43 protein-coding genes, 1 tRNA gene and 1 pseudogene (2 of these 45 running past the window's edge) are annotated in these 57671 nt (G+C 72.6%); 23 read left to right on the top strand and 22 right to left on the bottom strand.

The genetic code is table 11. The features are described 5' to 3' along the window. Positions 1-232: the end of an inorganic diphosphatase gene (locus ACFY29_RS33920; RefSeq protein ID WP_328421261.1), read on the top strand. It extends 275 nt beyond the left edge of the window; 232 of the gene's 507 nt are visible here — the last part of the coding sequence; the start codon falls outside the window, past its left edge; its stop codon occupies positions 230-232. 32 nt (positions 233-264) lie between these two features. On the opposite strand, the gene eccD is transcribed toward ACFY29_RS33920, so the two are convergent. After that, positions 265-1668: a type VII secretion integral membrane protein EccD gene (gene eccD / locus ACFY29_RS33915; protein ID WP_386992726.1), complete on the bottom strand. Its 1404-nt coding sequence runs from the start codon at positions 1666-1668 to the stop codon at positions 265-267. A 101-nt stretch (positions 1669-1769) separates the two neighbouring features. Here eccD and eccCa point away from each other — a divergent pair, with 101 nt between their 5' ends. The 4 genes from eccCa to ACFY29_RS33895 all read left to right on the top strand — a co-directional run bounded on the left by eccCa (position 1770) and on the right by ACFY29_RS33895 (position 8766). Next, positions 1770-5759, top strand: coding sequence for a type VII secretion protein EccCa (gene eccCa, locus ACFY29_RS33910; protein ID WP_386992723.1), 3990 nt, complete (start codon positions 1770-1772; stop codon positions 5757-5759). Between the two features lie 76 nt (positions 5760-5835). Beyond that, positions 5836-7176: a type VII secretion-associated serine protease mycosin gene (gene mycP, locus ACFY29_RS33905; protein WP_386992721.1), complete on the top strand. Its 1341-nt coding sequence runs from the start codon at positions 5836-5838 to the stop codon at positions 7174-7176. A 53-nt stretch (positions 7177-7229) separates the two neighbouring features. Beyond that, positions 7230-8021 carry a phosphatase PAP2 family protein gene (locus ACFY29_RS33900; RefSeq protein ID WP_386992719.1) on the top strand — a complete coding sequence of 264 codons (792 nt, stop codon included), beginning with the start codon at positions 7230-7232 and terminating at the stop codon, positions 8019-8021. 37 nt (positions 8022-8058) lie between these two features. Continuing rightward, positions 8059-8766 carry a phosphatase PAP2 family protein gene (locus ACFY29_RS33895; RefSeq protein WP_386992717.1) on the top strand — a complete coding sequence of 236 codons (708 nt, stop codon included), beginning with the start codon at positions 8059-8061 and terminating at the stop codon, positions 8764-8766. A gap of 12 nt (positions 8767-8778) precedes the next feature. Here ACFY29_RS33895 and ACFY29_RS33890 read toward each other — a convergent pair whose 3' ends face one another. From ACFY29_RS33890 to ACFY29_RS33865, 6 genes are all read right to left on the bottom strand, one after another. Then, on the bottom strand, positions 8779-9957 hold the full coding sequence (locus ACFY29_RS33890) for a MarP family serine protease (protein ID WP_328421272.1): 1179 nt from the start codon (positions 9955-9957) through the stop codon (positions 8779-8781). Between the two features lie 63 nt (positions 9958-10020). Continuing rightward, positions 10021-10710: an NUDIX hydrolase gene (locus tag ACFY29_RS33885; protein WP_386992715.1), complete on the bottom strand. Its 690-nt coding sequence runs from the start codon at positions 10708-10710 to the stop codon at positions 10021-10023. Then, positions 10707-11318, bottom strand: a complete 612-nt coding sequence (locus ACFY29_RS33880; protein WP_386992713.1) for a TlpA family protein disulfide reductase — start codon at positions 11316-11318, stop codon at positions 10707-10709. Before ACFY29_RS33880 ends, ACFY29_RS33885 begins: the two co-directional genes overlap by 4 nt. Next, complete coding sequence (nth, locus tag ACFY29_RS33875) at positions 11315-12103, bottom strand: endonuclease III (protein WP_386992711.1); 789 nt, start codon at positions 12101-12103, stop codon at positions 11315-11317. The genes ACFY29_RS33880 and nth overlap by 4 nt, the downstream gene beginning before the upstream one ends. 40 nt (positions 12104-12143) lie before the next feature. Beyond that, positions 12144-13322: a CapA family protein gene (locus ACFY29_RS33870; protein ID WP_328421280.1), complete on the bottom strand. Its 1179-nt coding sequence runs from the start codon at positions 13320-13322 to the stop codon at positions 12144-12146. 56 nt (positions 13323-13378) lie between these two features. Beyond that, complete coding sequence (locus ACFY29_RS33865; protein WP_386992707.1) at positions 13379-14041, bottom strand: adenosylcobinamide amidohydrolase; 663 nt, start codon at positions 14039-14041, stop codon at positions 13379-13381. Positions 14042-14183: 142 nt separating this feature from the next. Between ACFY29_RS33865 and ACFY29_RS33860 the strand changes: the two genes are divergently transcribed. The 9 genes from ACFY29_RS33860 (at position 14184) to ACFY29_RS33820 (ending at position 25282) form a co-directional block, all read left to right on the top strand. Continuing rightward, entirely contained in the window at positions 14184-14861 is a 678-nt protein-coding gene (locus tag ACFY29_RS33860; protein ID WP_007466162.1) for a Crp/Fnr family transcriptional regulator, read from the top strand. A gap of 138 nt (positions 14862-14999) precedes the next feature. Further along, the gene (locus tag ACFY29_RS33855) at positions 15000-15743 is read left to right on the top strand and encodes a metallophosphoesterase family protein (protein WP_386992705.1); all 744 of its coding nucleotides are present in this window, start codon (positions 15000-15002) and stop codon (positions 15741-15743) included. 388 nt (positions 15744-16131) lie between these two features. After that, a complete protein-coding gene (locus ACFY29_RS33850) occupies positions 16132-16737 on the top strand; it encodes a TetR/AcrR family transcriptional regulator (protein WP_386992703.1) in 606 nt (201 codons plus the stop codon). A 39-nt stretch (positions 16738-16776) separates the two neighbouring features. Next, the gene (locus ACFY29_RS33845; RefSeq protein WP_386992701.1) at positions 16777-17583 is read left to right on the top strand and encodes a TIGR03084 family metal-binding protein; all 807 of its coding nucleotides are present in this window, start codon (positions 16777-16779) and stop codon (positions 17581-17583) included. Continuing rightward, positions 17580-19292, top strand: coding sequence for an acyclic terpene utilization AtuA family protein (locus ACFY29_RS33840; RefSeq protein WP_386992699.1), 1713 nt, complete (start codon positions 17580-17582; stop codon positions 19290-19292). Before ACFY29_RS33845 ends, ACFY29_RS33840 begins: the two co-directional genes overlap by 4 nt. Then, positions 19289-20485, top strand: coding sequence for an acyl-CoA dehydrogenase family protein (locus tag ACFY29_RS33835; protein WP_386992697.1), 1197 nt, complete (start codon positions 19289-19291; stop codon positions 20483-20485). Before ACFY29_RS33840 ends, ACFY29_RS33835 begins: the two co-directional genes overlap by 4 nt. Continuing rightward, positions 20482-22083 (top strand): acyl-CoA carboxylase subunit beta, encoded by a 1602-nt coding sequence (locus ACFY29_RS33830; RefSeq protein WP_386992695.1) that lies wholly within the window; start codon positions 20482-20484, stop codon positions 22081-22083. Before ACFY29_RS33835 ends, ACFY29_RS33830 begins: the two co-directional genes overlap by 4 nt. Positions 22084-22097: 14 nt before the next feature. Then, on the top strand, positions 22098-24122 hold the full coding sequence (locus tag ACFY29_RS33825; protein WP_386992693.1) for an acetyl/propionyl/methylcrotonyl-CoA carboxylase subunit alpha: 2025 nt from the start codon (positions 22098-22100) through the stop codon (positions 24120-24122). After that, positions 24119-25282 (top strand): acyl-CoA dehydrogenase family protein, encoded by a 1164-nt coding sequence (locus ACFY29_RS33820; RefSeq protein WP_386992691.1) that lies wholly within the window; start codon positions 24119-24121, stop codon positions 25280-25282. The genes ACFY29_RS33825 and ACFY29_RS33820 overlap by 4 nt, the downstream gene beginning before the upstream one ends. 26 nt (positions 25283-25308) lie before the next feature. Here the strand turns inward: ACFY29_RS33820 and ACFY29_RS33815 are convergent, their stop codons facing one another. Next, a complete protein-coding gene (locus ACFY29_RS33815; RefSeq protein WP_386992688.1) occupies positions 25309-26514 on the bottom strand; it encodes a hypothetical protein in 1206 nt (401 codons plus the stop codon). Then, positions 26511-27452 carry a transporter substrate-binding domain-containing protein gene (locus ACFY29_RS33810; RefSeq protein ID WP_386992686.1) on the bottom strand — a complete coding sequence of 314 codons (942 nt, stop codon included), beginning with the start codon at positions 27450-27452 and terminating at the stop codon, positions 26511-26513. The genes ACFY29_RS33815 and ACFY29_RS33810 overlap by 4 nt, the downstream gene beginning before the upstream one ends. Before the next feature lie 171 nt (positions 27453-27623). On the opposite strand from ACFY29_RS33810, the gene ACFY29_RS33805 reads away from it, so the two are divergent. Then, positions 27624-27962 (top strand): hypothetical protein, encoded by a 339-nt coding sequence (locus ACFY29_RS33805; protein ID WP_355601965.1) that lies wholly within the window; start codon positions 27624-27626, stop codon positions 27960-27962. Here ACFY29_RS33805 and ACFY29_RS33800 read toward each other — a convergent pair. The 7 genes from ACFY29_RS33800 to ACFY29_RS33770 all read right to left on the bottom strand — a co-directional run bounded on the left by ACFY29_RS33800 (position 27949) and on the right by ACFY29_RS33770 (position 35844). Beyond that, positions 27949-29448 carry a serine/threonine-protein kinase gene (locus ACFY29_RS33800; protein WP_386992683.1) on the bottom strand — a complete coding sequence of 500 codons (1500 nt, stop codon included), beginning with the start codon at positions 29446-29448 and terminating at the stop codon, positions 27949-27951. The two genes, ACFY29_RS33805 and ACFY29_RS33800, sit on opposite strands and share 14 nt — an antisense overlap. A 30-nt stretch (positions 29449-29478) precedes the next feature. Beyond that, positions 29479-29991: a hypothetical protein gene (locus ACFY29_RS33795; protein ID WP_328421308.1), complete on the bottom strand. Its 513-nt coding sequence runs from the start codon at positions 29989-29991 to the stop codon at positions 29479-29481. Between the two features lie 139 nt (positions 29992-30130). Further along, the gene (locus ACFY29_RS33790; protein ID WP_386992681.1) at positions 30131-33751 is read right to left on the bottom strand and encodes an adenylate/guanylate cyclase domain-containing protein; all 3621 of its coding nucleotides are present in this window, start codon (positions 33749-33751) and stop codon (positions 30131-30133) included. Next, complete coding sequence (locus tag ACFY29_RS33785; RefSeq protein ID WP_386992679.1) at positions 33748-34584, bottom strand: MBL fold metallo-hydrolase; 837 nt, start codon at positions 34582-34584, stop codon at positions 33748-33750. The genes ACFY29_RS33790 and ACFY29_RS33785 overlap by 4 nt, the downstream gene beginning before the upstream one ends. 121 nt (positions 34585-34705) lie before the next feature. Then, positions 34706-35167, bottom strand: a complete 462-nt coding sequence (locus tag ACFY29_RS33780) for a RidA family protein (RefSeq protein ID WP_328421314.1) — start codon at positions 35165-35167, stop codon at positions 34706-34708. Next, entirely contained in the window at positions 35164-35319 is a 156-nt protein-coding gene (locus tag ACFY29_RS33775; protein ID WP_007466198.1) for a DUF4177 domain-containing protein, read from the bottom strand. Before ACFY29_RS33775 ends, ACFY29_RS33780 begins: the two co-directional genes overlap by 4 nt. A gap of 45 nt (positions 35320-35364) precedes the next feature. Then, positions 35365-35844, bottom strand: coding sequence for a hypothetical protein (locus ACFY29_RS33770; protein ID WP_386992676.1), 480 nt, complete (start codon positions 35842-35844; stop codon positions 35365-35367). 644 nt (positions 35845-36488) lie between these two features. Here ACFY29_RS33770 and ACFY29_RS33765 point away from each other — a divergent pair. From ACFY29_RS33765 to ACFY29_RS33755, 3 genes and pseudogenes are all read left to right on the top strand, one after another. Continuing rightward, a pseudogene (locus tag ACFY29_RS33765) lies at positions 36489-37070 on the top strand (hypothetical protein); the annotation flags it as partial. A gap of 26 nt (positions 37071-37096) precedes the next feature. Further along, the gene (locus ACFY29_RS33760; RefSeq protein ID WP_386992674.1) at positions 37097-38074 is read left to right on the top strand and encodes an ArsA-related P-loop ATPase; all 978 of its coding nucleotides are present in this window, start codon (positions 37097-37099) and stop codon (positions 38072-38074) included. A gap of 53 nt (positions 38075-38127) precedes the next feature. Next, a complete protein-coding gene (locus ACFY29_RS33755) occupies positions 38128-39279 on the top strand; it encodes an ArsA-related P-loop ATPase (RefSeq protein ID WP_355601979.1) in 1152 nt (383 codons plus the stop codon). Positions 39280-39285: 6 nt separating this feature from the next. On the opposite strand, the gene ACFY29_RS33750 is transcribed toward ACFY29_RS33755, so the two are convergent. Next, positions 39286-39606, bottom strand: coding sequence for a WhiB family transcriptional regulator (locus ACFY29_RS33750; RefSeq protein WP_030328078.1), 321 nt, complete (start codon positions 39604-39606; stop codon positions 39286-39288). Positions 39607-40010: 404 nt separating this feature from the next. Between ACFY29_RS33750 and ACFY29_RS33745 the strand changes: the two genes are divergently transcribed. Further along, a complete protein-coding gene (locus tag ACFY29_RS33745) occupies positions 40011-42449 on the top strand; it encodes a penicillin-binding protein (RefSeq protein WP_386992671.1) in 2439 nt (812 codons plus the stop codon). A gap of 99 nt (positions 42450-42548) precedes the next feature. Here ACFY29_RS33745 and ACFY29_RS33740 read toward each other — a convergent pair whose 3' ends face one another. After that, the gene (locus tag ACFY29_RS33740) at positions 42549-43004 is read right to left on the bottom strand and encodes a GatB/YqeY domain-containing protein (protein ID WP_386992669.1); all 456 of its coding nucleotides are present in this window, start codon (positions 43002-43004) and stop codon (positions 42549-42551) included. Positions 43005-43029: 25 nt separating this feature from the next. On the opposite strand from ACFY29_RS33740, the gene ACFY29_RS33735 reads away from it, so the two are divergent. The 4 genes from ACFY29_RS33735 to ACFY29_RS33720 all read left to right on the top strand — a co-directional run bounded on the left by ACFY29_RS33735 (position 43030) and on the right by ACFY29_RS33720 (position 48014). Then, positions 43030-43923, top strand: coding sequence for a metallophosphoesterase (locus tag ACFY29_RS33735; RefSeq protein ID WP_386992667.1), 894 nt, complete (start codon positions 43030-43032; stop codon positions 43921-43923). 183 nt (positions 43924-44106) lie between these two features. Then, a tRNA-Pro gene (locus ACFY29_RS33730) sits at positions 44107-44183 on the top strand. A 347-nt stretch (positions 44184-44530) separates the two neighbouring features. After that, positions 44531-47122, top strand: a complete 2592-nt coding sequence (locus ACFY29_RS33725) for an ATP-binding protein (RefSeq protein ID WP_386992665.1) — start codon at positions 44531-44533, stop codon at positions 47120-47122. A 76-nt stretch (positions 47123-47198) separates the two neighbouring features. Beyond that, on the top strand, positions 47199-48014 hold the full coding sequence (locus ACFY29_RS33720; protein WP_386992663.1) for a class I SAM-dependent methyltransferase: 816 nt from the start codon (positions 47199-47201) through the stop codon (positions 48012-48014). Between the two features lie 86 nt (positions 48015-48100). On the opposite strand, the gene ACFY29_RS33715 is transcribed toward ACFY29_RS33720, so the two are convergent. From ACFY29_RS33715 to ACFY29_RS33700, 4 genes are all read right to left on the bottom strand, one after another. Then, complete coding sequence (locus ACFY29_RS33715) at positions 48101-50770, bottom strand: right-handed parallel beta-helix repeat-containing protein (protein WP_386992661.1); 2670 nt, start codon at positions 50768-50770, stop codon at positions 48101-48103. A gap of 156 nt (positions 50771-50926) precedes the next feature. Continuing rightward, positions 50927-53563 (bottom strand): hypothetical protein, encoded by a 2637-nt coding sequence (locus tag ACFY29_RS33710; protein WP_386992659.1) that lies wholly within the window; start codon positions 53561-53563, stop codon positions 50927-50929. A 196-nt stretch (positions 53564-53759) separates the two neighbouring features. Next, positions 53760-56393 (bottom strand): hypothetical protein, encoded by a 2634-nt coding sequence (locus ACFY29_RS33705; RefSeq protein ID WP_386992657.1) that lies wholly within the window; start codon positions 56391-56393, stop codon positions 53760-53762. A gap of 125 nt (positions 56394-56518) precedes the next feature. Further along, a protein-coding gene (locus ACFY29_RS33700; RefSeq protein WP_386992655.1) for a right-handed parallel beta-helix repeat-containing protein crosses the window boundary here: on the bottom strand, positions 56519-57671 show its final stretch. Its footprint extends 1388 nt past the window's final position; only the last 1153 of its 2541 coding nucleotides appear in the window; the start codon falls outside the window, past its right edge; its stop codon occupies positions 56519-56521.

The following is a 57671-nucleotide window of genomic DNA, read 5'->3' as shown; positions in this document are numbered from 1 at the left end:
GCTCTGCGTGCCCTACGAGGACCCGCGCCAGGAGCACCTCCGCGACATCCACCACCTGGGCGAGTTCGACCGGCTGGAGATCCAGCACTTCTTCGAGGTGTACAAGGACCTGGAGCCCGGCAAGTCGGTGGAGGGCGCGACCTGGGTCGGCCGCACCGAGGCCGAGGCCGAGATCCACGCCTCCTACCAGCGGGCCAGGGACGCCGAGGCACGCGGCGAAGCCGCCCACTGACGATCGCTGACACGCCGGGCCCGGGAGCCGCTCTAACCGAGCAGCCCCCGGGCCCGGTCGTACAGGTCGAGCACCGCGCAGGCGACCGGCACCACGGCGACCACCAGCGCCGTGTCGGTGAGGTCGGCGACCCTGCCCACGTACGGCGAGACCGGCCGCCGGGCGTACCCGGTGCCGGCCGCGACGGCCACCAGGGCCAGCGCCGCCCCACCGAGGACCAGCGCCAGCCGTCCGGCGTCGTCGGCCCGGCCGACCAGCACCGCCCCCAGGATCGCGTAACCGGCCAGCCCGGCGAGCACCGGCGGCACCCGGTGCCGCAGCGCCACGAACAACCGTGACCGCAGCAGCAGCACGGCCGAGACGACCGCCACCAGCACCCGGCCGGCCGTCCCGCCTGCCACCCCGAGCACCGCCGCCGTGGCCACCGCCAGCAGGGCGTGCCCGAGCAGCATCCCGGTGAGCATCTCCTCGGTGCGGGTCACCGCCGCCTGCACCCGGCCCCGGTCCGGCAGGTCCCGGGCCTGCTCCGGCTCCGCAATGGGGGCCGTGGCCGGCAGGGTGATCGGCGGCAACGGCAGCTTGCCCAACCGGATGGCCAGCAGCGGGATCACCCCGACGGCGAACACCAGCGCGCTGAGCAGAACCGCGGCCGTGCCGGCCGGGGTCAGCACCAGCCCGCCGAGCGCCGCACCCACACCGATCAGGCCGACCGTGACGCCGGCCACGAAGACCCGCAGCCGGCTGGCCACGCCAAGCAGCCCGAGCAACGCGACCAGCAGCAGCGCGACCGAGCCGGCCAGCAGCTCGGGGGCGCCCACCCAGCGCGCCGGGCCGAGCGGCCCGACCGGATCGCCCGAGCCGACCGCGAGGGCGCCAGCCACGAACGCGTACGGCAGGGCGTAGCCACCGAGCGTCGCCCCGGCGGTGCCGTCGCCGTTGGCACGGGACGCGACCGTGCCAGCCACGGTGAGCAGCAGCGCCACCACGGCCGCCGCCAGCCAGCCCACCCGGTGCGCCGGGCCGCCGGTGAGCAGGGCGAGCAGCCCGACGGCGAGCGGGACCGCGGCGCCGGCCAGGCCGGCCGCACGGGTGGCCGCGGGCGACCAGGCCCCGCCCCGGCGACGGGCGCCGTCGGCGATCGCCTCCACCACGTCGTCGTACTCCAGCTCGGGCCAGTGGGCGCGGGCCGGCACCAGGTGTAGCACCTCACCGTCGCGGACCCCCTGCGGCAGCAGCGCCTGGGCGGTCGCCAGCAGCGCTCCGTCCGTGCGGCGCAGCACCCAGCCGCCGTGCCGCTCGCCGTCGTCGGCAAGACCCTCACCGGCGTGCCGGAGCACGTCGGGCAGCAGCTCGGCGAGGGGTACCTGCTCCGGCAGGGCAACGTCCACCCGCCGTTGCGGCGCGCTGATGGTGACGCGGGCCAGCCCGGTTGTCATCGACTGATCTCCATATCGAGGGGGATCGGAGGCTGCGCGGACGACAGGACTTTACCTACCATGAGCCAGGCTCGGGTTACCCAGCGCTGTCAGGAGGCCGAGTGTCCACCGTCGTCATCAAGCGCCCGCCCCGCCGGCCGGCACCGGAGATCCCCGCCGGCGAACTGCCGGTCGAGGCCCCACCGGAGATCCCCGCGGTGGCCGGCGGGCGCTGGCAGCAGATGCTCATGCTGCTGCCCATGCTCGGCGGCACGGTGGCGATGGCGATGATGTTCGGCCGGGGCGGCGGCGCCTACTCGTACGTCGTGGGCGGGATGTTCGGGCTCTCCTCGTTGGCGATGCTGGTGACCTCCTGGGGCAGCGCCTCGGGCACGCCGAAGAAGTCCGAGATGATGGCCGCCCGCCGGGAGTACCTGCGCCACCTGGCCACGCTACGTCGACGGGTCCGGCGGACCGCCGGGCAGCAGCGGGCCGGGCTCTACTACCGACACCCGGACCCGGGCCGGTTGTGGTCGACGGTGGACAGCCACCGGGTCTGGGAGCGGCGCCCCGCCGACCCGGACTTCGCGGTGGTACGGGTCGCCGTCGGGCCGCAGACACTGGCCACCCCGCTCGTTCCTCCGGTCACCCGGCCGCTGGAGGAGCTGGAGCCGATGACCGCCGGAGCGCTGCGCCGCTTCCTGGACGCGTACTCCGTGGTGCCGGACCTGCCGGTGGCGCTGTCACTGCGCAGCTTCGCCCGGGTGCACGTGCGGACCGCCGGCCGCACCACCGGTGGCACCGGCCCGACCACCGGCGGGCCACCCACCGGCGACCCGGCGGCGCAGGCGCTGGTCCGGGCCGTGCTGACCCAGCTGGCCGTCTTCCACGCCCCCGACGAGCTGCTGGTCGCCATCTGCGCCGGGCCGGAACGCCGGGCCGGCTGGGAGTGGGTGAAGTGGCTCCCGCACGCCCACCATCCCGGACGCACCGACGCACTCGGCCCGGTACGTCTGGTCACCAGCTCCGCCGCCGAGCTGGAACGGCTGCTGGGCGACGTGCTGGCAAGCCGGTCCCGGTTCAGTCCGGCCGGCCCGGCCACCGACGGGCCGCACGTGGTGGTGGTGCTCGACGGCGGCGACCTCACCGGTGCCACCGACCTGACCGGCGACGGCGGCATCGACGCGGTCACCGTCCTGGACCTGGACACTCCACCGCCGCGCCTGCTCGACCGGTACGCGCTGCTGCTGGAGCTGCGCGGCCGGCGGCTGCACTCCTGGTCGGCCGAGGGGCATGCCGAGGTGGGCAGCGCCGACCAGCTCGACCCCGCCGACGCCGAGGCGGTCGCCCGACGGTTGGCGCCGCTGCGGCTGGCCGGCGCGGCTCGCGGCCCGGACGCCCCGCTCCAGGCCGAGCTGGGCCTGCCCGAGCTGCTCGGCCTCGGTGACCCGGAGAGCTTCACCGCCGAGCAGGGTTGGGCGCCGCGCTCGGCGCGGGACCGGCTGCGGGTGCCGATCGGGGTGGGCGCCGACGGTGGGGCCATCGAGCTGGACCTCAAGGAATCCGCCCAGGACGGGATGGGCCCGCACGGCCTGCTCATCGGGGCCACCGGCTCGGGCAAGTCCGAGCTGCTCCGCACGCTGGTGCTGGGGCTGGCCGCCACGCACAGCTCCGAGCAGCTCAACTTCGTACTGGTCGACTTCAAGGGCGGCGCCACCTTCGCCTCGTTCGACCGGCTGCCACACACCGCCGCCGTGATCACCAACCTGGCCGACGCGCTGCCCCTGGTCGACCGGATGGTGGACGCGATCAACGGGGAGTTGGTCCGCCGGCAGGAGCTGCTGCGCCGGGCCGGCAACTTCGCCAGCGTGCGCGACTACGAGCGGGCCCGGGCGGCCGGCAGCCCGCTGGCCCCACTGCTGTCGCTGCTGCTGATCTGCGACGAGTTCTCCGAGCTGCTCTCCGCCAAGCCCGACTTCATCGACCTGTTCGTGCAGATCGGCCGGCTCGGCCGGTCCCTCGGCGTACACCTGCTGCTGGCCAGCCAGCGCCTGGAGGAGGGGCGGCTACGAGGGCTGGACACCCACCTGTCGTACCGGATCGGGCTGCGCACCTTCTCCGCGTTGGAGTCGCGCACCGTGCTCGGGGTGCCGGACGCGCACGAGCTGCCCCGCTCACCGGGCCACGGCTACCTGCGCGCCGGCACCGACCCGCTGGCCCGGTTCAAGGCCGCGTACGTCTCCGGGGCGATCCACCGCCGAGCCGCGACAGCCGGTGTGACCGCCGGCGGCGGCGCCCGCCTGCTCACCTTCACCACCCACGTCGTGCCGGTGCCCGAGCCGGCCACGCCGGCCCTGCCCGTCGTGGCCGAGGAGGACGGCGGCCGGGAGACCCTGCTCGACCTGCTGGTCGACCGGCTCGTCGGGCAGGGACCGCCCGCGCATCAGGTCTGGCTCCCGCCGCTCGGCCAGCCGCCCGCACTGGACGAGCTGCTCGGCCCGGTCGAGGTCGACCCGGCGCGCGGGCTCACCGTGGGCAACCCCGAGCTGCACGGCGCGCTCGGGGTGCCGGTGGCCGTGGTGGACAAGCCGCTCGAGCAGCGCCGCGACCTGCTCTGGCTGGCGCTGGACGGCGCGGCCGGGCACGTGGCGGTGGTGGGTGCGCCGCAGAGCGGCAAGTCCACCGCGCTGCGCACGCTGATCTGCGCGCTGGCGCTCACCCACACCCCGGCCGAGGTGCAGGTCTACTGCCTCGACTTCGGCGGCGGCGGCTTGGCCGCGCTGCGCGACCTGCCGCACGTGGGTGGGGTGACCGGCCGTGCCGACCCGACCGCTGTGCGGCGCACCGTCGGCGAGATGACCACCCTGCTGGCCGAGCGGGAACGCCGCTTCAACGAGCTGGGCGTGGAGTCGATGGCCGCGTACCGGCGGCGCCGGGCCGCAGCGGGGACGGCCAACCAGCCGGGCGCCGACCCGTTCGGCGACGTGTTCCTGGTGATCGACGGCTGGAGCACCGTCCGCGGCGAGTACGACGACCTGGAGCCGCTGGTCACCGACCTGGCCACCCGGGGCCTGTCGTACGGGCTGCACGTGGTCGCCACGGCGCTGCGCTGGCTGGACTTCCGCCCGGCGATCCGGGATCTGTTCGGTTCCCGGCTGGAGCTACGCCTCGGCGACCCCGCAGACTCGCTGGTGGCCCGGCGGGCGGCCGCGAACGTGCCGGAGCGCTCCGGTCGGGGGGTGACCGCGGAGAGCCTGCACTTCCTCACCGCACTGCCTCAGCTCGCCGCCGCCAGCGGGGACACCGCCGACCTGGTCAAACGGGTCGCCGGCAGTTGGGCGGGTCCCCCGGCGCCCCGGGTCCGGCTGCTGCCGCCGGTGCTGCCGTACGCCGACCTGGACCTCGCCGCGACGACCGGACTGCGGCTGCCGATCGGGATCGCCGAGGCGGACCTGCGCCCGGTGGTGCTCGACTTCGCCACCGAGTCACATTTCGTGGTCTTCGGGGACGCGGAGTGCGGCAAGTCGTCGTTCCTACGCGCGCTGGCCACCTCGATCATCACCCGGTTCACCCCGGAGCAGGCCCGGGTGATCCTGGTCGACTACCGACGCAGTCTGCTCGGCGCCATCGAGACGCCGCACCTGATCGGTTACGGCACCGCCGCGGCGCACACCGCCGACCTGGTCGAGTCGGCCGCCGGCTACCTGGAGCGGCGTGCCCCCGGGCCGGAGGTCACCCCGCATCAGCTGCGCGACCGGTCCTGGTGGTCCGGACCGGAGCTGTTCGTGCTGGTGGACGACTACGACCTGGTCGCGGCCGGGCCGGCGAACCCGTTGCGGGCACTGGAGGAGCACCTGCCGCACGCCCGCGACGTCGGACTGCACCTGGTGCTTGCCCGCCGCTCCGGCGGAGCGGGCCGGGCCCAGTACGAGCCGATCGTGCAGCGGCTGCGGGAGCTTTCCACCGCCGGTCTGGTGATGGCGGGCAGCCCGGAGGAGGGCGCACTTGTCGGGCCGGTCCGGCCCGGGCCGCTGCCACCTGGTCGTGGTCGGTTGGTCACCCGGCGGGAGGGCGTACGCCTCGTCCAGCTCGCCCAGCTGCCGCCGCCGTGACCCTTGTCTTAGCGGTTCCTCCCGTGACAGGTGGGGAAACCGGTAATCTCCGATCGTCATGGTTTCGTCGGGATGAATGGCTGAGGATGTGACTGGGGTTCGGCACAGCTGTCCGGCAGCGGCCCGACGGGCGACCGGCCGGGTGCTGCTCGGTGTGGCGGCGGCGCTTGCCGTCGTGGCCCCGGCCGCAGCCGCCGTGCCCGCCGCCGTGCCCACCGCAGGCGGCCAGCTCGCTGGCGCGTCGGTGGCGTTCGCCCCCGGTGACAGCGTGGCCCGCAGTGACCAGGTCCGCGACGAGCAGTGGCAGCTCGACGAGCTGCGCGCCGAGACGGCGTGGCGCAGCTCGACCGGGCGGGGCGTGACCGTCGCGGTGGTCGACTCCGGAGTGGACGCCAGCCATCCCGACCTGACCGGCCAGGTGCTGCCCGGTCTCGACCTGGTGGGCCCCGCTGGCGGCGCCGGTCCGGATCCGGTGGGCCACGGCACCACCGTCGCCGGCCTGATCGCCGGGCGGAAAGACGACAAGCGGGGTGTGGTCGGCCTGGCGCCGGACGCCCGGATCCTGCCGGTACGGGTGCTCGACGACGAAAACCGCTACGACGACGCGCTCATCGTGGCCAAGGGAGTGCGCTGGGCGGTCGACAACGGCGCCCGCGTGATCAACCTGTCGTTGGGCGGCAGCGGCGACAGCCCGGCCCTGGCCGCGGCGCTGGACTACGCGTTCGCCCGGGACGTGGTGGTGGTCGCCTGCACCGGCAACCTGGCCACCTCCAGCAACTCCAAGGTCTGGTACCCGGCCCGCGAGCCGGGCGTGATCGCGGTCGCCGGCCTGGAACGCAGCAGCGACAATCTCTGGTCCGGGTCGATCACCGGCCGGGCGACGGTGCTCACCGCCCCCGCCACCGGGTTGGTCGGTGCCAAACCAACCGACGGGTACTGGCGGGTGCAGGGCACCAGCTTCGCGGCGCCGCTGGTGACCGCCACCGCCGCGTTGGTCCGGTCCCGCTACCCCCGGATGCCCGCCGGCGAGGTGGTCAACCGGTTGCTGGCCACCGCACGTGACCTCGGCCCGACCGGCCGGGACGACCGCTTCGGGTACGGGGTGGTGGATCCGGTGGCCGCGCTGACCGCGCAGGTGCCGCCGGTGACCGCCAACCCGTTGGACGACCTGACGTCGCCGGGCGTGGTCGGCTTCGGCCCCGCCCCCGGTTCCGCTGACGACGACCCGGTGACCGGCGCCGGCAGCGACCCGCTCGGCCTCACCGCACCCCGGCAGCAGACCCGGTGGACGGCCCGGCCGGCGGGCGCGCAGGACGACTCGGCGCCGGAACAGCTGTGGACCGGAGCCGCGCTCTTCGTCGCCCTGGTCACCGGAGCGGCGTTGATGGTGCGGCAGTTCCGCCGGCGCCCCCGCTGATCCGGTCGGTGCGGCAGGCCTGACCCCACCGTCGGTGGGGTAGAACCGTCGGCATGAGCACGCCCGGCCCGCGCACCCTGGCCCCCGCCGACACCCCGTCCTGGCGGCAGCGCCGCCTCGACCCGGACCATTCGCTGGGCCTGCGGCTGACCCTGGCCGCCACGGCGGCGTTCCTGGTGCTCGTGCCGTTCGCGCTGCTCGCCCTGCTGGTGCTCGGGGCCTGGCCGCCGCTGCGCCGACTGGACACGACGGTCACCGACGCGCTGCACGGCTATGCGCTCGACCATTCAGCCTGGGTCACGCTGATGCGGGGCTGGACCGAGGTCTTCGGACCGATGCCGCTGCGGGCCGTCGCCCTGCTCGTGGTGATCTGGCTGCTGCGCCGGGGAGCCCGCCGGTTGGCCCTCTGGGTGACCACCACGATGGTGGTGGGCGGGTTGATGGGCCCGCTGCTCAAGCTGCTCGTCGGCCGGGACCGGCCGGAGCTGCTGGACCCGGTCGCGCGGGCCGCCGGCTACTCGTTCCCCTCCGGGCACGCGCTGAACGCCACCCTGACCGCCGGGGTGCTGCTGCTGGTGTTCCTGCCGTACGCGGGGCGCGGGGCGTGGCGGGTCGGGCTCTGGGTCGCCGCGGTGCTGCTGACCGTGGTGACCGGGCTGAGCCGGGTGGCACTCGGCGTGCACTTCGCCAGCGACGTGTTCGGCGGTTGGCTGCTGGGTGCGGCGGTGGTCGCGGCGACCACGGCCGCGTTCACCAGTTGGCGGGCGCACACCGGGCTGCGTCCCGTCCGGCCGACCCGCGACGGCGTCGCGCCGGAGGTGGAACGGCACCCCGGAGAGGCCTGAGGCGTGGCGACCACGGCGACAGGGTATTGGGCGGCCCATGTCCGAGACCGTGGTCCAGATCGCCCGGCGGGTGCTGCTGCCGGTATCCCTCCTGCTCGGCGTCATGGTGTTGCTCGGGGTGCTGGTCACCCGGGTGTTCGCCCACACCTGGCCGTTGTCCGTGGAGGACGCGGTCAACCGGGAACTCGCCGCCGAGCGCACCGGCGGCTGGAACGACGTGTCGCTGGTGTTCAGCACACTGGCCAGCACCCAGATGATCGTCGTGGTCACCGTGCTGGTGGCGCTGGCGCTGCGGCTCTGGTTGGGCCGCTGGCGGGAGCCGCTGTTCCTGTGCGCGGCGGTGACCGCCCAGGCGCTGGTGTTCCTGCTGACCACGCTGGCGATCGACCGGCACCGCCCGGCGGTGGAGCACATGGACGTCTCACCGCCCACGTCCAGCTTCCCGTCCGGGCACACCTCGGCGGCGGTGGCGCTCTACGTCGGCATCGCCGTGCTGCTGGCGCTGCGGGCGCGGAGCACCGGCGCGAAGGTGGCCTGGTGGACGCTGCTGCTGGTGATGCCGCTCGGCGTGGCGATGACCCGGATGTACCGGGGAATGCACCACCCGAGCGACGTGGTGGCGTCCTTCCTCAACGGTGGCACCTGCGTCGCGATCATGGCTCGCGCGGTGCTGGACCGGGGAGTGCGGTGGGGGCGGGCGAAGCTACCGGCCGCGGGCCGACCCGCCACGCCAGCCCGGAGCTGACCCGCGCGGCGGTCAGGTGCACTCGCCGGTGCCGACGCCCCGGGTGCGTTCGGCGCCGGCCAGCGCCACCGGGCGGGCCTCGGCCGCGGTCACCGCGAAGCCGGTGTTCGGGTCGTCGGCCGCCGCCGCGAAGATGACGCCAAGCACCAGGCCGTTGGCGGACACCAGCGGTCCGCCGGAGTTGCCGCTGCGGACCAGCGCCCGGATCGTGTAGATCTCCCGGCTGACGTCGCCGGAGGAGTAGATGTCCGGTCCCTTGATCCGGTCGACGTCGCGGATCCGCGCCGACTGTGCGTTGTACGGGCCGTCGAGCGGGAAGCCCAGCACGATGGCGTCGGAGCCGCTGCCCGCGTTGCCGGCGGCGAACCGCAGCGACGGGCCGGGCATCCCGGGCACGTGCAGCACGGCCAGGTCGCGCTCCGGGTCGTAGACCACCACCTGACCGTCGTACCGATCGCCGCCGAGCTCGACCGCCACCGAGCGGGTGCCGGCGACCACGTGCGCGTTGGTCATCACCCGGTCGTCGGCGTACACGAAACCGGAGCCCTCGATCCGGCGCGAGCAACTGGGGGCGGAGCCGAGCACCTTGACCACCGACCGCTGGCCGTTGACCACCACCTGGGAGCCGGCCAGCGCCGGGTCGGGCGGTTCGACCTGCCGGGCCCGGGTGGGTGCGAGGTCGCCGAAGACGTCCGGGAAGCCGTTGGTGTCGACGGTTTCCCGCAGTGCGGTGGAGAGCTGCTGGGCCTGGTCCGGTAGGACCCGGTCCACCACTGTGATCAGCGCGCTGTTGCGTACCGAGGCGGCCAGCCAGGGCAGCGAGGACGACCCGAGCGGCACGGCGACCAGCCAGGCGACCAGCAGCACCGCGAAGAGCGAGACGAACGCCCCGCCGACGTCGTCGACCCGCCTGCCCACCTCACTGGTGATCGTCTTGCGTAGGTGCGAGCCGACCCAGCCGGCCAGCGCCTGACCGACCACGGCCAGCCCGAAGACCACGACCAGTGAGATCAGCACCCGGGTGCCGCTGTCCACGAACTGTCGGGCGAGCAGCGGCCCGAGCTGGAGGCCCAGCAACGCGCCCAGGAAGAAGCCGGAGAACGACAGGATTCCGATGACGAAGCCCTGGCGGTATCCGCTGATCGCGAACACGAGCATGAGCAGCAGCAGGACGAGATCCACGGCGGACACGGGTCAAGCGTACGGGCCGCACGCCCGGCAGATGACCATCGCTCGCTGAAGGTGACCGCGCGGTCAGCGTAGGGCGGTCTCGTCGACCTCGTCGGTGCCGGCTGACGGCGCGGGGGTCGCCCCGGTCGGCGGCAGCTCGACCACCCGGCTGCGCGGCCACGGGCGGGCCCACCCGCCCATCTCCAGCAGGGTGGCCAGCACCCCGGCGGTGAAGCCCCACACCAGCATGCCGCGCGCCGAGAACGCCGGCCCGATCCAGCCGCTGGGGTGGCGGACCCGCATCCGGTTGGCCGGGTCGACCAGCTCGCTGACCGGCAGCCGGGCCACGTGCGCCACCTCGGCGGGCTCCCGGGGGTGCACCGGGTGCGGGTCGTGCCACCAGGCCAGCACCGGGGTGACCACGAAGTCGCTGACCGGGATCCACAGCTTCGGCAACTCGGCCAGCACCGTCACGCTGGCCGGGTCGAGGCCGACCTCCTCGTTCGCCTCGCGCAGCGCGGTGGCGCGGACGTCGGCGTCCTCCGGGTCGGCCGCGCCCCCGGGAAAGGCCGGCTGGCCGGCGTGGTTGCGCAGGGTGGCGGCGCGTTGCAGGACCAGCACGTCGGGGCCGGCGCCGGGCTGCTCGCCGAGCAGCACCAGCACGGCGCTCTCCCGGCCGCCCTCGGCCGGGGTGGTCAGTCGGGTGAAGTCCTCGGCGCGGGCGGTGCCCAGCCGGGATAGCAGAGGCTCGATCCAGTCGGGTCGGTGGGTCACGCCGGCACCGTCAGACCGAGGTGTTGGTGGACCAGCTCGGCGAGCCGGGCATCGTCGAGCGCGCCGCTGGCGTCGACGTGTCGGATCCGCCCCTGCGCGTCGACGAAGAGAGTCAGCGGGATCGCGTTGCGCTTCAGCTCCCGTTGCAGCGCTTCGCCCTGGTCCACCAGGATCGGGAACCGGACGCCGAAGTCCTCCCCGATGGACTGGGCGCCGCCGCGGCTGTCCCGGCTGTTCACTCCGACCACCTGGAGCCGGCCGGCAGCCCGCTCGCTGAGCCGCTGGAAGGCGGGCAGCTCCTTGCGGCACGGCGGGCACCAGGAGGCCCACACGTTGATCACTGCCGGCCCGGCCACGTCCCGCAGAGCGACCGGTGCGCCGCCGGTGAAGCAGGCCAGGGTCAGCTCCGGCAGTGCCTCCCCGCCCGAGGCGGGTGCTGCCGCGTCCGCGGCGGACGTGGGTGCCGTGCTCAGCGCGGCGCAGTCGTCGAATGGCGACGGGCGCTCAGCGGCCGCCGGCCGGGGTGCGGGGTCGTCGGTCGTGCCGTCGGTGCAACCGGCGACGACCAGCAGCAGCGGCAGGAGCAGCAGAGCGAGGCGCCGGTTCACGGCACCTCCGCGGCGACCGCCTGGGCGGGCACCAGCGCCGGGTCGACCCCGGCCGCCGTCGCCAGGTCGCGTGCCCGGGGGCCCTTGAGCAGCTTGGCGGCAGCGGCCGGATCGGTCGGGCCGGTGCCGTACGAGGGGCAGAGCTTGGCCAGCGTGCACGCGCCGCAGGCCGGCTTGCGGGCGTGGCAGACCCGCCGACCGTGGAAGATGATCCGGTGCGACAGCATGGTCCAGTCGCGCTTTTCGTACAGCGCGCCGACCGCGTGCTCGATCTTGACCGGGTCGGTCTCGGCGGTCAGCCGCCACCGGTGCACCAGCCGCTGGAAGTGCGTGTCGACGGTGATGCCCGGGACGTCGAAGGCGTTGCCCAGGATGACGTTGGCGGTCTTGCGCCCGATCCCGGGCAGCGTCACCAGGTCGGCGAGCCGGCCGGGCACCTGGCCGTCGTACCGGTCGAGGAGTGCCTGCCCGAGGTGGAGCAACGAGTTGGTCTTGTTGCGGTAGAAGCCGGTGGGCCGGATCAGCTCCTCCATCTCGCCCCGGTCGGCGCCGGCGTAGGCGGCGGCGGTCGGGTAGCGGGCGAAGAGCTTCGGGGTGACCTCGTTGACCTTCTTGTCCGTGCACTGCGCGGAGAGAATGGTGGCGACGGCCAGCTCCAGCGGGGTGGAGTGGTCCAGCTCACAGTGCGCGTCGGGGTGCGTCTCGGCCAGCACCCGGCCGATCTTCCGGGCGCGGCGTTTGCGCCCGAGGTCGGTCTCGCTGGCGCCGGGTGGGCTACTGGTCACGACGGTCAGCCTACGTCGCACCCCGGACGTTCCCGCCGGGTCAGCCGCCGGTCGGCGGCGAGATCTTCCCCTGCCCGTCGAACCGGGCGCCGTCCTTCGGGAAGTCGCTGCGACTCAACTCGGTGACCAGACCCAGGCCCCGGTCGTCCGGGTCCATCGTCGGCTTGCCGGCCGAGTTCATGTACGTCGAGGTGAACGAGCCGCCGGCCCAGGTGCCGTCGGGCTTGAGCGACACCTTGAGCACACCGCCCCAGCCGAGCCGGCCGGTGTTGCTCAGCGAGTTGCCGCCACCGGCGAAGTTGCCCAGGCTGTACGCGATCAGGCGCCCCTGGTAGAACTCCATCCCGCGCAGCACGTGCGGCCCGTGGCCGACGATCAGATCCGCCCCGGCGTCGATCATGGCGTGCGAGAACTTCACCGGGTCGCCCCGGTTCTCGCCCAGGAACATCTCGGTGCCGGGCTTCACCCGGGTCTTGTCCGCTCCCTCGCCACCCATGTGCACCTGCACCACGACCAGATCGGCCAGGGTGGCGGCCTTGGCCACCACCGCCTTCGCCTTGGCGATGTCGACCAGGCTGTTGGACCAGACGTACGACGAGAAGCCGGCCACGGCGACCTTGACGCCCTTGACGTCGACCACGGTGATCTGGTCCGGGGCGCCGGTGTGCTCCAGGTCGTACTTCTCCAGCGCCTTCTGGGTGTTCTCGTAACCCTTCGGGCCGTAGTCGTAGCCGTGGTTGTTGGCCTGGTTGAGCACGTCGAAGCCGGCGTCCCGCAGGTGTGCGGCGTACTCCGGTGGGGCCCGGAACTGGAAGCAGCGGGTGGAGTTGGCCCCGCACTTGCCGGTGCCGGTGTCCACCGTCAGCGGCTCCTCCAGGTTGCCCATCACCAGGTCGGCCTTGAGCGCCCCGGTGACCGAGGTGAAGAAGCCCTTCCCACCGGCGGCGGGCAGTCGGCTCGGGGCGTTGCCCATGATGATGTCGCCGGTGGCGGAGAGCGAGATGGCGGCGTCCCCGCCGGAGGCCGAGGGATCCCCGCTGGCCTTCGGGCCGGCCGTGGCCACCGGAGCGCCGGTGCCACCGCCGCCGGCACCCGGCTGCCAGACCGGGGACTCCCCGGAGTCGGCGCAGCCGGCGACGAGCAGGGCAGCCAGCAGCGCGGCGACGCCGAGGGCGACACGGCGGCGCGGGCGGGGCGCGAGGGAGGCGGGAGCGTACATCGCCCGCGACCCTACCGGGCCGTAAACGCGCCGACGAGGGCCGATCGGTCGGAAGTTCAGCCGGTCAGCCGGTCCGACCAGGGCACGACCGGCCGGTCGCCACCGGCGAGCACCGCTGCGTGCACCGCCCGGGCCAGCGGGGCACCCCAGGTGGAGCGCGGTCCGCCGTACGCCGCCTCCGGCCCGTCCACCGGGCAGAGGACGGTGACCGCGTCGGTCGGGGTACCGGTTCCCGGCAGCCCCATCTCGCTGATCGCCTGGGCCTTCGCCTCGGTCGCGGTGGCCACCGCGTTGACCAGAGCCGAGTCGGCGAGCCGGGCCGGCACGTACACCACGATGTTGACCGTGCCGACCCGCTGGGTGAGCGCGGCCGGAACCGGCGCGGCGGCGAGCACCGGGGTGCCGAGCCCGACGGTCGCCCAGGCCCGCACCCCGGTGTCGGTCCGGGCAACCACCTCGGTCACATCAACGCCGGTCAGCAGGCCCACCCCGGGGCCGTCGAGGGCCAGGTCGGCGGCGAGTGCGGCCAGGTGCCCGGCGGGGTCGTCCCGGTCGTACGACATGGGCACGGTCGCGTTCAGCACCCATTGCCGAATGCCGATGCCGCCGCCGAGCGGGCCGCTGCTGACCGCCCGCAGCGGCCCGTCGGCGCGCCACACCAGCAGCGGGATGTCCCGCCCGTCTTCGGCTCGGCTGGTCAGGATTGGCTCGGTCAGCACGTCGGGCAGGTTACGCCACCGACCAAGATTCCAGGGGCGACCTCTGATTCGTGCTCACGTGCGCCTAGACTTGGCGGCGCGCGAGGGGATCAGCGGACGGCGGACCCGGCCGACGGACGGCACGCGTAAGCGGAGGTGCGCGATGGACGAGGTACTGGCCCGCAGCGGGATCTTCCAGGGTGTAGACCCGGAAGCTGCCGAGGCGCTCGCCAAGGAGATGGAGACGATCGAGGTCCGCAAGGGCGAGATCGTCTTCAATGAGGGCGAGCCCGGTGACAGCCTCTATATCCTGCTGTCCGGGAAGATCAAGGTTGGCCGCCGCGCGGCGGACGGCCGGCAGAACCTGATCGCGGTGATGGGCCCGTCGGACATGGTCGGTGAGCTGTCGCTCTTCGACCCGGGTCCGCGTACGGCGACCGCCACCGCGGTGACCGACACCCGGCTGGTGCGACTGCGCAAGCAGGCGCTGCGGCCGTGGCTGAACAACCGTCCGGAGATCGCCGAGCAGTTGCTCCGGGTGCTCGCCCGGCGGCTGCGCCGGACCAACGACTCGCTCGCCGACCTGATCTTCACGGACGTGCCGGGTCGGGTCGCCAAGAACCTGCTCCAGATGGCCGGCCGGTTCGGCACCCGGGACGGCGGGGTGCTGCGGGTGACCCACGACCTCACCCAGGAGGAGATCGCCCAGCTCGTCGGCGCCTCCCGGGAGACGGTCAACAAGGCGCTGGCCGACTTCGCCTCGCGCGGCTGGCTGCGCCTGGACGGCAAGAGCATCATCATCCTCGACCCGGAGCGCCTGGCCCGTCGCGCCCGCGTCTGAGTAGCACGTCCCGTCCCCGCCCACCGTCTCCGACGGTGGGCGGGGACGTTTCGTTTTGGACCCGCCTACCGCCCCGTCTCTCTCTGCCCGGCGCAGAATCGCTGGACTCGACGCTTCGCCCGCCGCCAGGGTGGAGCCATGTTGAACCGGGTTGCTGTGCTGTCCGACATCCATGGGGTGCTACCCGCGCTGGAGGCGGTGCTGGCCGAGCCGGACGTCGCCGCCGCCGACCTCATCGTGCTCACCGGCGACATCGCGGCCGGCCCGCAGCCGGTCGAGGTGCTGGACGTGCTCGCCGGCCTCGGCGACCGGGTCTGCTGGGTCGGCGGCAACGCGGACCGCGAACTGGTCGAGGCGCGGAAAGGCAGTCCCGCGTCGATCGAGGTGTCGAACTGGGCCGCCGAGCAGCTCCGCGATGACCACCTCACGCGGCTGGCCGCGCTGCCACTGACGGTGACCCTGGAGATCGACGGTCTGGGCCCGGTGCTCTTCTGCCACGCCACCCCTCGGGACGACGAGGAGGTCGTGCTCGTCGACACCCGGATGGAGCGCTGGGCGGAGGCCTTCGCCGCACTGCCGGACGAGGTGACGACGGTGGTCTGCGGCCACACCCATATGCCGTTCACTCGGCTGGTCGACCGCCGCCTGGTGGTGAACGCCGGCAGCATCGGCATGCCGTACGGCGGGGCGGGCGCGTGGTGGACGCTGCTCGGGCCGGGCGTGCAGCTGCGCCGCACGAACTTCGACGTGGACCTCGCCTGCGCCCGGGTGACCGCTGACTCCACCTTCCCCGACGCCGCCGCCTGGGTCGATGAGTACCTGCGCTCCGAGCACAGCGACGCCGAGGCCCTGGCCGTCTTCGCCCCACGCGACGGCCGCTGACAAGCAGCTTCGGCCACAGCCGCCACCGCGCCCGCAGGCCCGGGCCTGCCGAGGCCGGACCGGGCCGGGGACCACCCTCGCTGCCTGTCGAGCTGCCCCAGATCTGAGACCGTCCCGAACCGCACGGCAACCGACCCGGCACCCGAGCTGCGCGGCATCCCACAGGCACCCGACCCGGCACCCAAGCTGCGCGGCATCCCACCGGGCACCCGACCCGGCACCCAAAGCTGCGCGGAACGTGGCGTGCGGAGGCTGCCCCAAATATGGGGCAGCTCGACAGGGACCAGGAAGCACGGACACCGGCCGGCCCGTCCAAGAGCTGCGCCCGCCACCGGGAACAGAAAAAATCAGTCTTGACTGTTTGTTTCGTAGGCCGCAGGCTGTCCCCGTGTCCACCGCATCGACGCGCGTCCCTCAGCAGAAGCGCAGCCGAGCCACCCAGGCCCGGCTGCTGGAGGCGACCGTCGACTGCCTGATCGAGCACGGCTGGTCCGGCACCACCACCACCGTCGTCGCGGCCCGGGCCGGCGTCTCACGCGGTGCTCAGCTACACCATTACCCCACCAAAGCCGCGCTGGTCACGGCCGCCGTCGCCCACCTGGCCGAGCGCCGGGCCGATGAGCTGCGCACCGAGGCGGAGGCACTGCCCGCCGGGTCGCAGCGGCTGGATCGGGTGATCGACCTGCTTGCCGCCGCGTTCACCGGGCCGCTCTTCGTCGCCGCGCTCGAACTCTGGGTCGCCGCCCGCACCGACCGGGAGCTTCGGGACGCCCTAGTGCCACTGGAGGCGACGGTCGGCCGGGAGATGCACCGACTCACCGTCGCCCTGCTCGGCGTCGACGAGCGCCGTCCCGGCGTCCGCGAGGCGGTGCAGGCCACCCTCGACCTGCTGCGCGGGCTCGGGGTGGCCAACCTGCTCAGCGACGACTCGGCCCGCCGCACCGCCCTGCTCGCCACCTGGAAACGCCAGCTCGCCACCCTGCTCACGCCCTGACCTGCCGCCCGCTGCCGGGCCGCCCTGACCGGAGGCACCATGGTCGACCTCAAGGATCTACTCGCGGATCTGGCCGACGAGTCCGATCAGCTGGACGCACTGGTGAGCCCGCTGCCGACGGTCGACTGGGCGCAGCCGACCCCCGCGCCGGGCTGGAGCATCGGGCACCAGATCGCCCACCTCGCCTGGACCGACCACGTGGCGCTGCTGGCCGCCACCGACGCGGCGGCCTTCTTCGCGACGGTGACCGCCGCACCGGACCCGGCCCGACTGGTCGACCACGGTGCGGAGCAGTTCCTCGCGCCACCGCCCGAGTTGCTCGCCCGGTGGCGCGCCGGCCGGACGGCGCTCGCTGCCGCGCTGGCCGCCGTCCCGGTCGGTGCGAAGCTGCCCTGGTACGGCACCCAAATGTCGGCCACCTCGATGGCGACGGCCCGGATCATGGAGACCTGGGCGCACGGCGAGGATGTGGCCGACGCGCTCGGCGTCGTCCGCCCCGCCAGCGACCGGCTCCGACACGTGGCGCACCTCGGCGTGCGTACCCTCGGGCACGGCTTCGCGGCGCACGGCCGGCCGGCACCGACGGCGCCGGTCCGGGTCGAGTTGACCGGGCCCGGCGGTGACACGTGGAGCTGGGGTCCGGCGGACGCCGCCGACCGGCTGACCGGTCCGGCCCGGGACTTCTGCCTCCTGGTCACCCAGCGCCGACACCGCGCCGACACCGCCCTGCTGGCCAGCGGCCCGGTCGTTGACGAGTGGCTCGACGTGGCGCAGGCGTTCGCCGGCCCGCCGGGCGCTGGCCGCGACCCGTCCGCGCCCGCCGCTGGGAACGGAGTGCCGGCATGATCCGGATCGGCAACGCCTCCGGCTTCTACGGCGACCGGTTCACCGCTTGGCGGGAGATGCTCGACGGTGGCGAGCTGGACGTTCTGACCGGCGACTACCTGGCCGAGCTGACCATGCTGATCCTCGGCCGGGACCGGCTGCGCGACCCCGACCTCGGCTACGCGAAGACCTTCCTGCGGCAGCTGGAGACCTGCCTCGGCACCGCCCTCGACCGGGGGGTGCGGATCGTGACCAACGCCGGCGGGCTGAACCCCGCCGGCCTGGCTGCCGCCATCGAACGGCTCGCCGACCGGCTGGGCCTGCCGGCCCGGGTCGGGTACGTCGAGGGCGACACGATCGAGCGGCCCGACGCGCTGACCGCGAACGCCTACCTGGGGGCGTTCGGGATCGCCGCCTGCCTCGACGGCGGGGCGGACGTGGTGGTCGCCGGCCGCGTCACCGACGCGTCGCTGGTGGTCGGCCCGGCCATCGCCCGGTACGGATGGAGCCGCGACGACCTGGACCAGTTGGCCGGGGCGACCGTCGCGGGGCACCTCATCGAGTGCGGCGCGCAGGTCACCGGCGGCAACTTCAGCTTCTTCACCGAGCTGCCCGACGGTGGACGCCGGCCCGGCTTCCCGATCGCCGAGGTGCACCCGGACGGCTCCACGGTGCTGACCAAGCATCCGGGCACCGGGGGTGCGGTCACCGTGGAGACGGTCACCGCCCAACTGCTCTACGAGATCGGCGGGCCGGCGTACCTGGGGCCGGACGTGGTCACCCGGCTGGACACTGTGACGCTGCGACCCGACGGGCCGGGCCGGGTCCTGGTCTCCGGCGTCCACGGCACCCCACCGCCGGCGACGCTGAAGGTGGGCGTCAACAACCTCGGTGGCTTCCGCAACTCGATGACCTTCGTGCTCTGCGGGCTGGACGTCGAGGCGAAGGCAGCCCTGGTCCGCGGCCAGGTCGAGGAGGCGGTGGGCAAGGACGGGCTGGAGTTCGTGCTGGCCCGGACCGACCACCCGGACGCCGTCGACACCGAGGCGGCCAGCGCCCTGCTCCACGTACACCTGCGCGACAGCGACCGGACGCGGGCCGGTCGGGCCTTCTCGGCCGCCGCCGTCGAGCTGGCGCTGGCCTCCTACCCGGGCTGCACGCTGACCACCCTGCCGGGCGACGCCACACCGTACGGCGTCTTCACCGCCGACACCGCGCCACAGGATGCGGTGTCGCACGTGGCGGTGCTGCCCGGCGGCGAACGGGTGCCGATCGCCCCACCGATCCGTACCGGCGCTCCGCCCGCGCCGGAGACCGAGACGTCACCGGGTGGCGGGGCGGCCGCGGTCGAGGGCCCGACCCGGCGGGGAGCCCTCGGCGAAGTGGTCGGCGCGCGCTCCGGGGACAAGGGCGGCGACGCCAACCTCGGCGTCTGGGCGCGCTCCGACGCCGGGTACGCCTGGCTGCGCGAGTGGTTGAGCGTCGAACGGCTGGCGGAACTGCTGCCGGAGACCGATTCGCTGGCCGTGCATCGGTACGAGCTGCCGAACCTGCGCGCGGTCAACTTCGTGATCGAGGGACTGCTCGGTGCGGGGGTGGCCGCGTCCACCCGGTTCGACCCGCAGGCCAAGGCACTCGGTGAGCTGCTGCGCTCCCGGATCGTCGACCTGCCGGTCAACGTGCCGACCGGCCCGGCGGCATCGGCCGGCACGGGCGAGGAGACGCCATGAGCATCGTGGACACCCCGGAGCGGCGGCAACTGCGCGAGCTGACGCGCGCCTTCGTGACCCGCGAGGTGCTGCCGCACCTCGACGAGTGGGAACGCGCCGGTGAGGTGCCCCGGGCGCTGCACGCCACCGCCGCGAAGCTCGGCCTGCTCGGCATCAGCTTCCCCGAGTCGGTCGGCGGCAGCGGCGGTGATCTGCTCGACTCGATCATCGTGACCGAGGAACTGATCCGCTCCGGCGGCTCGTCCGGCCTGGTCGCCGCGCTGTTCACGCACGGCATCGCGTTGCCGCACATGGTCGCGGCAGCCGGCGTCCACCCCGGCGGCTCGCTGGGCGGCCGGCTCGGCGGCACGACGACGCCCGGCGCCGACGACCTGGTCGAGCGGTACGTCCGGCCCACCCTGGCCGGCACGATGATCGGCGCGCTGGCGATCACCGAACCGGACGGCGGCTCGGACGTGGCCGGGATCCGCACCACCGCCCGCCGCGACGGCGACCACTACGTGGTGAACGGGTCGAAGACGTACATCACCAGCGGGCACCGGGCCGACTTCGTGACCACGGCGGTCTGCACCGAATTTCCGGGTAGCGGCGAACTCACCCTGCTGGTGATCGACAAGGGCACGCCCGGCTTCACCGTGGGCCGCCGGTTGGAGAAGCTCGGCTGGCACTGCTCCGACACCGCCGAACTCTCCTTCGTGGACGTACGGGTGCCGGTGGCGAACCGGATCGGCGCGGAGAACACCGGCTTCCTGGCGATCATGCAGCACTTCGCGGCGGAGCGGCTCTCGCTGGCCACCCAGGCGTACGCCACCGCGCAGCGCTGCGTCGAGCTGGCCGTGCGCTGGTGCCGGGACCGGGAGACCTTCGGGCGGCCGCTGGCCAGCCGACAGTTGGTCCGGCACCGGCTGGCCGAGATGCACACCCGCGCCGAGGCGGCCCGGTCGTACGTGCACGAGGTGGCCGCGCGGGTGGCGGCCGGGGAGCCGGTGGTGACCGAGGTGGCGATGTCCAAGAACATGGCGGTGGCCGCCTGCGACCAGGTCGTCGACCAGGCGTTGCAGTTGCACGGTGGCTTCGGCTACCTCCGCGACGCCGAGGTGGAGCGGCACTACCGGGACGCCCGGATCCTCGGCATCGGCGGCGGCACCACCGAGATCATGAATGAGATCATCGCGAAGGGGATGGGGCTGTGAGCATTCTGGACAGTGCGATCGACCCGTCCGCACCGGGGCCTGCGGCGAACCGGGCCGCGCTGCTGGACCGGCTGACCGAACTGGACGCCGCGCTGGACCAGGCCCGGGCCGGCGGCGGCGAGAAGTACGTGACCCGGCACCACTCCCGCGGCAAGCTGCTCCCCCGGGAGCGGATCGAGCTGCTGGTGGACGCCGACAGCCCGTTCCTGGAGCTGTCGCCGGTCGCCGCGTTCGGCACGGACTTCCCGGTCGGTGCAAGCGTGGTCACCGGCATCGGGGTGGTCGAGGGCGTGGAGTGCCTGATCATCGCCAACGACCCGACGGTACGTGGCGGCGCCGTCAACCCGTGGTCGCTGGCGAAGACCCGGCGGGCCGGCGAGATCGCGCTGGCCAACCGGCTACCGATGGTCAACCTGGTCGAGTCGGCCGGGGCGGACCTGCCGACCCAGGCGGAGATCTTCATCCCGGGGGGTCGGGTGTTCCGCGACCTGACCCGGCTCTCCGCGGCGGGCATCCCCACGGTCAGCGTGGTCTTCGGCAACGCCACGGCCGGTGGCGCGTACGTGCCGGGGATGTCCGACCACGTGATCATGATCCGGGACCGTTCACAGGTCTACCTGGCCGGGCCACCGCTGGTGAAGATGGCGACCGGTGAGGTCACCGACGACGAGTCGCTGGGCGGGGCGGCGATGCACGCCGGCACGTCCGGGCTCGCCGACTACCTGGCCGAGGACGAGCGGGACGGCATCCGGCTGGCCCGGCAGTGTGTCCGCCGTTTGAACTGGCGCAAGCAGGGCCCGCCGCCGCGTACGGCCGTCCCGCAGCCGCCGAAGTACGACCCGGAGGAGCTGCTCGGCATCGCGAGCGCCGACCTCAAGGTGCCGTTCGACCCGCGTGAGGTGCTGGCCCGGATCCTGGACGGCAGCGACTTCGACGAGTTCAAGCCGGCGTACGGGGATGCGCTGGTCACCGGCTGGGGCGAGCTGCACGGTTACCCGGTGGGCGTGCTGGCCAACGCCCGGGGGGTGCTGTTCAGCGAGGAGGCGCAGAAGGCGGCGCAGTTCATCCAGCTCGCGAACGTCGCCGACACCCCGCTGATCTTCCTGCAGAACACCACCGGCTACATGGTCGGCACCGAGTACGAGCAGCGCGGCATCATCAAGCACGGCGCACTGATGATCAACGCGGTCTCCAACTCGACGGTGCCGCACCTGACGGTGAACCTCGGCGCCTCGTACGGGGCCGGCAACTACGGCATGTGCGGCCGGGCGTACGAGCCGAGGTTCCTGTTCACCTGGCCGAACGCGAAGTCGGCGGTGATGGGCCCGGCGCAGCTCGCCGGGGTGCTCTCCATCGTGGCTCGGCAGGCCGCCGCCGCCCGGGGGCGCGACTACGACGAGGAGTCCGACGCGGCGATGCGGATGATGGTCGAGCAGCAGATCGAGTCGCAGTCCGGCGCGCTCTTCCTCTCCGGCCGGCTCTACGACGACGGGGTGATCGACCCTCGGGACACCCGGACCGTCCTCGGGCTCTGCCTGTCGGCGATCCACAACGGGCCGGTGAAGGGCGCCGACGGCTTCGGCGTCTTCCGGATGTAGGGGGCGGAACCAACATGATCAACCGACTTCTGGTGGCCAACCGGGGGGAGATCGCGCGTCGGGTCTTCGCGACCTGCCGAGCGCTCGGCGTGGAGACGGTCGCCGTGCACTCGGACGCGGACGCCGCGGCGCCGTTCGTCCTCGAGGCCGACCAGGCGGTGAGGCTGCCGGGGAACACGCCGGCCGAGACGTACCTGCGGGTCGACCTGATCCTGGACGCGGCCCGCCGCAGCGGCGCGGACGCCGTCCACCCGGGCTACGGCTTCCTGGCCGAGAACGCCGAGTTCGCGGCGGCGGTGACCGACGCCGGGCTGATCTGGGTCGGACCGCCGGCCAAGGTGATCGGCGCGATGGGCGACAAGTTGGCGGCGAAGGCGCTGCTCGCCGACGCGGGCGTGCCGATGCTGCCCAGCTGGACCGACACCGACGAGATCACCGACTTCCCGGTGCTGGTCAAGGCGTCCGCCGGTGGCGGTGGGCGCGGGATGCGGATCGTCCGGGACGCCGCCGGGCTGGCCGAGGCCGTCGCCTCGGCGCGCCGCGAGGCCGCTGCGGCGTTCGGCGACGGCACGGTCTTCATCGAGCGGTACGTCGAGCGCGGCCGGCACGTCGAGGTGCAGATCTTCGGCGACACCCAGGGTCGGGTGGTCGCCCTCGGCGACCGGGAGTGCTCGATCCAGCGCCGGCACCAGAAGATTGTCGAGGAGGCGCCGGCGGTCGTGCCGCCGGAGGTGCGGACGGCTTTGCACGAGGCGGCGGTGGCCGCTGGTCGTGCGGTCGACTACCTGGGCGCCGGGACGGTGGAGTTCCTGCTCGCCCCGGGCGGGGAGTTCTTCTTCCTGGAGATGAACACCCGGCTCCAGGTGGAGCACCCGGTCACCGAGCTGTGCACCGGGCTGGACCTGGTCGGGCTGCAACTGCTCGTCGCCGAGGGTGAGCCGCTGCCGGCGGCGCTGCCGGCCAGCACCGGCCACGCGATCGAGGTACGCCTCTGCGCCGAGGACGCCGCAGCGAGTTGGCGGCCCGCCACCGGCACCCTGCACCGGTTCGCGGTCCCCGGAGTGGTCACCGAGTTCGGCGCGCTGGCCGGGCCCGGGCTGCGGCTCGACTCGGGCGTGGTGGCCGGCTCGATGGTCGGCGTGCACTACGACTCGATGCTCGCGAAGCTGGTCGCGTGGGGCCGGACCCGGGCCGAGGCGACCCGGCTGCTGGCGACCGCGCTGGCCCGGGCCGAGTTGCACGGGTTGACGACCAACCGGGATCTGCTGGTCCGGGTGCTGCGCAGCACCGCGTTCGCCGCCGTGGAGATCGACACCGGGTTCCTGGAACGGCACCCGGAGGTCTTCGCCCCGCTGCTCCCCGCCGACCGGCTCCCGCTGGCCGCTCTCGCGGCGGCGCTCGCCTCGGCCGCCGGCCGTCGCGCCGATTCCCGGGTGCTCACCGGCCTGCCGTCGGGCTGGCGCAACGTGCCCGCCGTTCCGCAGGTCACCCGCTTCGCCGGGGCGGACGGCGAGATCGAGGTCCGCTACCGGCTGGACCGCACGGGCGGGCTCGCCGAGTGGTCCACCGACCCCGTCGCCGATCGCGTCGTGGCACTGGTCGAGACCGCCCCGGGCCGGGTGGTGCTCGACGTCGACGGCGTGCGGCACGCGTACGGCGTACACCGGGTGGGGTCGGCGGTCTTCGTGGACGGCCCGGACGGGGCGGCGAGCCTGACCGAGCTGCCGCGTTTCCCGTTGCCCACCGCGGAGTTGGCCGCCGGGTCTCTGCTCGCGCCGCTGCCCGGCGCGGTGACCCGGGTGCACGTCCAGGTCGGCCAACGGGTCGCGGCCGGCGATCCGCTGCTCACCCTGGAAGCGATGAAGTTGGAACATCCCGTGCTCGCCCCGACCGACGGTGTCGTCGCCGAACTGCCGGTGCCGGCCGGCGGTCAGGTGCGCACCGGCGCCGTGCTGGCCGTTATCGACAATTCCAGCTCGGTGCGTCTTGCGCCGCACCTCGACCTGGAGCAGTCGAACCCCGAGGAGGACCCCCGATGACCTTCGACCTCACCCCCGAGCAGGACCAGCTGCGCGACGCCGTGCGGGCGCTCGGCCGCCGGTACGGTCACTCCTATTTCGTAGCGAAAGCAAAATCGGGGGAACACACCACCGAGCTGTGGACCGAGGCCGGCCAGCTCGGCTACCTGGGGGTCAACATCCCGACCGAGTACGGCGGCGGGGGCGGCGGCATCACCGAGCTGGCCATCGTCTGCGAGGAGTTGGCGGCGGCCGGCTGTCCGTTGCTGCTGCTGGTGGTCTCCCCCGCCATCGCGGCCACCATCCTCAGCCGGCACGGCACCGAGGAGCAGCGCAAGCGGCACCTGCCCGGCCTCGCCGACGGCTCCCAGAAGATCGTCTTCGCGATCACCGAGCCGGAGGCCGGCTCCAACTTCCACCGCCTCGGCACGGTGGCCCGCCGCGACGGCGACGGGTGGCTCCTCTCCGGCCGCAAGTGCTACATCTCCGGCGTGGACGAGGCGGACCACGTGCTGGTGGTGGCCCGTACCGAGGATGCGGCGACCGGAAAGCTCAAGCCGGCGCTGTTCCTCGTGCCGACGGACGCGGCCGGGCTGACCCGGTCCAAGCTGGACATGGAGATCCTGTCCCCGGAGAACCAGTTCCTCCTCTACCTGGACGACGTGCGACTGCCCGGCGACGCGTTGGTCGGCGAGTCGCTGGATGCCGGCCTGCCGGCGCTCTTCGCGGGGCTCAACCCGGAGCGGATCACCGTGGCCGCGATGGGCGCCGGCACCGGCCGGTACGCCATCGAGCGGGCCAGCGAGTACACCGCCACCCGCAAGGTGTGGGGTGGTCGGACCATCGGCTCCCACCAGGCGGTGTCCCACCCGCTGGCGCACGCGGCGGTACAGGTGGAACTGGCCCGACTGATGATCCAGAAGGCCGCCACCCTGTACGACGCCGGCCGCGACCTGGAGGCCGGGGTGGCCGGCAACATGGCCAAGTACGCCTCCGGGGAGGCCGCCGCACTCGCCGTGGACACCGCCGTCCAGGCGCTCGGCGGGGCCGGCATGACCACCGAGTACGGTGTGGCCACCCTGCTCGGCGCGGTTCGGGCCGGTCGGATCGCCCCGGTCAGCCGGGAGATGATCCTCAACTTCGTCGCCCAGCACGTCCTCGGCCAGGACAAGTCCTACTGACCCACCACGAGCCACGGCGGCAGCGGTCAACCGGGAGTGCGGCAGGCGGCGTCGATGCGGTGCACCGGTCGGACGCGGCGGCCCAGCCCTTCCAGCAGCGAGTCCTCGACGTGGAAGTCGTGGATGCGCAGCCGGTGTCGGGGTAGCTCCTCCTCGCTCGGGCAGAGCACCTGGGCGCGTACCAGGGCGACCGGGACGTACCGCACGCCGCCCTGCTCCTGAAGGATCACCATGTTGACGTCGTCGGTGGTGACCACGTGCCCGCGTACGTCCTCGGTGGGGCCGTTCTCCGCGCCCACCGTGGTGACGGTCAGTGGCAGCACCGGCGTGCTGATCACCGGCAGCGCGGCCCAGACCAGCATGGCCAGCACCGCCACCTCGGTCACCGACGCCAGCGGCCGGATCACCATCCCGGGCAGCGGCCCGGCGATGAGGAGTGCCAGCAACGGCGGCACCACGATGAGCGCCAGCACCAGCCGCTCGCCCCCCTGGTCCACCGCGTCGCGCAGCGTGGGCAGCACCAGCCAGCCGTACCCGGCGAGCAGCGCGACGATCAGCAACACCCGTGGCGCGACCCGCTCGTGCAGCCGGCCGGGGCGGAGCTGGAACGCGGCCACGAACGCCGGCAACAGCAGCGGAAGGTAGAGCAGCGGCCAGGTGATCAGGGCGAGCAGGAAGCTTGCCAGCACCACCCAGGCCGGGGTGATGTCGGCCCAGCGCGCGAAGAGCGGTCGACGACGGGTGCCCGGCGGGAGGCGATCCGCGCTGACGGCCAGCACCGCACCGAGCGCGAAGACGGCGACCATGCCGGTGGAGAGCAGCCGGGCCGCCGTGGTCAGGAAGCCGGCCAGCAGGTTGACCGGCCCGACGTTCGCCACCAGCAGCAGCGTGGTCTGGAGTTCGCCGCCCGCCTCCACCCCGAGGCGGAGAACCGAGAAGATCGCCGGTACGCCCACCACGGCGGTCCAGAACGACTGGCTGGCGCGGGCGCGCCGCTCCGCCGGGTCCCACCGGACCCGCCCGGGCTCGACGTCGGCGACGACCGGCTCGGCGGCCGGCACGCCGATCGGCCAGTCGACGCCACCCACTGCGCCAGCGGCCGAACCGTCGACAGCCGAGGACGCGGCAGCCTCCGTACCGTCGATGCTCGGCGACGCGGCGGCGCCCGGCACGGACGTGCGGGGCGGCGGGACCGGGCCGTCGCCGCCGGTGGCGGTCGGCGCCGTGCTCACTTCGCGGGCGCCTTGTCGTCGAAGTCGACCAGCTTCGGCACCTCCAGCGGCTGCGGCTGGCGCTTCTCGGCCTTCAGCCACGGGCCCAGAGTCCTGTTGTACGCGGTCTGCCAGGGACTTGCCTCCTCGTCCCGCCCCTGCTGGTAGCTCTTCTGTAGGAAGAACGCAACCAGGTCGCGCAGTGCCGAGTCGCCGATCGGCACGCCCACGCCCAGCAACTCGCTGGTGCCGAACGGCAGGTCGACGATCTCGAACTCCTTCGGGTGACGGGCCAGGAAGCCGGCGAGGATCGTCTCGTCGGAGCTGACCGCGTCGTAGCGGCCTGCCCGGATGCCGGCGACGCAGTCACCAACGGTCTTCACGACCAGGGCCCTGACCTGGTGACTTTCCAGCTCGGCCTCGGAGGTGGAGCCGCCGCTGGTACAGATCTTGTAGTCCGGGTTACGAAGGTCCTCAATGGTGCTGATCTTGCCCCTGAGACGGGTCGGCACCATCACCTCCTGGGTGGTGACGAAGTACGGCCCGGCGAAGCTCACGACCTCCTTGCGCTTCTCGGTCATGGAGAAGCTGGACACCACGAGGTCTACCGTGCCGCCCTGCAGCGCCGGGATCCGCTCCTCGGTGGCCACCGGAATGAATTCCAGCCGCTGATCCCCCTCGTAGCCGAGGGAGGCGGCGACGTACCGGGCGATCTCGACGTCGAAACCGACGTGTTGGCCGTTTCGCAACTCACCCATGAGCGGCTCGTTCGTGGCGACACCGATGCGCAGCTTCGACTGGCCGTAGATGTGTGTCTCGCGCATCTTCTCCTGCACGGACGGCAGGTCCGGCTCCTGCCGGCTGTCGCACCCGGCGGCGGCGGCCAGGGTGAGGGTCAGGGCGACCGCCAACGTCGTCGCGATCGAGCGGAGTCGGGACTGCGAACTGCCTGAGTTCATGGGCGACCTCGCTGCCGAAAGAGCCTGCGGGACACCGAGAGTAGCGGCTTCTGCCCATTGCGTGTGCGCACCGATCGGGTCAGTCCAGCCAAGCCGGTCGATCGACTCGGAGCGACGCGCCGGCCGGCTCTCTGCGGTTGACAGCCGGCCTGGCCGCGACATGCTGGAGGGGTGAGCCGACTGTCCAGGCCCGATGCGCGGATCGTAGCGGTGGTCGCGGCGCTGGGAGCCCTCGCGCCGCTGGTCATGCTGGTCGTCTGGCGCCGCCAGGATCTTCTCGGCGTGGTCCTCGCGCTGCTCTGTGTCCTGCTGACCATGGTCGCCGGGGTGGCCGTCTCCGCCGCCCGACAGGGCGACGACCCGGAGCCGGCGGACCGGCCGGCCGCCGGGCCGCCGGAGTTGATGCCGTACGGGCTGGACGCGGACACCCTCGACGCCCTGGACAGCCGGGACGCGTTGCGTGCGGTGCATGAACGGCGGCGCGGGCCGGGCGGGCTCAGCGACCGGTGAGGGTGGGCGCGGTGAGCGCGTCCACGCCCCGCCCGGCCAGGCACCGGTAGGTCCGGTCGATGCTGCCGTCCACCGGCGGCAGCACCTCCAGGTGCCAGCCGGCCGACTCGGTTATCCCGGTGGTCAACCGGAACGTGGTCGCACTGCACACCTTGCCCACCGGCTCGGCGGCGACGACGTCGTCGTATTCGGCGCCGATCAGCGACACCGGCAGGAGGCCCTCGGCGTACGTCTCCCAGGTGTGCCGCCCGGCGCAGGGGACCCGGACCGCCTCCGCACGGGTGCCGCGGATCCGCACCGGGCCGAAGCATTCCAGCTCGGGCAGGCACCGTGCGCCGTCCGGCAGGGCGGTCTGCGCGCCGGCGGCGGTGGTGCAGCCGGGCAGTGGCCCGGTCGCTGGCGCGGCGGCCCGACTCACCGACGGGGTCGGGCTGGGCGGCTGCGGGCTGCTGGCCACCAGGGCTCCGGCGGTTGCCGAGGCAGCGAGCGCGAGAACCCCGGCGCCGCCGAGGAACCAGCGCCGCAGGGAACGCCGCCCGCCGGGAGCCGTCGGGTGGGCATCCTCGACCGGAGGACGGGGTACGGGCTGGCCGGTGGCGTACGGGCCGGAGTGGGTCGGGCCGCCGCTGACCGGGGCGCCGCTGACGGGTGCCGACGGCGAGCCGAGCGGCAGGCTGGCGAGCAGTTCGTGCAGTTCGAGGGCGGAGGGCCGCTCGGCCGGGTCGTTGGCCATGCCGACGCGCAGCACGTCGATCAGCTCGTCCGGCACGCCGGGCAGGGTGGGGACCGGCTGGTTGAACATCTCCAGCACGGTGACCAGGCTGGGGTTGCGCTCGGACTGCCAGCGCGGCGGCCGGCCGTGCATCACCGCGTAGAGGGTGGCGCAGAGCGCGTACACGTCGACGGCCGGCGACGGCGGGCTGTGGCTGAACATCTCCGGCGGCGCGTACGCCGGCGTGAGCACCTCCAGGGTGACCGAGGCGTCCCGATGCTCCGCGAGCACGGCCAGCCCGAAGTCGGCGAGTACCGCCGAGTTGAAGGGCGAGTAGAGGATGTTCGCCGGCTTGACGTCGCGGTGCAGCACACCGGCCGCGTGCGAGTGGGCAAGCGCGTCAGCGATCTTGAGGCCGAGGTCGCGAGCCTCGATCGGGCCCAGCGGCGACGTGCGCATGCGCTCGGCGTACGACCCGTCGCAGAGTTCCATGATCAGGTAGGGGTGCTGGTCGATGGTGACCCCGACGTCGAAGAGGTCCACCACGTGCGGGTGCGACGACATCCGCCCGGCCGCCCGCGCCTCACGAAGAAAACGGGCCTGGTCGCGCTCGCTGTCCAGCGTGCGGTTCTCCACCTTGACGGCGACCTCACGCCCCACCGAGATCTGGGTGGCCTGGTAGACGGTCGCGTAACCGCCCCGGGCAAAGACCCGCAAATCAGTCAGACCGGGCACGATCGGCACTGGCAAGCCGCCAGTCGGGGTGTCGGTCACTGCTCGAAAATACCCAACCCGGCCAGTCGCTCAGCGCACCGCGTCCGCCGGAGCGGCGCCGGCAGCGCCGGGACCGTCCCCGGCGTCGCCCGCCGGCAAGGCCGGGTCGGTGCCGTTGGGCGTCGCGTCGATGCCGACCGGCGCGCCCCTGCGGGCGTCCAGGCGCAGGCCGACGGCGGTGGCCAGTGCGCCCAGCCCCTCCCAGGCGGCCACCCCGAAGAACCGGTCGGGGGCGATGTCGGCCAGCACGGCGATGGTGAACACGGTGAAGGTGACCAGGCGGAAGACCACCGTGAACCGGTAGAAGGCCCGCCACTCGGTGACCGTGGCGAGCAGGTAGTAGACCCCCATGTTGAACGACGCCATCGAGGACGCCAGCAGAAACGTGCCAGTGTGGTCACCGGCGGAACGAGTGGTCGGCACGTCCAACCCGAGCATGCGCAGCAGCGCCTCCGGCCAGAGCAGCCCGAGCACGCCCATCACCAGCGCCAACACGCCGAAGACAGCGATAGTCCAGCCCGCGGCGGAACGCGGCAACTTCATGAAGGGCCTCCCCAGGCGCGGCGACGATCACCTGTGGACCACCGCACGGTGTTGACACGCTAGCCGCTCGCCCCGACCAACCACATCCCCGGAACCGTCAAAACCGGATCGGGTCCCGGCAGCCGGCGGACCGCCGCGGCTAGACGGCGGCGAGCCGCGTGCGCAGGGCGTCGGCAGCGGCGCGTTCGCTGCGCTGCTCGGTCGCGTATGCCAGCCGAACCGCCTCGTCCGCACTGGCCAGTGCCTCCGCCGGGTGACCGCACGCGGCCAGCGCCTCGGCCAGCACACTGGCCGCGATCACCTGACTACGCACGTCCTCGGCCGGCGCGGCGACCGCCCGCCGGGCCCAGTCCAGCGCCTGGTCCCGCTGACCGTGGGCGAGCAGCGCCGACGCGTACCGGGCCATCGCCTGGCGGCGGGAGAAGAGCAGCGAGGGTGCGGTCACGGCTGCGGTGGCCACCGGGGCGAGCAGGCCGACCGCGGTCGCCGGGTCGCCGGCGGCCAACCGGGCGGTGGCCAGAAGCACCCGGGGTGCCACCTGCGCCGGGGCCTGCGGGTTGTGCGGCTCGACGGCGGTCAGCACCGCGCGGGCGGCCTGCTCGGCGGTCTCGCAGTCGCCCATGTCCAGCGCCACGAAGCCACGCAGCGTCCCGGCCATCCCGGTGAGCAGCGGGTGCGAGGTCAGCTCGGCGTACGCCACGGCGTCGGTGAGCAGGTCGGCCGCGTGCTCCGGCTCGCCCAGCCCGCGCGCCACCACGGCCCGGACCACCAGCGCGAACCCGCGCCCCCAGTCGTCGGAGGCGGCCGCGAACTCGCGGTACGCCCGCCGGGCCTCCCGATCCGCCTCGGCCAGGTCGCCCAGTTCGGCCGTGGCGAACGCCGCCACCGCGCGCAGCGTGCCCACCGCCCACGCCTCCCCGACCCGCTCGCCGAAGGGCAGGAAGACCTGCGCCATCCGACACGCCTCCCGCAGCCGGCCGGCGAGCAGCCGGGCGAAAGCCGTGGTGCCCCGCAGCCAGGCCCGCCCGTACGGATCCTTCAGCTCGGCGAAGAGTCGGGCGGCCCGGCCGAGCACCGCGTCGGTGCCGGCGAAGTCGCCCCGGGTGGTGGTCACCCAGGCCAGGTTCTGCAACGACCAGGCCTGCCCGCGCCGGTCCTGCGCGCCGAGGCTGACCTGGTACGCGGCGGCCAACCGGCTGCTCGCCTGGCTCAGCCGCCCGGCCACGAAGTCGGCCATGCCGAGCCGGCGCATCGCGGAGGCGCGCAGCGTGGGCAGCCCGGCGGCAGTGGCCACCTGCAACGCCTCCTGCCAGGCGACCACCGCCCGGCCCTGGTCACCGACGGTCTGCTGAGCCTGCCCGGCGAGCAGCAGGGCGCTGACCCGGATCGCCTCGTCCCCGGCGTTCGCGGCAATCTTCTCGGCGAAGGCGAGGGCGTCGACGACCCGACCGATCTGGAGCAGCGCCCGGGCATGCACCACCCGGTCGGCCGCCGGCACCCCGTCGCGGGCCAGTTCGGTGGCGCGCTCCGCGTACTCCACGGCCAGCGCCGGCTCGCCCGCCGACAGTGACCGGCGGGCGGCCCGGCCGAGCGCGGCGACCCCGAGCGGGACCACCGCGCGGGCCGACGCGTCCGGACGCAGCTTCACCGCGTCGGCGAGCCTGGCGGCCCGCTCGACGTGCGTCGCCACGAAGTCGTCCCGGGCCTCCTCGTTGAACCCGCCCGGCCCGCCGGCCGCCGTCTCGTCCCCCGGCGCCGCCCAGCGCGCCAGCGCGGCGTGCCGCTCGGCCAGCTCCGCCTTGCTCACCCCGGCGTACGCGGCCTCCCGCATCAACGGGGTGGCGAACGCGTAGCCGGTACGGGTGCGGTGCAGCATCCGCCGTTGCAGCAGCTCCTCGACGGCTCGGTCGAGCTCGACGGCGACCACCGCCGACGGTCGGCCGTCGCGGCCGGCCCGCTGGTCGCGCAGCGCCTCCAGCGCACCGGTCGGGACCGTGTCACCGACGACCGCGGCGTCGCGCAGCACCGAGCGGGCGTCCGGCGGCAGCGCGTCGATGCGTGCCGCGAGCACGGCGGCGAGGTCCCGGGAGAGCAACCGGCTGCCCAGCGAGCCGGGCACCAGCCGCCAGCCGGCCGTCGAGCCCTGGTCCCGCTCTCCGGGTGCGCCCCGGTTGCCGCGCCCTGGTTCCACCGTGGTGAGCGCTCCGCGCTCGATCAGCAGGGTGACCAGCTCGGCCAGGTAGAACGGGTTGCCCTGGGCGGTGGCCAGCAGCCGGTCCGTGTCGGCCTGCGGCAGCTTGCCGCCGCTGAGGTAACTGGTGAGCAGTCGAGCGGCATCGGCGCCGCGCAGCGGCGGCAGGGAGTGCACCTCGGCGTCCGCGACCCGGGTCAGCGCGCCGGCGGTACGGACCAGCTCGGGGCGGCCGAGCAGCAGCACCAGCACCGGGCCGGTGAGTCGGGACAGGGTCAGCCCGAGAGCGCGGATCGTCTCGGCGGTGGCGTCGTGCAGGTCGTCCACCACGATCACCAGTGGCGCCTCCATGGCGAGCCCACTGAGCAGGTCGGCGACCGCGTTTGGCACCGCCTCGGCGTCGGCCGCCGGCGCGCCCGCGCTGCCCCACTCGCCGTTGTCGGTGCCGCCGTGGGCGGGAAGGTCGGCGTAGCCGAGCAGGGCGAGCACTTGATCGGTGACGATCGGCGGCTGCTCACTGCCGGCCCGGGCCAGCCGCTGGCCGAGCCGGCGCAGCCGCTCCTCGACCGCTGGCCGGGTCAACGCGGTGGCCGCGTCACTGGGCAGGCCGACGGCGGCGCGGACCAGGTCGGCCAGCGGCGCGAGCCGGCGCCGCTCACCGAAGGCGGCGCAGCGCACCGAGAGGACCCGGGCACCGGTGTGCGCGGCGTACCGGCCAGCGCCCACGTCGTACCCCGCAGCGAGGCGTTCCACCTCAGCGGCGAACCGGGACTTGCCGATGCCCGCCTCGGCGGTCATCAGCAGCACCCTCGGATCACCCTGGTCGATCACCTCGGCGAGCCGCCCGGCGACCCGGCCGATCTCGGTCTCCCGGCCCACGTAGGGCGCCTCGTCGCCGAGGCCGGACCGGGTGCCCGGCGCGTCCAGCAGACCCAGCAGCTCGTACGCCTCGACCGGCTCACGCTTGCCCTTGAGTCGCAACGGGCGCAGCGCCCGCCAGGAGGCGACGTGCCGGGTGGCGGCGGCGGTCCGCGCGCCGGCGTAGACGGCACCGACCGCGGCGGCGTCGGCCAGCCGGGCGGCGGTGTTCACCGTGTCCCCGATGACCGTGTACTCGATGGCGGCCTGGATGCCCGCGATGACGTCGCCGGTGTTCAGCCCGACCCGCAGCCCGAGCGGCGCACCGCCGCCCCGCTCGTCGTCGAGCACCCGGCGGACCGCCCGCTGCATCGACAGGGCGGCCCGGACCGCGCGTTCGGCGTCATCCTCGTGCGCCACCGGAGCGCCGAAGACCGCCATGATCCCGTCACCGGTCAGCTTGTCGACGTGCCCGCCAAAGGTCTTCACCGCGCCGGCGAGGGCGGCGAGCACCCGGTCGGTGACCGCACCGACCCGTTCCGGGTCAAGATCCTCGGACCAGGAGGTGAAATCGGAAAGGTCCCCGAAGAGCACGGTGACCACCCGGCGCTCGGCCGCCGGCAACGTCGCGGCGGCCGGCAGCGCGGCACCGCAATTGTGGCAGAACCGGGCACCGGGAACGGCGACGGTTCCACACACGGGGCAGGTCACGTGTGTTCCAACCCACTGACCCCCGGCTCAGATTCCCCGGTGGCGACCCCCAGGTACTCCAACTGGGCGCGGACCGACCACTCGGCGGCCCACCAGAGCGAGCGGTCCACGTCCGCGTAGACCGCAGCGACCACCTCGGCGGGGGTGCCGGCACCGGCGGTGACCGCCGCCCGCACCTGGTCGAGCCGGGCCCGACGGTGGGCGAGATAGAAGTCGGCCGCCGCGGCGCAGTCGGCCAGCGCCGGGCCGTGTCCGGGCAACGCCGGGATCCCCCGGTACGCGGACAGCAACTCCAGGCTGGTCAGGTAGTCGCCGAGGTGCCCGTCCGGGTGGGCCACCACCGTGGTGCCCCGGCCGAGGATGGTGTCACCGGTGAGCACCACCCGCTCGTCGCCGTGCTCCACCAGGAAGCAGATCGAGTCGGCGGTGTGACCGGGGGTGTTCAGCAAATGGATCGCCAGGCCGAAGCCGCCGAGATGCTCGGCCGGCTCGGTGAGCGGCTCACCGCCGACGGTGTGTGCCAGGTCGACGGCGCGTACCGGCACCCCGCCGAGCAGCTCACTCAACCGGGCGGAGCCCTCGGTGTGGTCGGGGTGGCCGTGGGTGATCAGGATCAGCCCGACCGGGCCGGTCGCGGCGATCCGGGTCAGGTGCCCCTCGTCCGCCGGCCCCGGGTCGACCACGACGCCGTACTCCGCCGCCGGGGCGCGCAGCACCCAGGTGTTGGTGCCGTCGAGGGTCATCGGGCCAGGGTTCGGCGCGCGCAGCAGCGTCACCCAGCTCGGCAGCTCGTCGGCGAGGGCCGCCGCCGGCGCCGTCACGTGCCCGCTCATGGCTGCGATCGTACGACCCCGCCCGCCACACCCCGCGATCATGCACGTTCGGTCCCTGATTCATCCCTGTTCAGGGCTTTCATCCGGGCCGGAAGTGCATGGTCGCGGGGGTGGCGACGCGTCAGGCGACCTCGACGATGAGTTCGATCTCCACCGGGGCGTCGAGGGGGAGTTCGGCAACCCCCACGGCGCTGCGGGCGTGACGGCCGGCCTCGCCGAAGACGGTGCCCAACAGGTCGGAGGCACCGTTGATCACGGCGGGCTGGCCGGTGAACCCGGGCGCGGAGGCCACGAAACCGGTCAGTTTGACCACCTTGACCACATTCTCCAGGCCGACCAGCGAGTCGACCGCGGCCAACGCGTTCAGCCCACACCGCTGAGCCAGGTCCTTCGCCTGCTCGGCGGAGATTCCGGCGCCGACCTTGCCGGTGGCCAGCAGCTTCCCCTCGGCGATCGGCAGTTGGCCGGAGACGTACACGTGCTGCCCGGACTGCACGGCCGGCACGTAGCTGGCTACCGGCGGCACCACCTCGGGCAGTTCGAGCCCCAGCTCGGCGAGCTTCGCGTGCGGGCCGTTGCTCATGCCTTGGGCCGCTTCAGGTACGCGACCAGCTGGTCCGGGTTCGGCCCGGGGACCACGGCGACGAGCTCCCACCCGTCCTCGCCCCAGTTGTCGAGGATCTGCTTGGTCGCATGGACAAGCAGCGGGACCGTGGAGTATTCCCACTTCTGCATCGCTGGAGGGCTCCCTCTCGGTGCGGACTTTCTTCGAGGCACAGCCTACGGTCCGCTGGCCGGGTGAGGTGCGGGACGCTGCTCCGGCGCGGCCGGCAGCTCTCCGCAGGGTCCCTCGTGCTCGTACATCTGAGGGCAGCGGGACCGGTCGGGCAGCAGCAGGTCGCAGAAGACCCGGTGCCGGTTGTTCTGGTCGTCGGCGTTGGACACGGTGGTCTCGCCGGCGTCTAGCTCCGGCAGAAAGCCCAGGGACACCGCGACCCGACCGGCCAGCGTGGTCGCCGCCGCCAGGTCGGGCACCCGGATCGGCAGGTGGATGACGAAGCCCGGCTCGTCGTCGTCCCGGGCCCGCCCGACGGGGCGACTCGGCGCCCGCGCCGCCTCCGTCGACTCCGGCACCCGGCGGTACGACCGCTCGTTGACCGGCAGGCTGCCGACCGGCGCGTCGGCCTCGCCGACGGACCCGGGCCTGCGCGGCCGGTTGTTCGGGAACTGGGTGCGAGGAACATTGTCCGCGTCGCGCATGTACTGCCTCCGGGTCGTACCTCTCGGATCACACTTCCGGTCCGAACCATCCGTCCGTTCCGGCCCCCGCACCGGGACGAAGGTAGGTCCCGAGCCTCAGCCCCGCCAACAGGACGCGCACGATCGGTCACTCCGAGTCACATATACGACACCTCGCAGGTAGGAAGCCCGACGGTGCTCCGCACCGGTGGCCAGTCGGTCGGATTCGAAGCTGGCACGGCACGACGGGGGCGACATCGATCCGGTGGTTGACCGCTACCCTTCCGGTCGGACGGTCGCGCAGCGCCCGGACGCCCGCTCGATCACGCTCGGCGCCAGGGGTGGCGACGGGCGCCGCACCCCCGGGGGAAGAGATGACCCAACCGCCCAGCGGCGACCAGCCCGCACACCCGCCCGTTCACCCGGATCCCACCGGCCAGCCCGACGGTTCCGCCGTCCCCGGCCAGTCGGCCCCCGACGCGCAGCCCGGCCCGCTCGCCCTCCCGGCGCAGCCCGCCAGGCCGGCGCTCCCTGCGCAGCCGGCATCGCCCGCCTTCCCCGGCTCGCCCGCCTTCCCTGGCTCGCCCGCCTTCCCCGCGTCGCCGGGCTTCCCCGCGCCGCCTGCCGGGCCGGCGTTCCCCGCTCAGCCGGGCGGGACGAACTTCCCCGGGCAGCCTGGTCTCGCCGGGCAGCCCGAGGGTCCGGGCGGCGCAGCCGCACCGGCTGGGCCAGGCACTCAGGACCCCTCGGCGATCCCGCCTCCCCCCTCCGGCTACCCGCCCTACCCGGGCGCTGCCGCGCCGAAGAAGAAGCGCGGCCTGCTGATCGCGGCGATCGCGCTGGTCGTGATCATGGTCCTCTGCGTGGGCGGCGGCGTGGTGGCGTTCCTGACCCTGCGCAACGTCGAGAACGGCGAGGGCGCCAAGGAGCCGGCGGTCGCCGTCGACGAGTTCCTCACCGCGGTCTACAAGGATCGCGACGCGACCAAGGCGGCCAGCCGCGTCTGCGCCGCCTCCCGCGACGACGAGAAGATCGCGGCGAAGGTGGCCGAGGTGCAGAAGTACTCCGCCGAGTACCAGAACCCGCGCTTCCGGTGGACCAGCCCCAAGGTGGACAACCAGACCGGAGACCGGGCCACCGTCTCCACCCGGATCACCATGACCACCGCCGACGAGAAGGTGGCCGACCAGGACCTGCGCTTCACCGTGGTGCAGAAGACAGGTTGGTGGGTCTGCGAGGTCGCGTGACCGCCAACCCTGGATAGGCTCGACGGGTGCGTGCAGCTGAGCGGCCGTCCGACCCGGCCGGTAACGGATGGTCGGCCCGTCTCCACGTCGTGACCGGCAAGGGCGGCACCGGCAAGACCAGCGTGGCGGCGGCGCTGGCCCTGGCGCTGGCCGCCGGCGGCCGGCGCACCCTGCTGGTGGAGGTCGAGGGGCGGCAGGGCATCGCCCAGCTCTTCGGCATCGATCCGCTGCCGTACGAGGAGCGACACCTCGCCGATGCCCCGGACGGCGGCGAGGTGCGCGCGCTGGCGGTGGACGCCGAAGAGGCGCTGCTCGAGTACCTCGACATGTTCTACAAGCTGGGTGCGGCGGGCCGGGCGTTGCGCAAGCTCGGCGCCATCGACTTCGCCACCACGATCGCCCCCGGTCTGCGCGACGTGCTGCTCACCGGCAAGGTGAAGGAGGCCACGACCCGCACCTCGGGGCAGCGGCGCGTGTACGACGCGGTGGTGCTGGACGCCCCGCCGACCGGGCGGATCGGCCGGTTCCTCAACGTCACGGCCGAGACGGCCCGGCTCGCCAAGGTCGGCCCGATCAAGACCCAGAGCGAGGGGGTCGCCGCGCTGCTGCGCTCCCCGATCACCGCGGTGCACGTGGTCACGCTGCTGGAGGAGATGCCCGTGCAGGAGACGGTGGACGCCATCGCCGACCTGACCTCGCTCGGCTTCGGGATCGGAAAGGTGATCGTCAACGGCGCCCGGCCACCGCTGCCCGCCGGCCGGGCGGTCAGCGCGGCCGAGCTGAAGCGCGGGCTGGTCGCCGCCGGGCTGCCGGCCGACCGGGAGACCGTCACCGGCCTGCACGACGAGGCGCGCGACCAGCTCATCCGGCGCGAGCTGGAGGATTCGCTCCGAGCCGACCTGGTGGAGCTGGGGCTCCCGATGGTCGAGCTGCCGGTGCTGCCCGACGGGGTGGACCGGTTGGGGCTCGCGACACTGGCGCAGGCCCTCGTCCGGGCCGATTGACTCACACCTGAGCTCTGCACGGGCGCTGGACCCACCCGGCCCGATACGCTCGATTGGTGCCTTCCGAAGACGCGGCGCCGCAGCTGGACGTCGACCAGATCCTCGCCGACCCAGGCGTGCGGATCATCGTGTGCTGCGGTGCCGGCGGGGTCGGCAAGACGACCACGGCCGCGGCGCTGGCGCTGCGGGCCGCCGAGCAGCACGGCCGGCGCACGGTGGTGCTCACCATCGACCCGGCCCGCCGGCTGGCCCAGTCGCTGGGCCTGACCGAGCTGGACAACACCCCCCGCCAGGTCAAGGGGATCGACGTCGAGACCAGCGGCGGCGAGCTGCACGCCATGATGCTGGACATGAAGCGCACCTTCGACGACGTGGTGCTCCAGCACACCGATCCGGCGAAGGCTGCGGAGATCTTCGCGAACCCGTTCTACCAGGCGATGAGCTCCACCTTCGCCGGCACGCAGGAATACATGGCGATGGAGAAGCTGGGTCAGCTGCACGCCCGGGGCGAGTGGGACCTGATCGTCGTGGACACCCCGCCGTCCCGCTCCGCACTGGATTTCCTGGACGCGCCGGCCCGGCTCTCCCGCTTCCTCGACGGCCGGATGCTGCGACTGCTGATGGCCCCCGCGCGCAGCGGCGGGCGGAGCATGTTCAGCCTGGTCACGGCCTCGTTCGGGATGTTCTCGAAGGTGGTGCAGAAGATCCTCGGTGCGCAGCTGCTCACCGACCTGTCCGGCTTCGTGGCCGCACTGGACTCGATGTTCGGCGGTTTCCGGCAGCGGGCCGAGCAGACGTACCGCATCCTCCAGGCGCGGGAGACGGCCTTCGTGCTGGTCGCGGCACCGGAGCCGGACGCGGTCCGGGAGGCCGCGTACTTCGCGGGCCGGTTGCGGGAGGAGAAGATGCCGCTGGCCGGCCTGGTGCTCAACCGGGTGCACCGGCCGGCGGTGCCGGAGCTGGACGCCGAGCGGAGCCGGCTCGCCGCGGAGCGGCTGGCGGAGCTGGGTGGGCACGAGGCCACCGCCGAGGTGCTGCGAGCGCACGCGGCGCTGGCCCGTCAGGCGGTACGCGAGCAGCAGGTGGCCGCGCGGTTCACCGAGGCGTTCCCGGCGGTGCCGTCGGTGTCGGTGACGGCGCAGCCCGCCGACGTACACGACGTCGACGGGCTGCGGACGATCGGCGCGGCGATCAGCCGGCCGTGACCGGCGTCAGTTGGCCGCGCTGACGAGGATCTTGTCCTTGCCGGCCTTGTCCTTGCTGTTCTTCTTCATCGCGGCCTCGAACATCTTGCGCCAGCTCGTCACCTGCGGGTGACGACGCAGCAGCGCCCGCCGTTCGCGTTCGGTCATGCCACCCCACACACCGAACTCGATTCGGTTGTCCAGCGCGTCGGCCAGGCACTCGTAACGAACTGGGCAGCTCCGGCAGATCCGCTTCGCCACGTTCTGTTCGGCGCCCTGTACGAACAACGCGTCCGGGTCCCCGTTCTGACACGCCGCCAGCGACGGCCAGTCAGTAATCATGCCCATGTGTACACGTCCCCCCTTGCAGTACCTACCGACCTCGTTGCACGTCAGCCGGCAATTCCCCCCGATCGCCCGGCCTGCCTTCCCCAAGGCGGCGCGAACGACATGTGGCTCTGTCGCCGCCCCCATCATGCTCTGTAGTCGACTGATTACGCAACGTTGTCGACGAAATCCATCATTCCGGACACTCCCGGCTTCCCGGGCTCTCGACCGCCGGTTACCCCGCCGAGGTCGGCGAAAACGCTGCGCCGCCTCCTCCGACTGGAGGAAACTCACGGCAGGTCACGCGCAACCACGCACCGGGGGTCGTGCGTTTAGCACAACGAGGGCAGCGCGCGCAGGAAATGGGGAAAGAACGCCCCAGCGCCCCTCGTTCCCTACTCGCGTACCCTGTCGAGGTGACCTGGATGCGGAAACGTGACCACAATGTGCTGACCAACGCCGCATCGCTGCTCATATGTGGCCTGTTGGCTGGCGTGGTGGTCGCTGCGGCGGCCTTCCCCGCGGTGGCGATGTCCGGCTTGGCCGCCAAGGCCGGCGCCGAGACATTCGGTGCCCTGCCCACGGAGCTGACGGTGGCCCGCGCGCCGCAGATCAGCTACCTACTGGCCTCGGACGGCAAGACGCCGCTCGCGACGATGTACGACGAGAACCGGCGGGACGTGAAGCTCGCCGACATCTCGCCGTACATGCAGAAGGCCATCATCGCGGCCGAGGACCATGACTTCTACAAGCACAACGGCGTCGACATCAACGGTGTCGCCCGCGCGTTCGTGAACAACCAGAACGAGAGCGCCGGCCGGCAGGGCGCCTCGACGCTGACCATGCAGTACGTCCGGCTGGCCATCGCCTACTCGGCGACCCACCCGGCCGACGTGGTCGCGGCGACCGAGGACACCAGCGCCCGCAAGCTCCGCGAGATGCGGCTGGCCCTCCAGGTCGACAAGGAATTCTCCAAGGACGAGATCCTCACCCGCTACCTCAACCTCGCCTCGTTCGGCAACGGCGCGTACGGCATCTACGCCGCCAGCCAGGTCTACTTCGGAAAGCCGCCGAGCAAGCTGAAGATCGAGGAAGCGGCGCTGCTGGCCGGCATGGTGAAGGCGCCCACCACCAACGACCCGACCACCAAGGCCGGTTACCCGCTTGCACTGGACCGGCGCAACTACGTCATCCAGAACATGCTCGACATCAAGTCCATCACCCAGCAGGAGGCCGACGCGGCCAAGGCGACCAAGCTGGTGGTGAAGGACAAGCGCACTCCGAACGGCTGCGTCGCCGCCAACGTCAACAGCTGGGGCTTCTTCTGCGACTACTTCTACCGCTGGTGGATGCAGGAGGAGACGTTCGGCTCGACCACGTACGACCGCGAGCGGCGGCTGAAGAGCGGCGGCTACACCGTCGTGACATCGATCGACGTTCAGGCGCAGAAGGGCGCGGACGCGGCCGTCCGCAGGGCCAAGAGCGAGAACAGCAAGGAAGCCGCCATGGTCGCGGTGGTGGAGCCCGGCACCGGGCGGGTCCGGGCGCTCGCGGTCAACCGGCAGTTCAAGCTCGACGACCCGAAGAACCCGAAGAACAAGATCTCCAGTGATCCGGCGAAGAGCAAGAAGGGCATCCGGGGCAACTATCCGGCGACGGTGAACCCGCTGCTCACCGGTGGCGACGGCATCGCCGGCTACCAGGCCGGCTCGACCTTCAAGATCTTCAGCATCGTGGCGGCGCTGGAGAAGGGCATTCCGCTCAGCTACACGATCAATGCGCCGCAGCAGTTCAAGTCGGAATACATCATCGACAGCAGCAGCCCGGCGGCCTGCAAGGGGACACACTTCTACTGCCCGACCAACTCCGGTCTGAAGGCCGGCGGCGTGCAGACCATGTGGAGCGCGTTCTCCCAGTCGGTCAACACGTACTTCGTCCCGCTGCAGCAGCAGGTGGGCGCGGAGAACGTGGTCGACGCCGCCAAGCGGGCCGGCATCCAGTTCCGGGCCAGCAGCGACGCCAAGTTCGCCGGCACCAAGGACGCCGCCCACCAGTGGGGCGCGTTCACCCTGGGCGTCTCCTCGACCACGCCGTTGGACCTGGCCAACGCGTACGCCACCCTCGCGGCTGACGGCAAGTACTGCGAGCCGATCCCGGTGCAGGAGATCCGGGACCCGGAGGGCAAGAAGCTGGACATCGCCAACCCGCGCTGCGAGAAGCGGTTCAGCACCGAGGTGGCCCGGGCCGCCGTGGACGCCGCGCGCTGCCCGGTCGGCGACAACTCCAGGACCAGCAAGTGTGGCGGCAGCCGCACGGCCGGGGTGGTAAAGGGCATCGTCGACGCGCCGGTGGCCGGCAAGTCCGGAACCACCGACTCGGAGAAGACGGCCGCCCTGGTCGCGATGACCAAGCAGTACGCGGTGGCTGGCATCATGGCCGACCCGGACTGGCCGCAGACCAACGTCAAGATGAAGCACAAGGAGAAGGACGGCATCAACCCGCCGGTGTACGAGACGCTGCGGGATGCGATGAAGGGCAAGCCCCGCGTCAACTTCGAACCGCCGGGGCAGAAGATCTCCGAAGGTGACCAGCGCAGCATCCCCGACGTGAAATGCGTGTCGGTGGAGACCGCTAAGTCCCGGATCAAGGGCGCCGGCTTCGAGCCGGTCGTCTCCGAGACGAAGGTCCCCTCGTCCTGCAAGGCGGGCGACGCGGCCGGCACCAGCCCGGACGGGCGCACCATCAAGGGCGGCGTGGTCACCATCCAGATCAGCAGCGGCGGCGGGGCCACCCCGCCGGGCACCACCCCGGGGCAACCCGGTAACCCGCCCGGTCGACCCGGCGCGGGCCGCCCAGGCGGCTGAGGTAGCGCGGACGCACGAACGGGCGGGCACCCACTGCGGGTGCCCGCCCGTTCGCCTGTCGGGACTGCTCCGGTACGAGACTGCGGCGGTGCCGTCGGGTCAGAGGCCGAGCTGTCGGCGTACCTCGGCGGCCACCCTGCCCCCCTCGGCCTGACCGGCCACCGCGGCCTGGGCCGACTTCATCGCCGGGCCCATCTGGGCCTTACCGGTGAAGCCGCCCGCGGCGAGCGCCCCCGTGACCAGCTCGGTCAGCTCGGCATCGGAGAGTTGCTTGGGCAGGTAGCGGTCCAGCACCTCGCCCTCGGCGGTCTCCTTCGCGGCCTGCTCGGCGCGGCCGGCGTCGGCGAAGGCGGTGGCCGCCTCCCGGCGCTTCTTGGCTTCCTTGGTCACCACCGCGAGCACCTCGTCGTCGGTGAGCTCGCGCTTGGCCTTGCCGGCGACCTCGGCGGTGCCGACGGCGGCCAGGGCCATCCGCAGCGTGGAGGTGGTCAGCTCGTCGCGCGCCTTGAGCGCGGAACGCATGTCGGCAGTGAGGCGGTCCTTCAGCGTGCTCATGGACGGTCAAACTACCCTGAACGCCATGCGAAAGCGCACACTATTCCGACTCGCCGCCGGAACCGCCGCAGTCGGCGCGGCCACCCTCGCGTACGCGTCGCTCATCGAGCGCAACATGTTCACCCTGCGGCGGTACGACGTACCGATGCTGCCGGCCGACGCGGAGCCGCTTCGCGTGCTGCACCTGTCGGACCTGCACATGATGCCCAACCAGGCGCGCAAGCAGCGCTGGGTGGCGTCGCTGGCCGCACTCGACCCGGACCTGGTCGTGGTGACCGGCGACAACATGGCACACCCGGGCGCCGTGCCGGGGGTGCTGCGGGCGCTCCAACCGCTACTGGACTACCCGGGCGCGTTCGTGTTCGGGTCCAACGACTACACCGGGCCGGTGTGGAAGAACCCGTTCACCTACTTCCTGCCCGACCGGGAGTACACCGAGGGCGCCGAGCTGCCCTACGAGGAGCTGCGCCAGGTGTTCACCGGCGCCGGCTGGGTGGACCTCAACAACGCCCGGACCATGCTGAAGGCCGGCGGCCGGCAGCTCGACCTGGCCGGCGTGGACGACCCACACATCGACCGGGACGACTATGAAGCGGTGTCCGGCAGGGTCTCGTCCTCGGCCGACCTGTCCATCGCGCTGGCACACTCACCCGAGCCTCGGGTGCTCGACCAGATGGCCGCCGACGGCTTCGGGCTGCTGCTGGCCGGGCACACCCACGGCGGGCAGGTCTGCGTACCGGGCGCCGGGGCACTCGTGACCAACTGCGGCCTGCCCCGCTCGATGGCGCGCGGACTGCACCGGTGGCCGGGCTCGGACTCCTGGCTGCACGTCTCCGCCGGCCTCGGCACCCACCCGACCGCCCCGGTCCGCTTCGCCTGCCCCCCGGAGGCGAGCATCCTCACGCTGATCCCCCGCTGACCGCCACTCCGGCGCCCGGCGTCAAGATCCGCACAACTTCAGGGAAATAGGTGCCTCATCGCGCTGGGAGGCCACTACATCCCTGAAGTTGTGCGGATCTTGGCTGCTCCGGGCGGGGTCTGGCCGGCGGGGGTACCGAGTTTGACCATCGCGGCGGGTGGGCTACTATTTGTCGGCACGCCTCGGGGTGTGGCGCAGCTTGGTAGCGCGCTTCGTTCGGGACGAAGAGGTCGTCGGTTCGAATCCGGCCACCCCGACCAGAGGTAACAGCAGGTCAAGGCCCCTCCACCGAGGGGCCTTGATTCGTTTCCGGCGAGCACCGCTCTCTTGCGGCGGCGATCCACGCGAACACCCTGCGATTTGGGTCACGAGTCGAAAGCGCGACTGGTGGTCCTACGTCATTGACGTCTGGTCGTGGCCCCTGACCTTCGCCGCGTCGTTGATCGGCACCCAATCGGACAAGGCGCCACCTCGCGTACGAGTGCCGAGGACCGTGGAACCCGGGGCCCGACGGCAACCGTGTCCGGTGCGGCGACGGAGACGTCCAGTGAATGCTGCCGTCGCGGCTGACGTCTCAGCGACGCCCCGCTGACTAGCATCGACCGCGATGGAGCTGCTGGAACGCGCGGACGCGCTCGCCACCCTGGACGGGCTGCTGGCCTCCCCCGGCGGCGCGATCGCGCTCGTCGCGGGCGAGGCAGGTGCCGGCAAGTCCACCCTGGTCGGTGCATTCGCGGCGACGGCCGGGGCCAGGGTGCTCTGGGGCAGCTGTGACCCACTGCTGACCCCGCGGGCGCTTGGCCCCGTGCACGACATCGCCCGGCAGGTCGGCGGCGTACTCGCGGAACGACTGAGCGCGCTGCACACGGCGGCGGAGGCCGAACGCCGCGACGCCGTGTTCGACGCGCTCCTCGACGAGCTGACCGATTCCCGGCCCGGACGCCGCACGGTGATGGTGGTGGAGGACGCGCACTGGGCGGACGGGGCCACCCTGGACCTCATCGCGTACCTGGGGCGGCGGCTGACCCGCCACCCGGCGCTGCTCGTGCTCACCCTGCGCGACGACGAGGTCGGGGCGGAGCATCCACTGCACGCCGTACTCGCGGGCCTGCCCCGGCCAGTGGTCCGCCGGTTGCCGCTGCCCGCCCTGTCCACCGATGCCGTCGCGGAGCTGGCCCGGCGCGCCGGCCGCGCCCCGGGCGGGTTGTACCAGGCCACTGGCGGCAACCCGCTGCTGGTCACCGAGGTGCTGGCCGCGACCGGCCCGGGTGTGCCGCCGACCGTACGCGATCTGGTGCTGGCCCGACTGGCCGCGTTGTCGCCGCCGGCCCGGGAGGTCGCCGCCCTGGTCTCGGTGGTCCCGTCCCGGGCCGAGCCGTACCTGCTCGACGGTCACCCGTCGGCTGCCGTGCAGGAATGCCTGGATCGGGGGGTGCTGGTGCCGGTGGGCAATACGGTGGCGTTCCGGCACGAACTGCTGGGCCGGGCGGTACGCGAGTCACTCTCCCCGGTGCACCGGGTCGCGCTGCACGCCGCCGTGCTGGCCCGACTCACGCCCCGGGCGGATGTGGACGCCGCCCGGCTGGTGCACCACGCTCACCACGCCGACGATCCGCTGGCCGTGCTGCACTGGGCGCCCGTGGCGGCCCAACGGGCCAGCCGGGCGGGCGCGCACCGGCAGGCAGCGGACCACTACAGCGTCGCGCTCCCCCACGCCGCGGGCCTGCCGGCACCGCGCCGCGCCGAGTTGTTGGAGGCGTACGCGACCGCCGCGTACCTCGCCGGGTTGGCCGCGCAGGCGCTGGACGCCCGGCGGGCCGCGCTCGCCCTGCGGGAGGCCGAGGGCGATCCGCTGCGGATCGGCGAGAACCTGCGCTGGGTGTCCCGGCTGTGCTGGTGGACCGGGGACAGCCCGGCGGCCCGGACGGCGGGTACCCGAGCGGTTCAGGTGCTGGAGTCCGCGACCCCCGGCAGGCAGTTGGCAATGGCCTACAGCAACATGTCGCAGCTGCTCATGCTCGCCGACGACAACGGCCGGGCCATCGAATGGGGTGACCGGGCCCGGAAGCTGGCCCGGCGGCTCGGCGACGTGGAGACCGAGGCGCACGCCCTGGTCAACGTCGGCTCGGCCCGCCTCCAGAGCGGTGATGTCGCCGGCATCATCGAGCTGGAACGTGGGCACGCCCTGGCCGTCGCCCACCACCTCGACGATCACGCGGCCCGGGCGCTGGTCAACCTGGCCACCATGTCCCTGGATTGGCACCGGATCGGGCCGGCTGCCGAGGCCCTGGACCGGGCGTTGCGCTTCACCACGACCCGGGACCTCGACGGGTACGCCCGGCACCTGCTCGGCTACCGGTCCCGGCTGCGGCTGACGACCGGCGACTGGGCCGGTGCCCGCGCCGACGCCGAACGGGCGCTGACCGGCACCGCGCAGCCCGGGGGGAGCCTGGTCCCGGCCCTGGTCGCACTGGGCCTGCTCGACGCGCGTCGGGGTGAGGCGACCACTGGCGAGCATCTGGACAAGGCGGCGCGCTGGGCGGCGCATAGCCGGGAACTCCAGTTCGTCGTGCCGGTCGCCGCGGCCCTGGCGGAACGACACTGGCTGGCCGGCGAGCCGGCACCGGCGGTCCCCGAGCTGAGCCGTGCCCACCGGCTCGCCGTCGACGCGGGCCAACCCTGGTACGCCGGCGAGTTGGCGTACTGGCTGTGGCGGGTCGGCGAGCCGTTCGGGGACACCGGCGCGCTGGCGTCGCCCTACCGGCGGCTGATCGAGGGTGACTGGGCCGGTGCGGCCGAGGAGTGGCACCAGCTCGGCTGCCCGTACTCCCGTGCCGAGGCGCTGGCCTGCGGCGACGACCCGGCGGCCGCCGAGGCGCTGCGGATCCTGGACGGGCTGGGCGCAATCGCCGTGGCCCGCCGGATCCGGGCCGAACTGCGCGGCCGTGGGATGGCCCGGGTGCCGAGGGGGCCGCGCCCGGCGACAGCCGCGCACCCGACGGGCCTGACCGCCCGGCAGCGGGAGGTGCTGGCGCTGCTCGCCGAGGGGCTCAGCAACGCCGAGATCGCGGCCCGGCTGTCGCTCTCCGCCCGGACCGTCGGCCACCACGTGTCGGCGGTGCTGGACAAGCTCGCGGTGCCCAGCCGGGGCCAGGCGGCCGCGGCGGCCCGCCGGCAGGGCCTGGTGCGGCCAACATAGGTGTTTCTACCGATCCCCCGGAGTACCACTCCACCTACCGTCGGTGACACACCGAACCGTCCGAGGGGGACCACCGATGACCACAGCAATCGATCTCAGCGCCGTCAAGGCACGCCAGCAGGTGACCTGGGCCAGCGGCGACTACGGCGCGGTCGCCGCGCTCATCCACCCGATCTCCGAATGGCTGGTCGCGGCGGCCGATCTGTCGGCTGGTGCCCGGGTACTCGACGTGGCGACCGGCACCGGCAACGCGGCCATCGCCGCCGCCCGCTGCGGCTGTGCGGTGACCGGCGTCGACTACGTACCCGAACTGCTGGAACGCGGCCACGCCCGGGCGGCGGCGGAACGGCTGCCGGTCACCTTCGTGACCGGTGACGCGGAGCGGTTGGCGTATCCCGACGGCACCTTCGACGCGGTGCTCTCCGTCGTCGGCGTGATGTTCGCGCCGGACCAGGAGCGGGCGGCCGCCGAACTGGTCCGGGTCTGCCGGCCCGGCGGCACGGTGGCGTTGGCGTCGTGGACGCCGCAGGGGTTCATCGGCGAACTGTTCCGCACGGTGGGGCGGCACGTGCCGCCGCCGGCCGGGCTGCGCCCGCCGGTCCAGTGGGGCGACGAGGGCCGGGTCCGCGAGTTGCTCGGCGGGGCCGTGGGTGAAGTGCGGGCGGTACGCCGGGAGTTCGTCTTCCGCTTCGGCACCCCGGAGGAGTTCGCCAACTTCTTCCGGGCCAACTACGGGCCGACGCTGAAGGCGTTCGAGGCGCTGCCCGAGGAACGGCGACCGCACCTGCACGCCGACCTGGTGGAGCTGGCCCGGACGCACAACCGGGCCACCGACGCCACCGTGCGGATCCCGGCGGAGTACCTGGAGGTGGTGGCCGAGCGGACGGCCTGATCCGGGTCAGAACGCGATCGGTCACCCGGGGGAACGGCTGGAGCCGGCACCGCCAAACGGTGCCGGCTCCGGGTCGGAACGGTTGGTCAGGAGGCGGCGGCGATGAAGTAACCCGCCTGGTCGGCAATCACGTCCGTGCTGCCCGAACTGGCGTTGTACAGCGTCACCGCACCCAACTCGACCCCGATGACGGCCATGTTGGAGGCCGTCTCACCCGCGACAAAGTTGACATTCGACGCGGTCGGCCGCGGCTTGCTGTACGGGTAACCGATGAGCACGCCAGCGGTGGTCGGCCCAGTAACCGTCAGGTTGACCACCACCGCGGTCGGACACTGCAGGACGGCGCTGGCACAGGAACGGTTGAGCTGCACGTTCTCCGGGTTGAAGCCGATCGACGAGTTCGGCGCGACCGGCCCCACCGGGCGGTACGACAGGCCGGTGCCGTCCCGCGTGTCGGCCACCCGGCGCGGGCCGTACGGCACGTAGGTCTGGTCAGCGCCAGAGGCCGTGGAGCCGAACCAGCCGGCCAGGTCGGCGATCACGTGCACGGTGCCGGAGCTCTGGTTGTAGATGTTCACCTTGCCGTTGACGACCGGCACCATCACCAGGTTGGGGATCGTCTGCCCCGCCACGAAGTTCAGGTTGGACGCGACCGGCACCAACGAACCACCGGGGTACACCTTCAGGACTCCGGCGGCTGTCGGCGCGGTGACCGTCACGTTCAGGATCGCGGCGGTCGCGTCGATAGGAATCTTCGACGACAGGTCGATCTGCCGCGACGTGTCCGGCAGGTACGGGCCGGTCGTGCCCTCGCGGCTGTCGGCCACCCGCACCGGGGTGAGCGGCTTGAATCCGGAGCCATTCGCGCCGTACCAACCCTGCAGGTCAGCGATGACGTGCACGGTGCCGCTGCTGCTGTTGCGGAACCGGATCCCCCCGCTCGTCAGCGGAACGGTGACCAGGTTCGGCACCGTCTCGTTGGCGACGTAGTTGACGCTCGACGCACTCGGCACCGTGGTCCCGTCCGGGTAGACGGTGAGGAAGCCGGCCGTCGTCGGCTGGGTCGCCGTCACGTTCAGCACCACCGCGTCGATGCTCGCCGCCGGCACACCACCGATGCTCGAAACCGGCAGCAGCACCTCGGAGTTGGGCCCGACCGGCACGGAGGTGCCGGCCCCGATCCCGGACCGGGTGTCCAGCAGACGGGTCGGGGTGACCGGGTTGTACCGGGCGCCGACCACGGTGCAGCCACCCCTGACTGGGTTGAATTCGGGGATGACCCGATAACCGTTCCCGCTCGCATACACCCGCACGCATGCCTGGCCGGCCCGGCGCACCGTCTGCTCGTGCACCGGGCCGCCCGCCACCTGGACGAAGCGGTCGCCGGTCAGGTGATAGCCGAAGGTGCCGCCAGTCGTCTCCACCGGCCACGAACCTGTCCAGGGCAGCCGGGTCACGATGTCGTACGGACCGCCGCCCACCTTTCGGCTGACGGTGACGGTGTCGCCGCCGGTCCACGGGCTCGCGATCTCGACCGCGCCGCGGTCGCGGTATCCCGAACCGGTGCCCGTGTTCGGCACCTCCGGCACATCGGCGCGGGAGTTACCGAGCAGGTCAAGCGGGCCGGAGCCGACCGCACCCGCGTCGGCCGAGTCGACCGCTGGCGACGTGCGATCGAGGTCGATCCACGGCCGCTCGGTCCCCTGCTGCGGCTTGAGCTTCGGATCGGCGGCGATGTCGTGGGCGCCCTGGCCGGTAGCCGCGCGGAATGCCGCGAGCTCGGTGTGCGAAGTCTCCCCCCAGGCGTACAGGGCGCCGCCGCTCGCCGGGTCGATCAGGTTGTAGTCGGCAACGCTCTGCCCGACCGACGCCGCAGAGAGCGCGATCGCGGTGGCAGCCGTCGGGTCGTCGCATGCGGCGGGCACGCTGCCGGACAGGTCGGCGGCCTGCACGATGTTGTTCCGGATGTCCACCCCCGGCGAGGCGCCGGTCACCGTGATACCCGAGGCGCAGCCAGTCACCAGGGTGTTCCCGGTGATCGCCGTGCCGGGGGCATCGGTGACCGTCAGGCCACCCCGGAACTGGTTGCCGGTGACCACGGCACCGGTCACACCGGCGCCGACCGCCACCCCGGGCGCACCGGACGCGCCGAACCAGCCCCGACTGACGGTCACGTCACTGGACGCTCCCGTGACATGTACCCCGACCACGCCGGCCGGCGGACGAATCGTGAGTTCGTCCACGGTCACCCGGGTCGAGCCGTCGATCAGGACCGGCTCAGCGGACCCCGACGTCCGGACGGAAAAGCCCTCAACCGTGACGTCGTGCACGCCGCTGAGCGAGAATGCGCTGCCTCCGGAGGCGGGCGCGCTCAACGTGACGAAGCCCTGCGGACCGTTCACCGCCCGGAAGGTGATCGGCGCACCGCTGGTACCCGAGCGGGTGATAGCCACGTTTTCCACATAGGAACCGGCCTGCACCAGGACGGTCTGACCAGGCTGCGCAACCGCTGCGGCAGCCGAGACAGTGCAGTACGGACGATCGACCGTCCCGTCGGCCGCACTGGCGGGGTACGGGCAGTACGTCCTGCTGACGTACAGCTCAGACCCCGCCGCAGCCTGCCCGGCGGCCGGGGCCTGCCCGGCGGCCGGGGCCTGCCCGGCGGCCGGCGCCGCTCCCGCAGGCGTCGTCGGCGCGACCAGGCCGACACCACCCACCAGCGGTACGACCACGATTGACCACAGTCTTCTTCTCATCAACAGCCCCCGCTGGATTGATCGCGTTCCGGACGGCAGCCTATACCGACGGTTGGCTATGCGTGGACCGACGACCGGCACAGTTCGGACCCACGGGACGGGGTGTGACACGGCCGCCCATCGAGGTGCAATGGACGGCCGTAGGTAGTCGACTGATCAGGATGCGGCGCCGATGAAGTAGCCCGCCTGGTCGACGATCACGTGGGTGGAGCCGGAGGTGTTGTTGAACAGCACGACGAGCCCGTATTCACCGACGCCGACGATGGCGTGGTTGGTGGCGGTTTCACCGGCGACGTAGTTGACGTTCGACGCGGTTGGCTGGTCGGGTCCGTTCGGGTGGGCGGTGAGCACGCCGGCCTTGGTCGGTGCGGTGACGGTCAGGTTTGCCACCAGCGCCGTCGGCTGTGGCGCGCTCTTGTCGCCCCTTGGGTCGAGGAAGGGCACGGCCAGCGCACCCCAGCCGTACGGCCCGAGCGGCACCCCTTCGCCTCTCCGGGTGTCGTAGATCCGGGTCGGGCCGAACGGCACGAAGACGTCCGTGGCGCCGCCACCGAACCAGCCAGCAAGGTCGGCCACCACATGGGTACGGCCGGAGCTGACGTTCTGGATGGCCACCTTGCCGTTGACCACCGGCACCATCACCAGGTTCGGAATCGTCTGCCCGGCGACGAAGTTCAGGTTCGACGCCACCGGCACCGCCGTGCCGAACGGGTGGACGGTGAGCACCCCACTGGTCGTCGGCGCGGTCACGGTCACGTTGAGCACCACCGCCGTCGCCCCGGACGGAACCCGACCAGACAGGTCCAGCGCCCGACCACTGTTCGGCGCGAACGCCGAGTTGCCGGCGCTGCGGGTGTCCAGCACCCGCAACGGAGCGACCGACCGGAACCCGGAACCACTGGCCGAGTAGTAACCCTGCAGGTCGGCGACGACGTGCACCGTGCCGCTGGCGGTGTTGCGTACGCGCAGGTTGCCGTTGGACATCGGCACGGTGACCAGGTTCGGCACCGTCTCGCCGGGTACGAAGTTGACGGTCGACGCGTCCGGCAGGGTGGTGCCGTCCGGGTAGACCCGCAGGAACCCTGCGGTGGTCGGCGCGGTGACGGTCACGTTCAGCACGACGGCGCTGATGTCCGCGGCCGGCATCCCATTGATCTGCGGCAGCGCCAGCACGACCTCAGTGTCCGCCGGGATCGGCACGGTGCCCGGCACTCCGAGTGCGGCGCGGGTGTCCAGCACCCGCTGTGGTGTCAGGGCCGTGTAGGCGGCACCGACCACCGTGCAGCTGGTTTTGGCGGCTCCGTAGGTCCACCGGAAGTCGGTGAAGGTCACCTGGTGGGTCTCGCAGGCATTGCCGGCCCGGCGGGAGCGGTGGTCCTCCGGCCCGAGCGGAACGATCCGGCGGAACGGCTCGTCGCTCCACTTGCGGGATACCTTGCCCAACGGGCCGTCCGTGGGCCAGGCGGTGGTGACGGAGAGGCCGACGGCCACGTCCAGAGGGTTGCCGCCGGCCTTGCGTCGGACCGGAACCTCGGTGACCGTCGTGGGGCCCTGCACCTCGACCGCGCCCCGGTCGTGGTAGCCGGAACCGGTGCCCGTGTTGGGCACCTCCGGGGAGTCGCTGTGCGGATTGTCCAGCAGGTCGGTACGGGAGACACCCTCCGCGGTGGCGTCCGCCGAGTCGACGGCCGGCGAGTTCGGGGAGATCTCGTAGTACGGCCGCTCATACGTCGGTACCGCCGACAGCCGTGGGTTCGCGGCGATGTCGTGGGTGCCGTTCCCGGTGGCGGCGACGAACTCGGGGAGGCTGGTGTACTCGGTGCCACCCCACCGGTAGAGCGGACCGCCGCTGGCCGGCTCGATCAGGTTGTAGTCGGCCACGGTCTGCGCGGCGCTGCCGGCCGAGACGGCGACGGCGGTCGCCTGTGAGGGCACCCTGCATGCCTGCGCGTCATCGAGCGCGCCACCGGCGGTCTCCAGGATGTTGTTCCGGATCGATACGCCCGGCGAAGTACCGGTGACGTCCACCGCCAGCGTGCAGTTGGTCGTCAGGGTGTTACCGACGATCTTCGTGCCCGGGGCGTCCCGTACCGTGATCCCACTCACGGTGAAGGTGCTCGCGGTAACCAACGCGGCGCGCACACCCGGGTCCACCACCAGACCGCTGCCGCCCACGAAGGTGCCACGACTCACCGTGACGTCTGCAGAAGCACCGGTGATCCGGACCCGACCCGGGGCCTCGTACTCGGAGGCGACCAGCCGATCGAGGATGATCCGGGAGGAGCCGTCGACGAGGACGGCCTCGGCCGTACCCTCACCGGACGCCCGGAAGCCATCGAGGACCACGTCGTGGACGCCGCGAAGAGTGAAGGCGCTCTCGTTGCCGCTGGGACCACGGCGCTTGCCCACCTTGACAACGCTGGCGCTCTCACCTGGCCCGTTCACCGCTCGGAAGGTGATCGGCGCACCCTCGGTTCCCGAGCGGCTGATCACCACCGACTCCCGGTATTCAGTTCCGGGGTGGACCAGGACGATCTGGCCGGGTTCGGCCACGGCGGCGGCCGCCGAGATGGTGCAGAACGGCGCCGTCAGGCTGCCGTCGCCACCCGCCGCGCAGCTCGTGTTGCTGACATGCAACTCGGCTCCGACCGCAGCTGGCAGCGGCCCGAGTGCGGGCACCGGCGCCGCCAGAGCGGCCTCGGGCGCCGCCGCTGCGGGCGTCGCCGGGCCGACCAGGCCAAGGCCACCGATCAGCGGTACGAGTGCGAGCCGCGCCAGTTCAGAAGTCCTCATCAACCGTCCCGACAAAGTGGATCTTCAAGAGATGGGAGCTTATACCGACGTAAGCCGATGGGTGTGACGCCGATCGGACGATGCATCACACCCGGTCGGCCGGTGCCGTCCCGGGTGTCGAAAGGTCGACCGTCCGACCGGGTATGACACGGCCGTCCATCGCCAGGCGATGGACGGCCGTGAACGGGTACGCAGGTCAGGAAGCGCCGTTGATGAAATACCCCGCTTGGTCGACGATCAGGTGGGCATCGCCGGAGCTGTTGTTGAGCAGCGCCACCTTGCCGTCCGTGCCGACCCCCACGATCACGTGGTTGGCGGCGGTCTCACCGGCGACGTAGTTGACGTTCGAGGCCGTCGGCTGGGTCGAGCCATAGGGGTAGGCGGTGACCACGCCGGCCTTGGTCGGTGCGGTGACGGTCAGGTTCGCCACCAGCGCCGTCGGTTGCCCGATGGTCGTGCCCGACAGCCGGTCGATGTACGGCACGCTGAACCCCTCCGAGACGTTCGACCCAAGTGGCGTCCCCTCGCCTCCGCGGGTGTCGTAGATCCGGGTCGGGCCGAACGGCACGAAGACGTCCGTGGCGCCGCCACCGAACCAGCCAGCAAGGTCGGCCACCACATGGGTACGGCCGGAGCTGACGTTCTGGATGGCCACCTTGCCGTTGACCACCGGCACCATCACCAGGTTCGGAATCGTCTGCCCGGCGACGAAGTTCAGGTTCGACGCCACCGGCACCGCCGTGCCGAACGGGTGGACGGTGAGCACCCCACTGGTCGTCGGCGCGGTCACGGTCACGTTGAGCACCACCGCCGTCGCCCCGGACGGAACCCGACCGGACAGGTCCAGCGTCCGACCACTGTTCGGCGCGAACGCCGAGTTGCCGGCGCTGCGGGTGTCCAGCACCCGCAACGGAGCGACCGACCGGAACCCGGAACCACTGGCCGAGTAGTAACCCTGCAGGTCGGCGACGACGTGCACCGTGCCGCTCGACTTGTTGACGATCGTCACCTCGCGGGCATCCAGTACCGGCACGGTGACCAGGTTCGGCACCGTCTCACCGGCGACGAAGTTGACGCTCGACACGTCGGCCGGTCCACCCACCGGGAATACCTGCAGGAACCCGGCGGCGGTCGGCTGGGTGGCGGTCACGTTCAACACGACGGCGGTGACGTCCATCTCCGGCACCCCGGTGAGCCAAGAGATCGACAGCGTGGCCGTTCTGCCCGGCGGGATCGGCACGGTCCCGACCCCTCCGATCGCGGCACGGGTGTCGAGCACCCGTTGCGGCGACACCGGCGTGTAGGCGGCACCCAGCACGAGGCAGGTCGTCACGGGGGTCTCCCGGAACTTCCGGAAGTCGTTGAAGCTGACCTGGTGCGCTTCGCAGACCCTGCCGGCACGGCGGAAGCGGTGGCCCTCGGGCCCCAGCGGCAGCACCCGACGGTTGTTCTCATCGCTCCAGTTGCGCGACACCTTGCCCAACGGGCCGTCGGTGGTCCATGCCGTGGTGACGGAGAGGTCGACGGTCACGTCCAGAGGAGTGCCGCCCGCCTTCCGCCGGATCGGCAGCTCCTTGACCGTCACCGGTCCCTGGGCCTCGACCGCGCCCCGGTCGTGGTAGCCCGAACCGGTGCCGGTGTTGGCCTTCGTCGGGTCGTCCGTGTGCGGGTTGTCCAGCAGATCGGTACGGGAGACACCCTCGGCGGTGGCGTCGGCCGAGTCGACGGCCGGAGAGTTCTGGCCGATCTCGTAGTACGGCCGCTCCACGGCATCCGCCGCCCGCAACCAGGGGACCGCGGCGATGTCGTGAGCGCCGTGACCGGTGGCGGTTAGGAACTCCGGCAGGCTGGCGTACTCGGTGGCGCCCCAACGGTAGAGCGGGCCGCCGCTGGCCGGCTCGATCAGGTTGTAGTCCGCCACCGTCTGCGGAACGCTCTCGGCCGAGACGGCGATGGCGGTCGCCTCCGACGGCGTCTCGCACGCCTCCGCGTCACTGAGCGCGCCGGTGGCGGTCTCCAGGATGTTGTTCCGGATGGACACACCTGGCGAGGTGCCGGTGACGTTGACCGCCAGGGTGCAGTCGGTCTCCAGGGTGTTGCCGACGATCTTCGTACCCGGCGCGTCCCGCACCGTGATCCCGCTCTGGGTGAAGGTGCTGGCGGTCACCACGGCACCACTCACCCCCGGGTCCACCACCAGTCCGCTGCCCGACCGGAACGCGCCACGACTCACAGTGACGTCCCGGGAAGCGCCGGTGATCCGGACCGCTGCCGGGGCGTCGTACTCGGAGGCGACCAGCCGGTCGAGGGTGATCCGGGAGGAACCGTCGACGAGGACCGCCTCGGCCGTGCCCTCACCGGCCGCCAGAAAGCCATCGAGGACCACGTCGTGCACCCCGGGCAGAGTGAAGGCACTCTCGTTGCCGTTGCCGCCTCGCCGCTTGCCCACCTTGACCACGGTGGCGCTGCGGCCCGGCCCGTTCACCGCCCGGAAGGTGATCGGAGCACCCTCGGTCCCCGACCGGGTGACCACCACCGACTCCCGGTAGTCACCGGGCCGGACCAGGACGGTCTCGCCCGGTCGGACCACGTCCGCGGCCTGGGAGATGGTGCAGAAAGGGCTGGAGGCGCTGCCATCCCCGTCGTTGTCGCAGTTGGCCGAGTCGACGTACCGCTCGGCAGCGGCGGCGGCCAGCACGGGGGCAGCGACGGGTGTCTGCGCGACGGCGGGCGCGGGTGCCGCCGCCGACGCGGGCAGCGTCGGGGCCACCAGGCCCGCGCCAACAGCCAGCGGTACGAGCGTGAGCCGTGCCATTACAGATCGTGTCATCGACCATCCCCGCGACAAGTGGATCTTCAGTAGCGGCGAGAGCCTATACCGATGCCCGCGAATGCGGACCATGTCGATCGGACGATCCACCACGCCCGGTCAGCCGGAACACCCCGGCCGCTGGGTCAGGACGCGGCGGCGATGAAATAGCCCGACTGGTCGACGATGACGTGGGACGTACCCCCGCTGTTGTGGAAAATGTCGACGCCGGAGCCCACGGCGACCAAGGCGGCGTTCGACGCGGTCTCACCCGCGACGAAGTTGACGTTCGAGGCGGTGGGCCGCTGCCCGCCGCCGGGATGAAGGGTGAGCACGCCCGCCGTGGTCGGTGCGGTCACGGTCACGTTGCCCACCAGCGCCGTCGGGGTCGGGCAGGCCGGCGCGCAGACCACGCCGCTCTGGAACGGCGCGAACCGGACGGTCTCCCGGGCGGCGAGTGGAGCCGGCGCGCGGCCGGGCAGCCCGATGCTGTATCGGGTGTCGACGATCCGCGTCGGCGTGATCGGCACGAACGTCTGGGTGGCGTCCGGGCTGAACCAGCCGGCCAGGTCCGCGACCACGTGTGTGGTGCCGGAGCTGTTGTTGAAGATGTTGACCCGGCCGTTCACCACCGGCACGGTGACCAGGTTGGGGATGGTCTGCCCGGCGACGAAGTTGAGGTTCGACGCGGTTGGTGCCGCCGAGCCGTACGGGAAGACCGTGAGCACCCCGCTCGTGGTCGGAGCGGTGACCGTCACGGAGAGCACGGCCGCCTTCGCGCTGGCGGGCAATCGCCCGGACAGGTCGAGCGGGCGGATGCCCTTGGCCGGGATCGGCGCGCCAGCTCCCTCCCGGGTGTCGAGCACCCGCGTCGGCGACATCGACGCGAAGCCGGACCCGGTCGCGGCGTAGAAGCCCTGGAGGTCGGCGACCAGGTGGACGGTGCCCGAGCTGGCGTTGTCGAAGAGAGCGGACCCGTCGAGGACGGGCACGGTGACCTGGTTCGGCACCGTCTCCCCGCTCACGAAGTTGATGCTGGACGAGGTGCTCCAGCCGCCGCTCGGGTAGACGCTGATGAAACCCGAGGCGCTTGGCTGGGTCACCGTCACGTTGAGCACGACCGCGCTGATGTCCGTCCCGGGAATCCCGGCGATGCTGCCGATCGGCAGCTCGACCGTTCCGTTCGCGGCGACCGGTCGGGTGTCGGGCACACCGATCCGGGATCGGGTATCCAGGACCCGGGTCGGCGCCACCGGTATGTAGCGTGCACCGACCTGGGTGCAGATCCGTTCGTCGTAC

This window comes from Micromonospora sp. NPDC000668 (assembly GCF_042897975.1).
Taxonomy (GTDB): Bacteria; Actinomycetota; Actinomycetes; order Mycobacteriales; family Micromonosporaceae; genus Micromonospora.
The sequence above is the reverse complement of the archived record's forward strand: the minus strand, read 5'-3'. Positions and strand labels throughout refer to the sequence as shown.

Bases quoted from the DNA above. Each gene is read 5' to 3' on its own strand.
- ACFY29_RS33840 (WP_386992699.1), top strand. From the start codon at position 17,580: ATGATCCGGATCGGCAACGCCTCCGGCTTCTACGGCGACCGGTTCACC.
- ACFY29_RS33785 (WP_386992679.1), bottom strand. From the start codon at position 34,584: ATGAGCGGGCACGTGACGGCGCCGGCGGCGGCCCTCGCCGACGAGCTG.
- ACFY29_RS33845 (WP_386992701.1), top strand. From the start codon at position 16,777: ATGGTCGACCTCAAGGATCTACTCGCGGATCTGGCCGACGAGTCCGAT.
- ACFY29_RS33795 (WP_328421308.1), bottom strand. From the start codon at position 29,991: ATGAAGTTGCCGCGTTCCGCCGCGGGCTGGACTATCGCTGTCTTCGGC.
- ACFY29_RS33725 (WP_386992665.1), top strand. From the start codon at position 44,531: ATGGAGCTGCTGGAACGCGCGGACGCGCTCGCCACCCTGGACGGGCTG.
- ACFY29_RS33900 (WP_386992719.1), top strand. From the start codon at position 7,230: ATGAGCACGCCCGGCCCGCGCACCCTGGCCCCCGCCGACACCCCGTCC.
- ACFY29_RS33740 (WP_386992669.1), bottom strand. From the start codon at position 43,004: ATGAGCACGCTGAAGGACCGCCTCACTGCCGACATGCGTTCCGCGCTC.
- ACFY29_RS33735 (WP_386992667.1), top strand. From the start codon at position 43,030: ATGCGAAAGCGCACACTATTCCGACTCGCCGCCGGAACCGCCGCAGTC.
- ACFY29_RS33745 (WP_386992671.1), top strand. From the start codon at position 40,011: ATGCGGAAACGTGACCACAATGTGCTGACCAACGCCGCATCGCTGCTC.
- ACFY29_RS33770 (WP_386992676.1), bottom strand. From the start codon at position 35,844: ATGCGCGACGCGGACAATGTTCCTCGCACCCAGTTCCCGAACAACCGG.
- ACFY29_RS33720 (WP_386992663.1), top strand. From the start codon at position 47,199: ATGACCACAGCAATCGATCTCAGCGCCGTCAAGGCACGCCAGCAGGTG.
- ACFY29_RS33835 (WP_386992697.1), top strand. From the start codon at position 19,289: ATGAGCATCGTGGACACCCCGGAGCGGCGGCAACTGCGCGAGCTGACG.
- ACFY29_RS33710 (WP_386992659.1), bottom strand. From the start codon at position 53,563: ATGAGGACTTCTGAACTGGCGCGGCTCGCACTCGTACCGCTGATCGGT.
- mycP (WP_386992721.1), top strand. From the start codon at position 5,836: ATGGCTGAGGATGTGACTGGGGTTCGGCACAGCTGTCCGGCAGCGGCC.
- ACFY29_RS33750 (WP_030328078.1), bottom strand. From the start codon at position 39,606: ATGGGCATGATTACTGACTGGCCGTCGCTGGCGGCGTGTCAGAACGGG.
- ACFY29_RS33705 (WP_386992657.1), bottom strand. From the start codon at position 56,393: ATGACACGATCTGTAATGGCACGGCTCACGCTCGTACCGCTGGCTGTT.
- ACFY29_RS33855 (WP_386992705.1), top strand. From the start codon at position 15,000: ATGTTGAACCGGGTTGCTGTGCTGTCCGACATCCATGGGGTGCTACCC.
- eccD (WP_386992726.1), bottom strand. From the start codon at position 1,668: ATGACAACCGGGCTGGCCCGCGTCACCATCAGCGCGCCGCAACGGCGG.
- ACFY29_RS33825 (WP_386992693.1), top strand. From the start codon at position 22,098: ATGATCAACCGACTTCTGGTGGCCAACCGGGGGGAGATCGCGCGTCGG.
- ACFY29_RS33860 (WP_007466162.1), top strand. From the start codon at position 14,184: ATGGACGAGGTACTGGCCCGCAGCGGGATCTTCCAGGGTGTAGACCCG.
- ACFY29_RS33895 (WP_386992717.1), top strand. From the start codon at position 8,059: ATGTCCGAGACCGTGGTCCAGATCGCCCGGCGGGTGCTGCTGCCGGTA.
- ACFY29_RS33810 (WP_386992686.1), bottom strand. From the start codon at position 27,452: ATGAACTCAGGCAGTTCGCAGTCCCGACTCCGCTCGATCGCGACGACG.
- ACFY29_RS33780 (WP_328421314.1), bottom strand. From the start codon at position 35,167: ATGAGCAACGGCCCGCACGCGAAGCTCGCCGAGCTGGGGCTCGAACTG.
- ACFY29_RS33775 (WP_007466198.1), bottom strand. From the start codon at position 35,319: ATGCAGAAGTGGGAATACTCCACGGTCCCGCTGCTTGTCCATGCGACC.
- ACFY29_RS33870 (WP_328421280.1), bottom strand. From the start codon at position 13,322: ATGTACGCTCCCGCCTCCCTCGCGCCCCGCCCGCGCCGCCGTGTCGCC.
- ACFY29_RS33715 (WP_386992661.1), bottom strand. From the start codon at position 50,770: ATGAGAAGAAGACTGTGGTCAATCGTGGTCGTACCGCTGGTGGGTGGT.
- ACFY29_RS33820 (WP_386992691.1), top strand. From the start codon at position 24,119: ATGACCTTCGACCTCACCCCCGAGCAGGACCAGCTGCGCGACGCCGTG.